Genomic DNA, 57671 nt, shown 5'->3' on the forward strand with positions numbered 1-57671 from the left:
CCACACGTCCTTCGATCATGCCGCGGGGGCTCGCTTAGTTGTAAAAGAGACAGGCCGTGCGGTTGGTGGGCCGGGTGCCGTGGAGGTGCCGCGGCCGGGGCAGTCCTTGCCGGAAAATTCTCGTCCGGCGGACCCAAAATCGCCCCAACGACAGGCATTCGTAGCGCTTGGCTCCCTGATTTTGTAAATTATTTCGATTTTGTCACAAGTTTTGTTTGTCGTTTGGTCGAATAGTTTTGTTAATCTGCGAAGCTTTGCTACTTTTGTCGCCCCAACACGCACACACACTGCACTACCCACACACAAAATGCCCAGGTGGTGAAATTGGTAGACACGCTACTTTGAGGGGGTAGTGCCTTAACCGGTGTGCTGGTTCGAGTCCAGTCCTGGGCACCCGGCTAGTCCGCTGGATCACAATAGGGAGACAGGAGGACTACACGTTGTAAGAACAGAAACAAACATAACATTATACCGAAGTGGTGGAATTGGTAGACACGCACGTTTCAGGGGCGTGTGTCGCAAGACATGAGGGTTCGAGTCCCTCCTTCGGTACGAAAGGCTTGTCATTGACAAGCCTTTTTTGTTTCTTATTATCTTAAAACACGTTGATATGAATTACTATGTCTATGCTATCCGTAGCTATTCTCGGAACTACATTTATGTCGGCTTAACTGACAATCCGGAAAGACGGCTCCATCAGTATAACACTGGGCTAAATCGAACGACCAAACCCTATGCGCCTTTTAGCTTGATTTGGTCTGAGACTTTTCCATACAGGCAAGAAGCGAGAAATCGAGAGAAGTATTTGAAGAGCGGCGTGGGAAAAGAGTTTTTGAAATCGTTGCTACCAAGATAGACACGCACGTTTCAGGGGCGTGTGTCGCAAGACATGAGGGCCTGCCTGCCGGCAGGTTCGAGTCTCTCCTTCGGTACAAAAGGCTTGTCAACGACAAACCTTTTTTTGTGTACAGAAAAAGATCGTATATTAGGTAACAGCAGTAGTACGGTTGCTGTGGCTGATGTTCCGTGTTATTGGCAGTGCCTGTTGCCAGGTTATGATAAGCAATAAAATACAGGTGTCATTTCCTGATCTTTAGATTTCGTCACGCCAGTTGTAAGGAGTAATGTGTTGGAGTGAAATGGCGTAGCCGGCTTTGCGAGTGGCCGGGGATAGCGGTGAACAAAACAACCCCTTTATGATATGAAAAAGACAGTCCGTTTTTCTCTCATGCTGGCGCTTTGCGCCTGGTTTGTACAATGCTCCACAGACGACACCCGCGAGGTGGCGGTTCAGAAAATTCAGTTTACCGTAGCCTCGACCCTTGACGACGGCACGATCGATGATGCTTTCGTGCGCGACGTTCCCGAAGGGGCATCTGTCAGAATTTCGCTGACGACACCTGGCGGCAAAGCCGTATGGACCGACCAGCAGCTTACCCTGCTGGCGACAGAAGACGGCGGATATGCCACAGAGCCGATACGCCTGGCACGCGGTAGCTATGTTGTGTCTGCGTTTACCATTGTCGACAAGAATGCAGACGAGCTGTATGTGGCGGCCGATGTGGAAGGTATGCTGATTGAGGCGGCTTCATTTGATAAGGTTACTGTTGGGCCGGAGAACGAGAACGTCGCGGCTGTGTTGATGCAAGTAAACCGATGCCATGGCGGGCATGGCAGAAAACCATCCCTGAAAGAATTCGTGCTGAACGGTCGGAGTTATAAGCTGTATTATAACACGTGGGGGGCGGTAGATTCAATCGTGGCAACGGATGCTCCGTTGCGGTATGTGTACCGGGCGGTGTATACAAATGGTCGGCTAGATTCTGTCGGTACGTATGATGGCGGTCAGTATGTGTCGGTGAATAAAGATTTTCAGTACAACAATAAAGGAAAGATCACAGGTTTTAATTATTACTTCCGGTATCCCGGGGCTCCGTGGGATTTGGCGTTTCCGTCCGCCGTTACGTATGACCACCGCGGGCGTGTGTCAGGGATTGATGGCACGACGTTACACTATAATTGGAATAATAATGTTACCCAGTATAATAATGGAATTGATGTGTTTACGTATACGTATGACTGGGGGCGGAATCCATTTAATACGGTAGATAACTTGTTTGTTATTATGGTAGAAGAGCGGTTTATGTGGGAGTATGTTTTCAGTAGAAATAATATGGTGACAAAAAATGATGGTGGAGGTGTGACGAATTTTACGAACGTGTATGATTATCGTGGAAGATTGGTTTCGAATGGAATGTTTGATTTTTACTACTAGCGTTACGTTTTAGCAGAGTATAGTACTTGGTAAGAGGCTGTCTCAAAAGGGCAGCCTCTTTTGAATAAAAAACTTCTCCTTAGAGGATTCTCGCGTTATGGCTTTTTCATTTTTGAGTTGAATCACAGCGGCAAATGTGAGCGGAACCATCACAAATAAGCTCGAGACCAAAAGGATTTTCACGTCAAGAGACTCTTCTAATCTTATTGAAAGTATCATTTTTGGGATTTATTCCAGCTAAGAAGCTCTTCAAAAAGACAAACGTGGGTACGACAACGATAATGATCCATTGCAGCATGGAAGAAACGTATTCTTGAAACCGTTCCTTTTCATCTTTTTTAACTCCTGCCGGATATAGGTAATTGTCCATTCAGGTCGGATGATTTTTTTTAAAAAAAAGTCTTTGAAGTTTGTAATATCCATAGACAAATTTCATAGATCAGTTCTTCGGCAGAACGAATGAGCTTGATAAAATCCACTGTGTTTGGTCTTGATGCTAATTAATTCACGGCTAATACATTGGTGAAAGTTATGGTTGTGGCATCATGCTTATGTCGTAGTGGTGGATAAATTAGTGTTGGATAATGGAGAACACATCGATCTGATTTTCCGAAGTCCCCACCGCCACCTTATTCAGCTCCCGGTTATACACGATCGGAGGGACGCGCTTTAAATAATGAAGGATAGACGACACCTGCTCGCCGGCCGCCACATCTTCCATTTTATCCAGCACCACGCCTGTTTGAATATCGATGATCTTGGGATACTTGTAGAAATCCCACGCGATACCATCGCGTACGCCCACGATATTTCCGAACTCTCCCGAAACGGTAACAGTATTCTTTACTGCGCCCGCTATAAAATCCCACGTAGCCAGGTTATGCGGCGGCAGCTCGTCGTCGGGTTCTGTGGCTCCCAGCAGCACTTCCCGTTCGTTGATAAACGCACCGATGTTTTGCTCCATAAATCGGTCTACTGTCAGAAAGCGGCCATCGTCCAGCAGGGTCGGATCCGCCAGGCAGGCTTCGATATCATACAGGGCGCACACATCCAACGGATGCCACACCCACCCTTTCACCATCAGGAACTTACTATCAGGACTCAGTTCCAGCCGCGAATGAAATATGTCCATCGGCTTTCTGCCGGAGATGTTGGTTACAATCTCCCCTGATTCGATATCCTCGAAATCCAGTTGATCGTAGCGTATCGGGCAGTGGATGAGATAAGTCTTACCTGCCGGTGATGTATAAAATGCTGCAGGATACTCGTAGGTCGTGGCATGGTAATACGTGCGATTGATCTCCCGCAGGAATTTACCCGACTTTAAAAGTACACCCTTGGTGCTGAGATTCTGGTAGACAAATACATACTGACCATCCTGCGAGGTGATACAACGGTCAAAAGGATGGGAGAGAACGAAGCCCGTGCGGCTCACGCTGCCGTCAAGTCCATAAAACGTCCAGTTGGTTCCATCGAGGATCGTGTTACCGAACCAGCAAATAGAGCCATTCCACCACTCGGTGGTAATAGTCTCTTTTTTAATCGTGAACATTGTTTGTTAAAATTGAAAAATCTGTAGCCTTAAAAAATAGTAATGACAATAACTTGTAAAGGCCATGCAAGGCAATGCCATATCAGGTATAGTAAACCTGAGAAAAGAAGAATTCTAAATGGACCGTTAACACACGAAGCCTGATGCAGGATCTACTTTAGACAAATGCTTCTGGCTACAAAGATATAAACATTAAATTAAAAAATGCAAACAGGTATATTTGGTGCTGTTCATTAGAACCTGCAAATTTGCTTAACATCCCGGAGATCGGCGGGGAAATTTATTAGTAAAGTAACACGTGTAAGCCTGCTTCAGCCGTTCCTGTAGCGTTCATTATGAAAACATTCATATTCTCCATTCTTCTGGTTACATCGTGTAGGGCGTTCGCTCAAACACCCATCGATCTGAAAACGTTGATCGGTAAACCGCGGGAGGTTGCCGAACAACAATTGACGGCCTGGAACATCCCGGTAACGCCATCGACCGACGACACCGGTCTTTGGGTGGGGTACGACGAAGGCATCCAGATAAAATTCAAAAAAGATATCATCACTACCATCTGGATCGAGTTCACCGACAGGCGCTCGGGTGCATTTCCTTTTGTGGTTGACGCGGTGGTCACCCCCAACGTCGATATCCGTAACGTGGTGAAGGTCTTGGGAAATCCCAGTGAGACAGAAGAGGGTTTTACGATCGGCGATAAAACATCGGGCTGGGTAAAATGGATCACCAAGGCCTATCAGTTACACTGCCAGGTGAGTGATTCTGAAATTTACATGGTCACCCTTATGGAACCTGACTGGTATCCGGGTAAGGATTGAGGGGGGCACTTTCCAGCTGTCGAACCATTCCAGATTTACCGGGGTCGGGTAGGACTTGTATTTTTAGCTATATTGTCGGATACTAAACACGGAAAACCGCATGATACGGGGTCTTATAAATTTCGGGCTTGTAATATTTTTGGTCCTTTCTTTGTTGATAGCGCTGGCGTACTTCGCCGCGCTCTACGATAAGATCAGTGACCCGCAATTTAAAAATCTTCGCACCGGAGAGTTCATATTCCTGGGAGCGGTCGTGTCGGCTTTGCTTATCGCGGATTATTTTATTGTGAAACGCTTTATAAAATTGATAAGAAAGTCATGAGCCTGAAGCTGACGTCCGTGATCTTTTTCGATCGCTTGGTGAAGTCGTATACCTATGATCGGCATCGTCAGGCCTCTGCGCTCCTGACAATCGAAAACACAGCGCCATGCCCGTCCTGATGTCGATGATCTTCGGATACTTGTAGAAATCCCAGGTAGCCGGATTATGAGGAGGCAGGCTCTCATCAGAGTCCACCGTTCCGAGCAAAACCTCATGATCACTGATAAATGCACCGACATGTTGCTCCATAAATCCGTCGGCAGTCGGCACAATCCCATCGTCCAGCAGCGTCGGGTCCGCCAGGCACGCTTCTATGTCATACAGAGAGCACACATCCCGGGGATGCCATACCCAACCCTTCACCAGGAGAAACCTGTTATCAGGGCTCACCTCCAGCCGTGAATGAAATATATCCATCGGCTTTCTGCTGGAGATATTGGTGACAATCTCGCCTGATTCGACATCCTCAAAATCGAGCTGGTCGTAGCGTATCGGGCAATGAATGAGATAAGTCCTTCCTGCTGCCGATGTATAAAATGCAGCGGGATACTCATACGTGGCGGCGTGGTAATACGGACTATTTATTTCCCAGGAGGATCTCACCTGCTTCAAAAGCACACCTTTCGTACTGAGGTTCTGGTACACAAATACATAGCGGCATCTTGGGAAATGATACACCGGTCAAAGAGATGGGAGAGCACAAAGCCTGTTCGGCTGACACTGCCATCAAGCCCATAAAACGTCCAATTGGTTCCATCGAGGATCGTGTTACCGAACCAGCAAATAGAGCCATTCCACCACTCGGTGGTAATAGTCTCTTTTTTAATCGTGAACATTGTTTGTTAAAATTGAAAAATCTGTAGCCTTAAAAAATAGTAATGACAATAACTTGTAAAGGCCATGCAAGGCAATGCCATATCAGGTATAGTAAAACCTGAGAAAAAACGAATTCTAGTTGGACCGTTAACACACGAAGCCTGATGCGGGATCTACTTTAGACAAATGCTTCTGGTTACAAAGATAGGGATATTAATGTGAGAAATGCAATAGGCTTATTTGCGGCGGCGGCGGATGCGCCTGTTGATGATGGCGAGGAGGCTTATACGCTTCGATTCTGTATGTTTGTAACGCATATTGTAAGAGGCCCACCGATAAGTATGCGTTTTTATTGTAATCTGAGGTAAGATGAGTGACTGGTTTATAACAATCGTTCCGGCCCATGTAACACGTGGCGAAACCGCTGATCTTTTTAAAAAGATCACGAACTGGCTGATGGAAAAAGAAATCATGGTGGAAACCTCGTCAGATTGCGTTTTGGGCGACGGTGAGCAGATGGGGTATAAACCCGGTCGGCGTTGCAAAGATATTATTGAGGATGACAAGGATGGTTTTCTCAGTCTGGACGTAAATGGTATAAAAATTTCGAATGAAAGAGAAGTCTTTCACAACGGCGAATATGGACTGGATGAAGTGCTCTGTCCGGTGTGTCGCGCTAACAACGTTGATACGGATTGGCCAGACGCAGTTGACGCCTGGTATGCTCGTCAGGCCGATCCATGGCGATGTAATCAATGTGGAAACGAATCTCCAATAACAAAATACAAATTTAGACCCACCTGGGCCTTTGGCGAACTGGGTATAACCTTCTGGAATTGGCCGCCGCTAAAAGCAGAATTCCTGGACGAGCTAAGAAGTTTTATAGGCAAAGACATTCAAGTAGTGTACGGTCGGCTTTGATCAATTTTGATTAGAAGAACGAAACCTTTTTTTTAAATATTCGTCTATTCTACTCGATGCCATTACGAGAAGGCCATACGCGAAAACAGGAAAAGAATCGAGGTGCCCGACGAAGGTGAGGCGTATGCGCTGTTTAAAATACGATATACAGGAGCCCGGGCAAGGAAAATGTCCCGGGCTTTATTATTTTGATGAGAAATGACAATGGATGATGTAATAAACGTGATCAGACACGAGATGTCGCAAGTACGAGAAGACCTTCTCGGATGGTTACATCACGACGAACCCCATTTGCACTATCGACCGGTTAACGGTGGGTGGTCGTCCCTGCAGGTGCTGGAGCATATCATGCTGACAAGTCACTTCCTGCTGATTATTATCGACAAGGGCGCCGCCAAAGCAAAGCGGCGCGCATTGACCATGCCAGTTCAGGAGGATTGGGAAAATTATTCCTTTATATCGGATGCATTAAATGAAGTGGCAATTCATAAGTCCTTTTCCTGGGAACGTCCCCTACACATGGAGCCAACCGGAAACTTGTCGTTAGGCGAGGTCAGGGAAAATGTTCGAGCGCAGTTTGTTCGGTGTGAAGCCTATCTGGAACTCCTGAAGCATGGCGAAGGGACCTTGTACTTAACAACGATGACTGTAAATGGAATTGGTAAACTGGATGTGTATCAGTACATCTACTTTCTCATTCTCCATGCGAAAAGGCATCTGACGCAGCTGCAACGCAACAAAGATGAATTTGCCGCAGGGAGGTAAAATCTGTTTATATCGCCGTGCGGACATGGTGTGTCGATGATTCGGGTGACCGGTCGTATATTTTGCTTATTTTACAAGAGACAAAACCAACGTAATGTCTATTCCTTTTGAGCCTGCCATCGGAGACTGGAACGTAAACATCCACCTGATCCTGGAGTATGTGGCTTTTTTTACCGCGTATCGCTACTATGTGTATTTGAAGAAAAACGCGGTGGATCAGATCTCGTCTGGGAACAGGCTCTCGATCATCCTGGGGGCGGCCCTGGGCGCCCTGGCCGGATCACGGATCATGGGATTACTGGAGAACCCGTTGATCGATTTTTCTGCTGTCGATTTTATGCAGCTATACAATGTCAAAACAATAATGGGAGGGTTGTTTGGTGGACTGCTGGGCGTGGAAATTGCCAAAACTATTATCCATGAAAAGAACTCCTCGGGCGATCTGTTCACACTGCCGATCATCGTCGGTATTTTTATAGGACGAATCGGATGTTTTCTGTCGGGCACCAACGAGTTTACCTATGGAACGCCCACTTCATTTTTGATGGCAATGGACCTGGGGGATGGCGTGCTGCGTCATCCGATTGCCCTGTATGAGCTCGTGTTTCTGATGATCCTGTTCGTTGTGATCCGGAATCTTTATTATCGGAATAATCTCGCCAGTGGTACGCTCTTCAAGATCGTTATGCTAAGCTATTTTGGTTTCCGGTTTTTTATTGAATTCATCAAGCCGAATCCCTTCCTATTGCTGGGACTTAGCAGTATCCAATGGCTGTGTGTCGTATGTTTTGTATATTACCGAAAAACTTTGCTGAGCCTGTATGCCTACACGAAAGTACACCTACTATGACTTTACGTTGAGTCTATGTCCGACCTGCCTCAAACGCGTCGACGCAAAGATCGTTTTTGAGGATAACAAGGTGTACATGCTGAAGCGGTGCCCGGAGCATGGTCCGTCCACTGTTATCATCGCCGACGATGTCGCGTACTATAAGAACATCCGGAATTATAACAAACCTTCCGAAACGCCTTATACCTTTAATACCAGGACACACTACGGGTGCCCGTATGATTGTGGTCTATGCCCGGATCATGAACAGCATTCATGCCTGACTGTCGTCGAAATAACGGATCGGTGTAATTTAACATGCCCGACGTGCTACGCCGGCTCATCACCTACCTACGGGCGGCATCGTACCCTGGACGAGGTGAAACGTATGCTGGACGCCGTCGTCACCAACGAACGCGAGCCCGATGTCGTACAGATCAGCGGGGGAGAACCGACGCTTCATCCGCAGCTGTTTGAAATCCTCGACTATGCCAAGTCGCTTCCCATCAAACACCTGATGCTGAATACGAATGGGATCGAGATCGCCAAAAATCCGGAGCTGGTAAAACGCCTGGCGTCATATGCACCTAACTTTGAGATCTATCTGCAGTTCGATTCCTTCCGGAACGAAGTACTTCAGTCTATGCGCGGTGCCCATCTCGTCAGTATACGGGAACAGGCGCTGGAACATCTGAATGCCTTGAACCTGTCCACCACCCTGGTAATGACTGTTCAAATGAATCTCAACGACGATGAAATCGGCCAGGTCATCGACTTTGCGCTCAAGCAACGGTGCGTACGCGGCGTTACGCTGCAGCCCACACAGATCGCGGGCAGATTGGAGAATTTTGACCCCGCCAAAGACCGCATTACGTTAACGGAAGTGCGCCGGAAGATCCTGGAGCAAACCGGTATCTTTAATGCCGATGACCTCATTCCGGTACCGTGTAACCCGGATGCGCTGGTCATGGGCTATGCGCTGAAGTTGGGAGGCGAAGTATTTCCCCTGACACGGTATGTCAATCCCGCGGACTTGCTCGACAATAGTCGCAACACCATCGTTTACGAGCAGGATGAACAGCTCCACAGTAAAATGATCAAGCTCTTCAGTACAGGCAATTCCGTGGAAGAGGCTACCGAAAAGCTGCACTCGCTGCTATGCTGTCTGCCTCAGATCCATGCTCCGTCGCTTACCTATGACAACCTGTTCCGGGTCATTATCATGCAATTTATCGACGCCTATAACTTTGACGTCCGGTCTGTAAAAAAATCGTGCGTGCACATCGTGAACAAAGACTGTAAGATCATCCCGTTTGAAACGATGAATCTGTTCTACCGGGACGAAAAACGGGAATACTTACAGCAGCTTATCAATTGATCACTTTTGGTTTACAACTATGGAAGGACTTGCAGTATTGATCTACCTGTGTTTTGCGATCACCTTTGGTCCGCCGATTCTTTTCTTTGCGATTGGCCTGGTCAAGCGACGCAATGATCCGAAGAACGCCAAATTCTTTCTCATCCTGGGAGCACTCTGGCTTCTTATAGGCGGCGGGATATGCGCCTCTATTCTGACGCAATAAGATGCCATTTTGCAGGTACCATTTGCCTGTATTTGTATACCCGCGTACGGGGTAAGTTGCTACGCGGGAAATCGCGCAACCCGGAGAAAGGTTTATGTCGATACCGGCGGAGTATACCGGCGCGCTGACCTTTCCGACCGGAGAATAGGGCTCCCGATTCGCTGGACGCGCGTCTCCTGCAGGCGCTACATCTTCCACCGGATACGACATGGCATAGTGATAAGCCGTTGCTTCCGGCCTGACAGCGACCGTTTTATTCGTCGTATAGACATACCGTATTCCCGGCTCGCGATGTGTTTCGGGCTGCGGTTCGTTCTCCGGGGCAGGAGCATCCTCCGTCACGACGTCATCCACCGTATCCATACTATCTTTCCCGGCGCCGTCACCGCCATCCTCAGGCGCCCCATCCTTTCCGCGCAGTGCCAATATCTTCGCCGCTCCAAACCTTTTCACTTCGTCAATCTTCCCATTTTCCCGAAACACGCCGTACTGAATTCCGATCGCCAGCATCAACGTCCATCCATCCTCCGGCGGGAGCACATTCATCGCTAATTCCAACGTCGTGTTTCCCATCCCTTCCAGCGAAGGGTTCCAATCTGTCGAAGCAGTTTTCGCATAACAGGCCTGATCATACCACTTCGCCGGCAGGTATTGTTTTTTAGCTATATCGTACCGTATGTCGGGCACAATCCCCAGCGTAATCGTCAGGCGAAACATCGCATGGTTGTTTTGCGGGAAGTAGTTAATATCGCGCAGCAGCTCCGGAATTTCCACGCGCGCCGAGCGATTGGCCCGGTCCAGGGTATAGTATACCGGTGTACGCACGATCGAGTCGAAACTGGGCGCTTTCTTCGTAGTCTGAAAACCCTCGAGGATCCGGGCATGCTCGGAGAGTATAATTTTACGACGTCCCCATTCACCGGTATCGTCGCGTAGTTGTACCAGGCGCATGACGCTGTTGATGTCGCTGCCGAAATTATAGTCTGAAAGCTGCCGGATAGAATGCATCGCCAGGCGCACATAGCTGCCCAGGCGCGAGCAGCCGCCGAACTCAGACATGGTGTGCCGCGTATTTTCAAAGCTGGGGCTTGTCTTGATTTTTTCCCGGCTCGGGCCGCCCTTGCGGCGAACAACGATCTTGTCAACGCCGCGCATACGATACGCGCTGAGCATGTCCAGCTTGCCGGTAAAAGCGAAAGGTCCTTCGAGGAATGGCATAGTCGATGGGTTAGGGTAACGAGAGGATTTTAGCCAACAGCCGCGGTAAACAGACGGTGTCTGAGCCGAAGATAGGCAATCGTTATTTCCCGTCAATCAATTGGATAAATTAAATTTAGAAAAAATGGTTATGCATAAAACATATTCAATAGCTATATAGCGGTTTAATATCTATTGAATAAAAGTTGGTTAACTATTGGATATCTATTCAATATCCTAGGGTTTCAATAGCACGATGCCGGATTTTTCGGGGTACGTCTGTGAGAGTCGTTGAAAAATCGGGAAATTGACCCGATAAGGCGTTTAGAAAGGGAAAATGTGAGGGGAGTGCGCCTTACTTTAACGGTCGAAAGTAAGTAAAATGGTATTTGATTCCGGAGATGGTGAGATATTCAGATCTTCTTTTATTCAACGACCACGTCTTCCTCAATGAAGACCGCATTCTGATTCAAGTCAAAGAAGCCAAACTCATTGTCTTCCACGGCGTATTGATTCTTAACTTGTCAGCCGTAACAGTGCCGCGCTGCACAAACTCCTCAAACAGCGGTCGTATATTCTTTACTAATACCCGCACAACCGATCCTCCCAGCAGCGGGTCATCGGCTGTATCCGCATGCCATTGCAAATGTAGAATAAGGTTGTCGCGGTATAACACGGCATACATGTTGTCGGCAAAGTATACCTGAAGGCCCAGCTTTTCCTGATACCAGGGAACGTCCCGTGCGAGGTCGGCACTGGGAAGGACGGGGATGGTATGGAGGAACGTGGTGCTCATTTGATTTTTTGCTTTTCAGCATCCATTACTCTGTTCCATGCCTTTCGTGTCATGACGATCAACTCCTTTTTCTTACAGTCCCAGATCGAAACATTCTTCTCGCTCAGGACCAGGTGCTGTCCCCAGGTGACATGCGGACCATAGAGCATCAGCGTGCAAACATCGGTAGCGGTGATCAGGTCGCCTGTTTCCGGCAAGTGCGTGTGCGCCGTAACGAGCACCAGCTTGTTGTCGGACGGGTTGTATTTTATAGGGATCAGATTTTTGTGGAGCTGTCGTTTTTGCTTCAGGGTGTTGTTTTTGTCGAACGTCAGAAGGTAATCGTTGCCAAAGACTACAAGACCCTCTTCCTGCGGGCCTGTCAGTATATATACTCTTTTGCCTTGCTGGTCGCTGACGGGAATGAAATTGGGGTTCATGTTTTTGTACGAGCGGAAGAGCGTGTCCGAATTATATTCGTGCAGGGCCGCCTGGCGGATCGCGACCAGGTCTTGCTCGTGTCCGGTCAGCGGCCGCTCCTGTCCATCGACAACGGCCGTCTCGGTGTTGTAGGTGCTGTCAAATGTAAACGTACCGACGGCTTGGGGAGTATCACCTTTTGAAAAGAATACGCAGATGGCTTTGTCATCGGATACATAAGAGAAGTAGCCGCCGACATTTTCCCGGCGTTCGCCATATTTTTTCAGAAAGAGATCGGTGCCGTACCAGGAGGCCATTTCCGATCGGTACAGCAGCGTACCCTCCTGCATGATCTCATCCTGAGATTGCGAATAGGAGCGAAGCCCCAGGGAGATAAAAGCGCAGAGGAAGAAGAGCTTGGTCATACAATGGAGTGTGACGCAAGTTAATATTTTGTTTGGACTTCCCGCTGGGGATGTCTTACGAAGCGATGATGTTGTTCCCCGCGTTCGCAATTGTTTTGGGAGCCCGGTAGTTTAGGGCAGCGGTCGTACCGGCGGTTGCATCGACAGTAACGCCGGTGATCATGGCGGCCAGGTCCGAAGCGAGGAACAAGGCTATGTTGGCGATGTCTTGCATGCGGGGCAGGGCTTTGAGCATCGTGTCGTTTTGCATGCTGTCGAGCACGTCGTTCATCACCCCGGGATATTGCCGGATAGCATCGACAAATACGCGCGAGTCGGGGGAGCCTGCCGAGCGGATGTTCACGGCACGCACGCCGTAGGCGCCCAGCTCGCTTGCGAGGTTTTGTGAGAAGCATTCCATGGCCGTGCAGGCCGGCGCGAAGCCTCCGGTATAGGGATAACCGATGCCGCCGGGCGTGGCGGTCAGTGAAAGTATCACACCCGACCGTTGCTGTTGCATGATCTTGCCCGCCGCGGTAGCGGTAAGGAAAAAGGATTGCAGGCCGATGGTGACAGGGCGCAGGAAATCCTCCAGGCTCATATCGATCAACGGCAGATCTTGTACGGATTGCGTATCGATGAGGCAGAACGATATATCCACGCTACCGGCTGTGGCGATGACGCGGCTGAGGTGCTCGTCTATTTGATTTTTATTCAATGCATCGACAACATCTGCTTCGGCTTGTCCGCCAGCCGTTCGGATCTCATCGGCAACGGATTGAACCGATTCCCGGCGGTGTCCTGTTAAAAATACACGCGCACCGGCCATGGCGAGCGTCCTGGCCACGGTGCGACCGAGCGAGCCGCCCGCGCCGTAGATAACGGCATTCTTGTTGTGTAGTTGCATGGGGAAGTATTATATCATAAAGATAACGGGTGGTGGTCGGGTAATGGCGGTGCTCTTGTGACAACAACGGGTTGTTGATGTGACAAGTGTTTGGGAGACCCAGCGCCTGCCGGCGTTGCGTCAGCGTTGGGTCTCCTCGCCAAATCGTTGTCGTAGCTTCTCCTCTTCGAGGTCCAGTTGTGTTAAATACTTCCGCACCAGCTCCTCATCGAATTCCTCCTTCCGGTTGATCTTGTGCAGCAGCTCGCGCTTGTGCTGGATCAATTCGGTTACAATGGTATGATACCGGTGGCCGCTGTCGGCGGAGACATCCCTTTCAGGCGACACCTGCGCGGCTAAAAAGCGCAGGTCATTCTGGACCGTGGTGCGCAGGTTTTGCAGCGGCATATTCTGGGTAAGGTCTGTGGTATATCTTTCATCGAGCAGGGCGAGCGTTCTTTCGTTCAGCTTTCGCTGGATGATGGCTTCCTGTTGTGTGGCGGGAATGACCACATCGCGGTCGGGCAGTTGCAGCCAGCGGATGACGGCAGGCAGGGTGAGCCCCTGCAACACCAGCGTGATGAGGATGACCATGAACGTGATGAAGAGGATCATGTTGCGTTGGGGAAAGGCCTGGCCGTTGTCCAATAGCAACGGTATAGACAATGCCGACGCCAGCGAGACCACGCCGCGCATACCGGCCCAGCCGAATACCAGCGGCATGCGCCACCCCGGGCTGCTGTCGGCCGTAGTGATGAACCGGCTGATAAACACCGTAAAGACCGAGGCGCCGAGGCAGGAGAGGAGCCGCGTGATGATGATCACGACCGAGATAATGAACCCGTAGAGGATCGCGCCGGGCAGCGCGTCGGGGCCGAGGCCTTCGACGATGACCGGCAGCTCCAGGCCGATAAACATAAAGACCAGGCCGTTCAGTACAAAGCCGAGCGTGGTCCACACGTTGACCCCTTGCAGGCGGCTGATGTGGTTCATGATCTCGTATCGCCGGCTGGAGAGGAACAAGCCACCGCTTACCACGGCCAGCACACCCGACACGTGGAAATGTTCGGCTGTTATATACATGGCGTATGGTGCGATCAGCGTCAGCACGGTATCCATGCTGGGTGTGGTCGGCAGCCAGCGGATGATGGCATAGAAGATCAGGGCAATGACGAGGCCGGTGATCGTGCCCATGACAATGACGATCACAAAGCTGACGGATGCCTGTTGCCAGACAAACGTTCCCGACGCCACGGCCGCCAGGGCAAACCGGAACACCACTAAGCTGGACGCGTCGTTCAGCAGGCTTTCGCCTTCAATGATCGCGACGAGGCGTTTGGGTACCTGCACGCCGCGCATGATCGACGTGGCCGACACCGCATCGGGTGGCGAAATGATACCGCCCAGGAGAAAGCCGAGGGCGAGGGTAAAGCCCGGGATGACGCTGGCCGAAACAACGGCCACGACACCGGCCGTGAGAATGACGATGCCAAAGGCGAAGGAGCCGATCACGCGCCGCCATTTCCAGAAATCTTTCCACGAGGTCTGCCATGCGGCTTCGAAGAGCAACGGCGGCAGGAAGATGAGGAAAATGATCTCGGGGTCAATGGAGATCTCGGGCAGCGCCGGCACAAAGCTGATGGCCAGCCCGCCGAGCACCAGCACGATGGGGTACGAGATCTTCAGGCGCTGGGCCAGCATGACCAGCGCCAGGATGATAAACAATAAGACGATGTAAAGGGTAATGATCTGGGGCATGAAGGAGGCAGTGTGTAGACAAAGATAGTAAAGATTCTGCCTGCCGGCAGTTGCGATCGGGCGACCGATCCTTACAAATTTCCGATTTTTTCAGGGAGGGGAACAGAGGCCCGCCGAAAGTCTTTCAGTTTTTTGCCAAATGTTGATGTATATTACCATCAGACTGCGCGGCGCCCCCGGGCCAGCGATAAACTATAGACTTGAATGGATCGTATCGCTATGCTGGAAAACCTGACAAACTTATACGACCGCGACCTGCGGCGCCTGGAGACAGAGCTGGCTACATTCCGCCGGGAGGAGAACCTGTGGAAGGTTACCGGGCAGATCGTCAACCCCGCCGGCAACCTGGGCCTGCACCTGGTGGGCAACCTGACCACCTACATCGGCAAGAACCTCAGTGGCATAGACTATACCCGCGACCGCCCTGCCGAGTTCTCCCGCCGCAACGTACCCCTGCCGGAACTGTTGGCGATGGTGCGCACCACGCACGGACATGTGATCACTACGTTGCAGAAGCTGAAGCACGATGACCTGGAAGCAAGGTATCCCGAGGACGTGTTGGGGTTTGAAATGACGACGGGATATTTTCTTTTACACTTATTGGCCCACTTGGCGTATCATACAGGGCAGATCAATTATATACGAAGAGCGCTGGAATGATATCCGTGGCATCTCGCACTGACGCACGATGCTTAAACGTCCACCCGTTATTTTCAACGCCATGTGTGTTATTCATCGTGGAGTGGGACTCTTTTAATCAAAATAGAATCGTTTGTATTTTCATTTGTGACATAAACCTCTTTATTCAGAGCAGCGGCGATGTCGTCGAGGTAATCAACAAGGCTGTCGTGATCTGTCTTTGATCTGAATTCTTTCGGATTGAGGTCGTTTTCGATTTCGCTACTGTCAAAGAAGTAGCACATGATATTAGTGGAGCCTATTTTAATGCAGGCTTGGATCACTTCTCTTTCGCCGTTTGAATCCCAGTATTCCTTCACAAGTTTGAAGTCGATCTTGTCATTTGTTATCCCTGTCCTGGCGTCATAAAATTCAACGGTGTATTTTCGATTTACCAAGTCTATCCATTTTTGCCAGTCTGCCCTGGTTATGTCGAGCACGTAGATGTCTCGCAACGATCCGTCCTCAAAATAAATTTCGTCCTTTAATTCCTGCCAATGCATGTGAGTTTGTTATTGAATCCTACAGAAGTTTGAGAAGATCTTTGTTTTTATCGACAACCGCCTGCAGCCGTTTATTCATCTTCTGATACGCCGCTACAACCTTGCGGCCGGTTTCGGTCACTTCGGCGTAGCCGCCTTGCTGTCCGCCCTTTTGGGTGATCACAAAAGGTTTGCGGCCGCGGGTGTTCATTTCGTCTACCATGGCCCAGGCCTTTTTATAGGACATGCCCATCTGGCGGGCCGCCTGGGCGATGGAGCCGGATTCCTGGATCAATTCCAACAGCTCTGCCCGGCCGGGGCCGAAGAATTTTTCGCCGTCAAGGTCGATCCAGCAGCGGACACGTATTTCTTTTTTCATAGGCGGGTATATTTGTTGGTATAGGGGAGTAGTATATTATTTTATCATTCTGCGGGATACGCCAGTCTGGAGACTGGCACAATGGTAGGCACAAGTCTGTGACTCGCGCCAGAGGCCAATATATATAGGGGTTCGCCCCTATGACCCCGGACTTGCTTGCGTCGAATATCATTCAAAGCCATAGTTTTCCCCTGGGTCCAATACCCTCAGTTTCCCGTGTATTTTTCCCTCACGCTCCAACGCCCGCAATACCCGTATGGGTTCGCCGATCGGTTCATCACTCAGGTTGAACGTACCATAGTGCATCGGCACCAACACTTTCGAGCCCAGATCATGAAAGGCCCGCACGGCGTCGGTTGGCGAAATATGCACCGGGTGCATAAACCACTCCGGCTTATAGGCCCCTACACCGATGATGGCCACATCGATGGAAGGAAATGCGGCTCGGGCATCCGCAAAGTGGCTTCCGTAGCCGGTATCACCGCTGAAGTACAATGTATGGTGCTCGCTCTGCAGAACAAACGCACCCCACAGCCGCTTATTGGTGTCATTGAGCCCGCGCTTTGCCCAGTGGCGTGTGGGCAGAAAGTATATATTCAGGTTGGGTGTGGTGGTATATTGCTGATACCAGCCGGCCATTTGGACCGGTGCGCGCCCTACCCACGGGCGCAAGAGCTTTTCCATTTGCAATCCCGTCAGGACGGCCGCCGGGGGGTGGAGCGCCATGACCCTTTTAACAGACTCTTCCTGGCAATGGTCGCGGTGATCGTGCGAGATCAACAGGTAATCCAGTGGTGGGAGCGTTTCGGGCGTGAAGGGTGACGGCGTATAGCGGTGTGTGAGCGGTATATCATAGAATACCGGGTCGATCAGGATGTTTATACCCGCCAGCCGTATAAAAAAAGAAGCATGCCCCAGCCACACGATACAGTCGGCTGTATCATGAATGAAATGTGTGTCGTGCCGGGTCGTTAACCGAAAGGTGTCGGCTTCTTTCTCTTGTTGTTGCGGTTTTGGTCCGAGCTTCCATTTTAATACACTGGAAAGCGTGGGTATATACGGATATTCATGGTTTATAAACCGTCCGCTCCCGTCTACGGGGGTACCGGGCCAATCACCTTTGCAGGTATATAGCGCGGGATTATACGTGTATTGCGTTGCTCGATCCAAGGCGTGTAAAATAGCAATTGTAGGGGGAAACATAACATTTCCCCAAAAATGATTTGGGATTTGCTTTTCTTTGGGCATGGACCTTTTTTTAACGATCGTTCTCGCCCTCAATACCGTTTGGTTTGCTATTGCATTTTGGTTTTTCAGCATCCGGCCACTCCGTGCTGCGCGGTTGCTGGTGCCCTGGCGAGACCGGCATGAGGCTTCTTTTGCGGTGTTAATTCATGCGCTGCGGTTCCTGGGCGGCATGAACCTGGCGTTGGCGCTGTATTCGCTGTTATTGTTATTACATCCCGAGATGTGGGATGTGGCCTTGCAGGTGGTTATACCGCTGATGATCTTTGGTGTGGCGCACGGCAGCCAGTTCTATTTTAATCTGCCCCTGGCCGTTCGCCAGGCACGCGGACAACGTTACCTGTGGCCGGTATGGAACGGGCCGATGCTGGGCATCTTCCTGGTGGATGGTTTACTCTGCGTGCTGAACTTTGCGTGCAGTATACTTCTGTTTCCGCCGACTATTCCGCACTGATCTTACATGCGGGGCTTCCACGGTGTTTCGGGTGCGTTCAGGTCCTGTGTCATCTGGCGGGACAATACAAAGAGATAGTCTGAAAGCCTGTTCAGGTATTTGATCACTTCCGAAGGCACGCCTTCTGCGTTATTCAGACTGATGATGAGGCGCTCGGCGCGACGGCATACCGTGCGGGCCAGGTGACAGAACGATATCGCCTGGTGACCACCGGGCAATACAAAAAAGCGCAGCGGTGGAAGGCCCGCTTCCAGGGCGTCAATTTCTTTTTCGAGCAGTTGTGTGTCGGCCTCGGAGAGGGCGGGGATCTTTACTTTGGTGTTACCCGGCTCGGTGGCCAAAATAGAGCCGATGGTGAACAGGCGGTCTTGTATCTCCACCAACAGGGCCTGGCGGGACTGATTTACCTCCTGGTCGCGTACCAGGCCGATCCACGAGTTGAGCTCGTCGATGGTGCCATAGGTATCGATGCGCAGGTCGTCTTTGGATACACGTTTGCCTCCGAACAGGGCGGTCGTGCCCTGGTCTCCGGTTTTGGTATAGATCTTCATGAATGCACGACGGCCGGTCGGCGGTTGATGGTGTCGTTCTTTTTATCCCATTCGATCAGCCCGTCGCGCAGGCGTATGATGCGGTGGGCGTAGTGGGCGATGTCGTCTTCGTGTGTTACCATGATGATGGTATTGCCGCGGTCGTGCAGCTCCTGGAACAGGTCCATGATGTCGTACGACGTTTTGGTATCGAGGTTACCCGTGGGCTCGTCGGCCAGGATGATGGACGGGTTGTTGACCAGGGCCCGGGCAATGGCGACGCGCTGACGCTGACCGCCGGAGAGCTCGTTGGGCTTGTGGTGATAGCGGTCGGCCAGGTTTACGCTTTCCAGGGCGGCCATGGCGCGGTCTTCGCGTTCGGCTTTGCCGTAGCCGGCATAGATCAGGGGCAGCGCCACGTTCTCCAGCGCCGATGCGCGGGGCAGGAGGTTGAAGGTCTGAAACACAAAGCCGATCTCCTTGTTGCGAACCTCGGCCAGCTGGTTTTCGGTCATTTCGCTGACCAGGTGGTTGTTGAGGCGATAGGTGCCGCTGGAGGGGGTATCGAGACACCCCACGATGTTCATCAGGGTCGATTTTCCCGAGCCTGACGGGCCCATAAACGCCACGTATTCGCCCTTATCGATGGAAATGGTCACATCTTGTAAAGCGTTTACAATGTTGGTACCCATTTTATACACCCTGGCCAGGTGGCTGGTTTCGATGATCTTCATGTTGGATTAGTTGACGATTTAACGGCAGAATTACAAATCATATTTTCATTGAGACGACGGAGTAGTGATAAAAGTTTCACATGCCCGGATCACTTCGTCGTCTTTCAGAATGCGGGTGTGGCCGAGCCCCTCCGTACGCAGCAGCCTGGCTGCCGGATACACCCGCACCAGCGCCTCGGCATGCGCCAGCGATACCTCCCGGTCGCCGGCATCGTGCACGAGCATCAACGGCAGCGGCGCGGGCAGGTGGCGGATAAAATGCAGGGCGGTGAACTCGTCAAAGGGCTTGCCATAGGTGCGCAACACATAGGCTTTGAAGAAGGTGCCGGTGGCGGGTGAGCCCTGGATGGCGCGCAGGTATGTTTGGATGATCTCGTCGCCGATGGTGGGGCTGGCGATGTTGATGAGCTTTTTAACAGGCAAGCCGTGCATCGCGGCCATCAGCACGGCGCCGCCGCCAAAGGAGTGGGCGATGATGGCTTCGGGTATGCCTTTCAGCGCAATGATCTTTTGGAGCGTTTCTTCAAATTCAACGATGTGGGTGGTGGTGCCTTGCGAATGGCCATGCGCGGGGCCGTCAAAGCCGATCACGCTGTACCCCTTGGCCAGCAGTGGTTTTATGAAACGCCGGAACTGCGTGGCGCGACCGGACCAGCCGTGTACGACCAACACGTACGGGCTGCCCGCCGGCGGCCCCGCGACCGGGGTGGGACTCCAGGTATAGGCCTGAATGCGTTTGCCGGCGGCTGCGAACGTAAAGGGCTGCGCAAACGACTCGGCCTTCTTCTCCTTTTCCGGCACCGGATAGCGCACCGGACGGAAGAACAATCGTACAAAGTAACGGTGGGCAAGGCCCGGCGCAACTTTTTCAACGCGCGGGTAGGCCCAACGCACAAATTTCAACAGGGCCGGTGTCTGATCCTTTTTTTTCATCAGGAAGCGGGGTCGACCGTAAAGGTAAAGTCGTTTTGCCGGTAAGCAAAGGTGCTCAGGTCGTATACCCGTTCGGTATACCGCACGTGGTTGTCGTGGTCCACCAACACTACCGTGGAGCAGCGCGTGCCGTAGTTGCCGGCTTTGATGAACATCGACGACAGGGCTTCTTCACGTTCTTGTGTCAGGCCGGTGTCGGGCAGCGCGTCTTTGGCCGCGCGGTGCTCGTCGTACAGTGCGGTGAACAGATCATCGGGCCGGAGGGTCTGCTGCAGCAGGAGCGGTTTGATCTTTTCCTTGCCGCGCACTACTTTGGGCCACGGTGTTTCCAGCAGGTGGTTGCTGAGCCCGTAGAACCCCGGCGGCAGTGTATCGACGCCTTCTTTATAGTTGGAGTAATACCACAGCTGGTCGGGATGGCCCATCACGAGGTTAAAGCCGTTATAGCGTTTACCGTTTTGCGCGATGCGTTGCAGATACGCGTCGGGCGCTTCGGGGCCGGTGAGGTAGTCTGAAACCAGCGCGCCGCGGGTGGGCGCCTGCGGGTCGATGTGCAGCGGGTCGCGGTAGTTGGTCAGCAGGCTGATGCGGCCGCTGCGGGTCATGCCCATCCACGTGCCGCCGCCTTCGAGGTCGCGCCCGCCGACAAGCGTGGGGTGATCTTCCCAGAAATGGGCGTCCTGGGTTTTGCGCTGATAGAACTCGTCGCGGTTGGTGGCGACAACCAGTTTATAGGTCGGGTGGACGCCCACCGCAAAGAATGCGAGACACATGGTGCAAAGATAGCTTACTTGATCCGATACCGGTAATTGCTATTCCACCAAAGCTTTTGCACCCCTCCGTCTTTATCGCGTTCAAAATATAGCTCTTCGCCCAGCTCGCCGTTGTCGCGAATGCGGCGGAACGTATTGTCTTGTGTGCGTTTCCACAGGATCATGGCATGTTTGGGATTGTCGGCCGGCAGGAACATCGTGGCCAGCTTATCGCCCCACGTCGATACCGCAAGCTCGGTGCCCCAGGGCTGGCCGCCGTACAGCCCGCAGAACGGTGTCAACGAGGGATCTACTTTGTCGGCCGGTTTATCTTCCTCGGCTTTGGTGAACAGGGCGCGCATGCCTTCGAAGTATTTGTTCGGATCGGTGCCGATCGCATTGATCAGTACGATGAACGCGAGCTTGTCGTCGGGGCTGAGGATGATCAGGCTTTGATAACCGGGGCAATAACCGCTGTGGCTGACAAAGGTCTTGTTGTCGGTGTGTGTTATTTTGAAACCAAGGCCCCAGCTCGTTTTCCAGTTAGGATCCATGTATTGCACCTGCTGCATCTCTTTCAGCGTTGAGGCGCGCAGTATTTCCGTATCGTCGTTCTTTTCCAGCAGGCGGAACTGCCACGACGCAAAGCGTGCCAGGTCTTCTACCGTGGAAGTATACCCGGCCGCGGGCGCAATGCCTTTCGGATCGAACCGTGGTACCGGCCGGCGCTCGCCTTTGCGGCTGAGCTCGCTATAGCCACTTGCCACTTTTTCTTTTTCACCTGCGGGGAATGTCGTGTGCGTATGGATCAACTGCAGCGGCCGCAGGATGTGCTCTTCCACGTACTGTGTATACGACATGCCGCTGACCTGCTCGACTATATACCCCAGCAGTGTAATACCGAGATTGCTATACTGAAAATAGGTCGAGGCCGGGTAAAGTGTTTGCTGCTCTTTTATTTTCTCGATGATCTGCTCTTTGGAAGGGAAGTTGTTCTCGGTCCAATAAGGAAAGTCGACCTCGCGCGGTAAGCCCGACGAGTGCGTCAGCAGGGAACGTATGGTGATGGGAGCGCTGCCCGGATATACCTGTTTGATCGAGAACCACGGCAGGAGCGAAGCGACGTCGTCGTCGAGGCGCAGCTTGCCGGCGTCGCGCAGCTGCAACACCGCCACCGACGTGAACAGCTTGGAGATGGAGCAGATGCTATAGAGTGTGCTGGCTTCTGCCGGGATCTTTTTTGCTACATCGGCTTTGCCATAACCTTTACTCCAGATCAGCTCCTGATCTTTGACGATGCCCACGGAAATGCCGGGCAGCCTGTCGTAGTCGACCTGCGCATCGAACCAGGCATCCAGCAGCTTGATGGCTTCGGCATACGCCGGTGGAACCGATTGCGCGTGTGTGTGCACAACGGGAAACAGCAGCAGTATGAGCAAAATTCTTTTCATGACGAGGGTTGTTGGCTTCAATATAGAAGTATCCGGGTGGGGAGAGGAATTGTTTTCAGGATGAAAGGTTGATACGAGGGCCTCCACGGTTCAGACGTGTCCTCACCGGACGGTGACGGCCGGCGCGGTTGTCGCTAAAACAACTCGAGCTGCTCGGGAAGAAGTGTAAAGGATTTGCGATGGTAGGGGGTAATGCCGCGCTGGCGGATGCCTTCACGGTGTGCGTCTGTAGGGTAGCCGGCATTCGTTTCCCAGCTGTAGCCGGGGTAATGCGCTGCCAGCGATGTCATCAGGTCGTCGCGGTAGGTCTTGGCCAGGATCGACGCCGCGGCGATCGACAGATATTTGCCGTCGCCTTTGATAATGCACTCGTGACGGATGTCGAGGTACGGCACAAACCGGTTGCCGTCAATGAGCAGCAGGGAGGGCATCACGGTAAGCCGTGCGATGGCGTGGTGCATGGCCTTGAACGATGCGTTCAGGATGTTGATGGTGTCGATCTCTTCGTTGCTGATCTCTGCCACGGCCCAGGCCAGGGCGTCGCGCTGCACATCGATGCGCAGCAGCTCACGTTCGGCCTTGGTAAGCTGTTTGGAATCGTTTAACAGCGGATGGCTGTATTTTTTTGGGAGCACGACGGCCGCCGCCACCACCGGCCCTGCCAGGCAGCCGCGTCCGGCTTCATCGCAACCGGCTTCAATATGATCGTCGGAAAAGGAGGCGAGTAACATGAGCGGGTAAAAATAAGGAAAGTCGGACGCAGAAAAAATGTGATATATTGCCGGCTACGAGTTTTTTATGGCAGAGAAGCGTGCAAACCCTTGGACAACGTTGTCGGGCGCGGAAAAATATGACAATCCCTGGATCAACGTGACCGAGTACCAGGTCATCAATCCCGGCGGCGGCCGTGGCATCTACGGCAAAGTTCATTTTAAAAATAAAGCCATTGGCATTGTTGCGCTCGATGCGGAAGGTTACACCTGGCTGGTGGGACAATTCCGCTATACGCTGGAGGAATTTCACTGGGAAATTCCCGAAGGCGGCGCGCCCGCCGGGGAGGACCCGCTCGTTGCCGCGCAACGCGAGCTGCGCGAAGAAACCGGCCTGATAGCCCGCAAGTGGTCTGTGCTGGTAAAAGTGCACACCTCCAATTCGGTAACCGACGAGGAGGGTGTTGTCTTCCTGGCCGAAGACCTGGAGGCGGGGCCTCAAACGTTGGAAGAAAGCGAAGCCGACCTGCAGGTGCGCCGCGTGCCCTTAAAAGAAGCTGTAGAGATGGTCATGCGCAGTGAAATAACCGACAGCATGAGCATGGTCGGCCTGCTGGCGGTCGCCCGCACAAAAGGACTGGCATGACCTTACGCACGCACTTCCGCGAAAATCTTATCCTGGCCCTGCCCGTCATGCTGAGCAACCTCGGGCACGTGCTCATGGGCGTAACCGATACCATGATGGTGGGCCACCTCGGCGCAGAATCGCTGGCGGCGGCCGGCCTGGCGCTGGTGGTCTTTAACGTCTTTATGTTGTTTGGCGTCGGCGTGTCGTATGCCATGACGCCGCTGGTGGCCGCCGCGCACGGTGCCGGCGATACGAGCACCATCGCGGCCGTGGTGCGACACGGCCTGGTCGTGAATGTGCTGAACGCCCTGGCCCTGGTAGGGGTGGTGACGGTCGGTAAGAACGTATTGTATTACATGGGGCAATCGGATGCGGTGGTAGCGCAGGCGTTGCCCTTCCTCGACATCGTGGCCTGGTCGCTTGTGCCGATGATGGTCTTCCAAACCTGTAAGCAATTTGCCGAAGGCATGTCCAACACGCGCGTGGCGCTGATCGTGATGGTGGCGGCCAACCTGCTGAACGTGCTGCTCAATTACATATTTATCTATGGCCACTTCGGCATGCCGGCGCTGGGCCTTACCGGTGCGGCGTGGGCTACCTTTACGTCGCGCGTGTTTATGGCGCTGGCCATGGCCGCGCTGGTGTACGCGTTGCCGTCCTTTCGCAGCTACCGCGCGGGATTCGGCGTGGGCGATTATGCGCGGCCGTTGTTCCGACGGTTGCTGGGGCTGGGTATTCCCAGCGGGGTGCAGTTTATTTTCGAAGCGGCCGCGTTTGACTTTTCGCTGGTCATGATGGGGTGGTACGGCGCCCGTGTGCAGGCCGCTCACCAGATCGCGATCAACCTCGCCTCGCTCAGCTACATGACGACCGCCGGCCTGGGTGCCGCGGCGACCGTGCGCGTGGGCTATTACCTCGGGCGGCAGGACGGTATCAATATGCGCCGGGCGTCGTACACGCTGATCGTGATGGCGATGGCGTTTATGAGTGTCTGTGCCGTGGTATTTGTCGTGTTCCGCCAGGTGCTGCCCACCTGGTATGTGCATGACGCCGACGTGGTGCCGCTGGCGGCTACGTTGCTGATCATTGCCGGCATGTTTCAGCTTTCCGACGGTATGCAGGTCGTGTGCGCTTCGGCGTTGCGCGGTTTACAGGATGTGAAGATCCCCTCGCTGTTCATCTTCCTGTCGTACTGGGCCATCGGGTTACCGCTGGGCTACTGGCTGGGCTTTCACGCCGGCGTGGGGCCGGTCGGCATCTGGTGGGGGCTGGTGGTGGGGCTGACGCTCACCGCGACCGCCCTGTTCATCCGGCTGCGCTGGGCCCTGCGGCGCATACCTTGAATAATAATTTAGTAACTTCATCGCTATACCTACCGAATCATTTCTCACTATGACAGGCAAAGCCGTACGGGTTTCACAAACCACGATTACCGAATTGATGATACCCGCGTACGCCAACTTTGGCGGCAAGATCCACGGGGGCATATTATTATCACTCATGGACAAGGTCGCTTATGCTTGCGCCAGCCGCCACGCCGGCACGTACTGTGTAACCGTTACCGTCGACAAGGTCGAGTTTTTACAGCCCGTAGAAGTGGGCGAGCTGGTATCGCTGCACGCCTCGGTAAACTACGTGGGCAACTCGTCCATGATCGTGGGGATCCGTGTAGAGTCGCAGAACGTCAAGCTCGGCACCGTCAACCATACCAATTCGTCGTACTTCACCATGGTGGCCAAAGGCGACAACGACAAGCCCGTAACGGTGCCGCCATTGATCCTGGAAGATGGCGAGCAGGTGCGCCGGTTTATCGAAGCCATGCGCATGAAAGAGATCCGCCAGAAGATGAAAGAAGAGATGCACGACGCCAAGTCGACGGTCGACCTCAGCCAGGCGACGGAAATGCTGCGCGCCGAGCGGTGCATCATTCAAATGGCTTGAAAATGTTATCTTCGTAACAACGTATGAAAGTAGTCCGGTGGGTACATACCGCATATGGTGTACTAGTATTTGCAGTACTGTTCGCGCTTGTTTGCCCGTTGCTGGCGATCCCCATTGTTTTTCCGGCCACCTTCCGGCTGGTGGGCGTGGTTAACCGTTGGTGGGCGCGCCTCATGTTCATCTTCATCGGCATGCCCTACCGGGTGGTGTACCGGCGGCGGCTCGACCCGAAGCGCCAGTATGTTTTTTGTCCGAACCACTTTTCGTACATCGACATTCCCGCCATGGGCCTCAACCACCTGAACGCGATTTTTGTGGGCAAAAGCGGCATTGGTAAAATACCTGTGTTCGGCTACATGTACGAGCGGCTGCACATCACGGTGGACCGCCAGAACATGCGCAGCCGGTATACCTCCGTAAAACGGTCGCTGGAGGCGATAGACGAAGGAAAAAGCCTGGTGATCTTTCCGGAAGGGGGCATCATCACGCTCAAAGAGCCCGTGCTGGCGCGTTTTAAGGACGGCGCCTTCCGGGTGGCCATCGAGAAACAAATTCCCATCGTGCCTGTCACGATTCCATACAATTGGATAATTTTGCCGCCGGATCAATTCCTGCTGCGGTGGCATCCGCTGCACGTGATCTTTCACGAGCCGATCGAAACCAAAGGCCTCACCCTGGAGGATGTCGGCACTCTGCGTGAAAAGACATTTGCCGTCATTGCCGCCGAGCTGCAACAACAGCTGCAGGGAAAGGCCGTGGCTTTGCAGCACACAAACGTTCACAACTATGAAGATCGACCGCGCACTATTGGATAAGATCGCTCACCTGGCCCGCCTCGAATTTGACGAGAAAGACGCGGCCAAGATGATGCAGGATATGACCGCCATCGTTGACTGGGTAGAAAAACTGAAAGAGGTCGATACGGAGGGCGTGGAGCCCCTCACTACCATGAGCCACGAGATCAACGTGCTGCGCGAAGACGAGGTGAAAGAACACCTTTCCCACGAGCGTGCCCTGCGCAACGCACCCAAGAAAGACTCCGACTACTTCCGCGTACCCAAGGTGCTGGAATAACCCCGCTGCATGCAAGCCCGCTTTTTCTGGAAACTATGGCCCCAGGGCGAACGCCGCTTCTGGTATGGCACTGCTTTGCTTTTTGTCGTATCCCTGTGCTTCCTGTGGTTCTCCTACTTCCGGGGCCTGGACGGCGTCGTGACCTGGGACAACGTGCAGGAGCAAAAGGTCGTCGAGATCAACGTACATATTTTTCGTCTCGGCCCGTTTCAGCTCCAGGTGCCCGCCGAGAGCTATGTCGTTTTTGATTATTTCAATGGCAGCGTGCTGACGCCCAACACCGCGGCGTCGTATCTCTTCCTGGCCGTGCTGGCCCTTAGCCTGACCGTGCTGATCACTGTCGTCAGTACGATGGAGCGTTTTTGGTTCCTGGTGGCCATGGGCGTTTTTATATTGATACTGGTCACGTTGCGCTGGGAGGTGCTGGGGTTGCTGGGCCTGTATAACCGCATCCCTGCGATGGCCGTGCTGCTGCTCTATACCCTGCCGGCATTTTACTTTGCACGGTTTGCCACGTCTACCTCGTTGGGCTTGCGGTTGCTGGTATTTGCCGGCATCACGGCGTTGCTCGGCGGCCTGGTCGTTGCGCTGTCGGCGGTGGAGCAACCGCTTTATCACCTGGCGGTAACGGCCTATGCGCCGGCGCTGGTACTGTCGGTATTGTTTATTATCCTGGTGGCCCACGAGATCTTTGCGGGCTTCCTGGCGATCACCAGCCAGGGCTCTTCCAGGAGCTTGCGTCATTTCAGCCTCCTGGCCCTGATCTATTTTGCCAACCTGGTCATTACATGTTTGTACCGGTTGGAGGTGATCGACTGGAGCTTTGTATACATCAACCTGTACCTGCTGCTGACGGTGTCGGCGGTGTTGGGGATCTGGGGTTTCCGCCACCGCGAGCCGATCTATGCCGGTATAATCGCGTTCCGGCCTGCCGGTGCCTGTTTCTATCTCGCCCTGGGCGCGATCTGCTTTGCTACGGTCGGGCAACTGCTGGGCAATGCCAATGACCCCGCGCTGGAGATCGTGGGCGATGCCATCATCTTCAGCCACACGGCCTATGGGGTCATCTTTGTGACCTATATCTTCTCGAATTTTATCCTGATGATGGCCCAGAGCATGCCGGTGTACAAGGTGCTGTACAATCCCAACCGCATGCCGTATTTTACCTACCGCCTGGCGGGTACCATCGCCATGCTCGGATTCGTCTTTGTGTCCGACTGGCACGTATATGTATACAACGGCGTGGCGGGTTTTTACAACGCTACGGGCGACCTGTACGCGCAGCTCGGCGACGAGCGCTATGCGCAATCGTTCTACGAGCAGTCCAGCCACTACGCACCCTACAGCAACCGTGCTCATTATGTGCTGGGCACGATGAAGGCCGCGCAGCTGGATTTTGATGGCGCGCAACAAGAATACAACGCCGCCAACCTGGTCAATCCCACGGCGTACTCGCTGGCCAACGTGGCCAACCTGCTGTCGTGGCAGGGCGATACGTTCGGCGCCATCGAGTCGTTGCGGCTGGCGCAGCGGCAGATGCCCAACTCCGGCCCGATCTTAAACAACCTGGGCCGCGCGTATACGGCCACGCATAACATCGATTCGTCGCTGGTATACCTCAGCCGCGCGAAAGATAAAGCCATATCAAGAGACGCCGCCGAGACCAACTTCTTTGCGCTGACTGCCGCCGAGCGCATACCCTTCTTCAAGACCGACTCGACGCTCACGGCCTTTGGCGCCCGCGCGCCCGGTACGCTGGCCAATGCGCTGGCGCTGGCCTCGCTTTACCGCGACACCCTGCGCCAGGACATCCGTCCGCTGGACAACAAGGTGCTGACCCTCCAGACGGCCACGCTGCTGAACAACTATATACTATACCATGTGCGGTCGTTGGACTCGACGTTCCTGAACGAAGCCTATCGCATCGCCGCCGACTCGCTCAATGCCGCGTACAGCGAAGCGCTAAAGGCTACACTGGCGTACGGCTATTATCACCAGGGTAACATCGCGCGTGCCTTGCAACTGCTGGCCGAGCAGGTATACCTCAGCCAGGCGCACCAGGGCAAGTTCAATTACATCATGGGCCTGTGGGCGCTGGAGCAGGGTGACCCCGAGCGGGCTTCCAGCTATTTTACCTACGCCGATACCTACGACTACAAAGACGCCAGGTTCTATAACGCCATTGCGTTGACCGAAGCTCACAGCCCCGAAGCGCTGGCGGCGTGGTACGTGGTGTCAACCGGCCCGGACGAGAACCAGCGGGCCATCGCCGCCAGCATCCAGAAGATCCTGGCACTACCCGTACAATTTGCCCTGGAGCTGAACGACGCCGAGAAGTACCAGTTCTGCCGGTACCGGTTGGACCTGCCGGACTCTGCTCTCTTCGACCGGCTGGCCAATACGTTTGAGAATGCAAACTACAAAGCGCAGGCGCTGTTAGACAGAAGCCGCCGCTATTACCAGGCGGAGCAATTCGTTCCCGCGATCAAGCTCTTTCAACGCATTGCGGGGCTGGAGCTGACCGATGCCCTGTTATACGACGACGTGCAGCATTTTGAGCTTCGCATGCTCGCGGCCCGCCGCGAGTTGCGCGCCCTGGCCGGTCAGATCAACAAAGGCGTTACGTTTGGCTACCGTCGCCCGCTGGAGAAAATGTTATACACGGCATTGCTAAGCGAATCAAGTGGCGATACCACGAAGGCCAGGCAGCACTATGCGGTGCTGGCCCGGTATAATCCGTACTATGAGGAGGGCATTCTGGCGGCCGCTGATTTTTACCGTCGCCATCATCCGAAAGACACGCGGCCTTATCATATTTTATCCGAGGCGATCCAGGTGAATGCCAACTCGTACCGGTTGTTGAAAGCGTATGCCGAGGAGGCGCGGCGGCAGGCGCTTGATGAGTATGCTGTCAGCGCGGAAGAGCGAATGCGTGCGGTACGGCCTTGAGGCTTTAAAGGCATGAGAATTTGTAAGATTCAGTAAATCAGGGTTTTGTAAATGAAAAAAGGCGGGCTCAGACCCGCCTTTATTTCTGGCGCAAGTTGCCAGGTGATTTTATATGATTTCTTTAACCTTCATTTCTTTATCTTTTAGATAAAACTACACAAAATCCATGACTTTTGAAAGCCACCCCGTCGTACTCCCTTACGAAGCAACCTTCTCCATTCTTTAACGGATTAAACTCTCCAATAGTTTTACTGATAAACGAAGCGTTCAGTATTTTCTCGTCATAGCGGAAATCGAGATACAGTCCGTTTGCCATACGCGAGAGCTCAAACAGGTGCTGCTCATTCGTTGGTAAATTAAAGTTGAACTTTCTCTCCTCCTTCTTTAGGAAACTGTGTCTTGTCCCGCCGTTCAATTCAATGGCGTACTCTGTATAATTCTTTCCGTCCGCATTCGCATTGTTATACAGGCCCGGATCGATCTCTTTCCCATCGATTATAAAGGATGTCACTTTTCTATATGAATTGGCATCTAAAACGGCGTAAAACTTGTTGATGAACGAGAACGTCCCCTTGGTGTCCACCGGGATGATCTTAGCGCTTGTTGTCAAATTATAGGATAAGTACTCGATCCCGTTTTCTTTTTCGAGCTTAACATTATCGAAATAGAATTTAAAAGATTCAAAATAGTATTCCTCTCCCGGATGGAGGATCGTATCCAGGATCGCTTTAGTGATCTTATCTTTAATGGCTGGAAAATTTTTCGTATGAAGAGCATGCATCAATCGCTCCCACTGCCTCGACAGGTACCCCGGATCCTGCTTTCCCAAATATTCATCGCTGAAAATTACTTTCCCCAATTCTTCCTGGAAGAGACCTGTGAATTGGAATGATTTCAGGACCGCAGCAAAAATGCCGGCACCTAAGATTGCCGAGCCGCCACTTTGCAAAACGCTGCCGATGATCCTTACCACCCGGTCGGAAAAAGGATAATGCAGAGGCGCGGGTTCTCCGTTGATCAGGATCAGCTCTCTGGGGTAATATGATTCAATCAGATAACCACTCAGTAACATGATTATTCCCAAGGCAAAGAATAGCCACGGCAGGTTTGTCAAGAGCCACTTTTTTGTTTGCATATGATCACTCACAACGTTCGTTGCAGATTGGTAAATCGATGTCCGGTAATGGAATTTTAAATTAGATATTTTTGGCGATATATGTATTACCGATTCCGGAGCATTTTTGGTAACGGTCATGTTAAAGGTAGCTTTTTTCAGAGCGCGATCATGGCTATTGCGCGGATCTACGCTTTCAGCGATCAAGGGAGGAGCCCGTTCGGGCACATATTGGCCTGCGATCCGGTAAGGGCAGGAGGGAAGTATCCGATTATTTCTCCTGCAAATCGTTTAGCAGGCTCTTCAATTTTTCAAGGTGGTTGCCGTAGAGCTTTTTGAGATACCAGTTGGCCAGCCACGTGCTGCAAAAGAAAAAGACGCCCGCCAGGACGGCCAGGTATACCAGCGTGCGGGGTTGTATCAGTAATTCAATGAACCGATCCATGCCGCGCTCCAGCGCGCCAAACAGCAGGCCCAGGCCAAAGTAGATGGGGTATAAAATGGTATAGCTGCTTTTATATACTTTCAGGTAGCTCGACAGGTTGTCGATCAGACGTTCGAGTGTTTCGCGCAGGTTTTCGGTGGCCGGGTTGAAACGGTTCAGGATCGTGATCTTTTTGATGTAGTAGATGGTGTATACCACAAAGACACCCAGGATCGAAACCGACGTCCATTTCAGCGCGCCGCTGGACAGCGTGAGCGCATACGACAACAAGACAATGCCCGTGATCAGGGTGATGATTAGCTCGAACCACACGTTGCGTTTCAGCTTGTCGACAATGGAGCGACTGTTGCCTCTGAGCATGCGCGCGATCTCCGCTTCGTCCTTCGGTTGGAAGGCAGCGTCGTTCTGGCGCCATATACTTTTTAGTTCATCCAGTTCTTCCATGATTACGGGAGCATAAGTTTTCGGAGCTTTTCGCGGATGCGGTTCATGCGGACCCGCACGTTGTTTTGGGTGATGCCGATGGTTTCTGCGATCTCATCGTAGGGTATTTCTTCCAGCGCCATCATGATCATGGCGCGCTCGATCTCCGAGAGCTGCCGGATGGCCCACTGCAACTTTTGAAAGTCTTCTTCGCGGTCGTCGGCCGCCCAGCCATCCGAAATGTTCATGTGTACCTCCTGCATGGTCTCGGTGCGTGGCAGACGTGTTTGCTTGCGGAAGCCGGAGATGGCCGTGTTCAGCGCGATGCGATACATCCAGGTGGTGATCTTGGCTTCGCCGCGGAACGACGGGAACGACCGCCACAGTTGCAACACGACTTCCTGGAACAGATCATTCCGAACCTCGGGGTCGTGCTCATACATAAAACAGATCTTATGGATGAGTCCCTGGTGCTGGTTGATCAGATCAATGAATTTTTTTTCGTCGTCGCTTGCCAAGGGTGTTCGGTCGTTGGGTAAAGATAACACACCGGTTGGCAAAAAAAAGAACCCGCTCCGGGGCCAGGCGTAGAGGCCCTGGGGAGCAGGTTCAAACCGCTGTAAAAAACACGTCAGATCACGCGGTCTACTCAGTCGGGGTCTTGTGTATAAAAAGCCGGTTACAGGCTGTTGAGGTACAGGTGCAGGGCCTTCAGCTCGAGGTCGGTAAACTCCTTGGCCATGGTCCAGGGCATTTCGTCCGGCTTCAGGGTGTGGCCTTCGGGCGTCTTGCCAGTACGCAGTGTGGCGATAAACTGCTCGTCACTCCACTTACCCGGCCGGCCGCTCGAAGAGATATCCATTACCGGTGGGAAGCCCGGGGCAAGGGGCTCGCCACCCTTCATATTTTCACGATGGCAGCCCTGGCAGGACGTAGACAGGTATTTGCCATACGCCACCGAAATTTCGGCCTTTACTTCTTTTACCAGCGGGCGTTGGTGGTCGATCATCTCCGCCGGCAGCAGGGGTAGCTGGCCCAGGTCGGTCAGCACGTAGCCGATCGGCCCGAGGCTGTTGCCTTCGGGAAACCCGCGGTCTACCGGCGCCAATTGCGCGCAGTAGGAAATGATGGCGCCCATATCCTGTTCGGTCAGGAACGTAAATTCGTGTGAAGGCATAAAGAGCAGCGGTTTGCCCTGGCGGTTGACGGCGTGCTTCAGGGCGCGTACCCAGTCCGTAGTAGAATAATCGGCGGGCAGGCCGCCTTTGCCCTTTGTCAGGTTCGATGCGATGAGGTGGCCCAGGGCCGGGTCGTCAACAAATACTTTGCCGCCCAGGTCGGCGCCGTGGCACTCGGTACAACCTTTGGCTTTGGCCAACCGGCCGCCCAAGGCGAGAATGGCCGAGTCGGACGAGATCGGTACCTGCTGCACGTCGACGGCGTAGTTTGTATTGCGGCGACCGTTTACGCTGATATAGGCCTTTGTTAAATAACCTGCGATGACAACAACGACGATGCCGAGGATCATGCCGGCGATCTTAATAATCTTGCGAAACATAATGTCTGTAAGTGTTTTTAAAAATGGGTTGCAAGATATACGGCGAGGGGGCCTTGCAGTTGTACGACAGCGGGAGCGAACCCTCCGCGAAACGGAATATCCGTATTAAAATGCATTTACGGCGTTGTTATACAGGTTTTTAACACTCCTACATAATGATGCAGTTCACCCAACCTTGCGGCGGATGCTCCGTTATACGGAGCATCTAACCGACCCATGATCACCGCACAACAGACCTTGTCCTACAACGATGTACTCTCCTGCCTGCGCACGGCGCCGGAGACCGATGAATTTGGCTTTACCCGCCGCGTGGCAAGCGACCAGACCTGGGGCCGCTGGGAGGAGCGCCTGCTTGTGGGCGACCACTATCGTCTGGCCAACATCAAAGCGGAGCTGACAGACACGGTACGGTTTCAGTTTGTAGACGAGCACATGCTGCACAGCCTGAACATCTGTGCCGCGCTGGACGGCAACATTGCCCTGCACCTGCCGGGCAGCGGTCTGTCTGCGGGCCTGCAAACACGTCGCCACCACGCGGTGCATTCCTGCGAGCCGGCCTATACATTGACCATCCCCGGCATGGTGAACGTACTGCACCTTTCAATAGACTGTGATTATTATACCGGTTTGCTTTGCGACCAGGAGCGCTGGATGGCTCAACTGAAAGAACGGCTGTTGAATAAAGAACAGGTGCTGCAGGGCGATGCCGAGTTAAAACTGGAAATGGCGCAGGTGATCCAGCAGCTCTGTAACAACCCGCTGCGCGGCACGCTCGGAAAATTGATGACCGAAGCAAAGATCCTGGAGCTGGTGGCGTTGCAGCTGACACAGTTTGCCAACAGCGTTACACCCCACACTACACCGCGCACACCGGTCTTGCGTCCCGCGGACCGCGATACGTTCCATGCCTTGCGAGACTACCTCGATATACACTTTGCCAGCGACCTGTCGCTGCGCTCTCTCTCGCGTACCTTTGGACTGAATGAGTTCAAGCTGAAGAAAGGTTTTAAAGAGCTATTTCAGACAACAGTCTTTGATCATATCCACAGGCGCCGCATGGAGCATGCGCGGTATTTGCTGGCCGATCAGAAAATGTATGTACACCAGGTGGCGAACCTTGTGGGGTATAAAAATGCCAATCACTTTTCCACCGCGTTCAAGCGTACCTTCGGCGTAAAGCCCACGAGCCTGGGCTAAGGCTTACCACTCTGCCGCGGGATCGATGCGGAACACTTCCGACATCTCTTCCAGCAAGTGTGCCAGGTGCTCGGTGTGGCGGCCTTGCCGGCCGCCGAGGCGTGGCGTCAGGCTGCCCCAGGCGGGAAGCGACAGCTGCGTGGGGCGCAGTACTTCTTCCACGACTTCCTGCCACCGCAGATACAGCGCCTGCTCGCCGGCAAAGATGCGTGCATCGATGAGCTCGTCTTCATACGGCGACGGCTCGAATATACCCAACGCATAGGGTAAGGCATATTCCAGCGAATGTTGCAGCCGCGTAATGCTTTCTTCGGTCGCCGAGCCCAGCTGGCGGATCCACGTATTGGCATGCAGCGTATGGTAGCGCAGCTCGCCGCGGATCTTTTTGGACAGTTCCGCCAGCGGTATATGCGATGACTGCGTCAGCATCTCGAAGCGCAGCGCCTCCGCGGTATCAAACAGGAAGTGACGGATCAGGCTGAAGTCGTATTCACCGTTCGGCAGCTCGACCAGCTGGCAGTTGCGAAACAGCGAAGCCTCGCGCATGAACGCGACGGTATCCGGTGGGGGTTCACCCAGGGAGTTCAGCATTTGATACAGCGCATAGCTCTGGCCCACTTTGTCCTGGGCCATCGAAGAGAAGGCGATGTCTTCTTCCAGCAGCGGGCCGAACCCGGTCCATTCGGAATTGCGATGGCCGATGATGAGTTGATCGTCGGCGATCTTGTATAAAAGCTCTTGCAGGGCGGTCATGGAGATACGGGTTGGTTAGCGCGGGGTGTCGAGAAAACGCTGGAGCTTCTCACCACCTTTATAGGCAGCGGCGTCGCGGAATTTTTTGTCGGGCAGGGTTTGCCAGAAGTCCTGCTCTTCCGGTGATGTAAACCGGATGGCACGACGATCCATCGCCCAGAAGGCATACGGCATAGGTGTTGTCGTACATTGCCGGTGCGCCAGGGCAAGTGCTTCCTGCGGTGAGGTGGCTTCGATCGCCCCTGTTTGCACGGCTTGCTTGCCGCGCCTGGGCAGTTGGAAGATCTCGAAGGTGGTGAACGTCGCTGCTTTGTCGGCCATGTCATGCATGGGGGGCGATTGCTCGTCGGGCGCGAAGACATGTACGTCGTGGGTGTCTGCAACAAACAGGGAAGAACATGTAAAGCGGCGTGTAAAAGCTTCTTTGGCGAGCACGTACGCCATTTCCAGACCGGGCGCATGAACGGGGCCTTCGTGGCGGAATGGTTTACCCGGCGCCGGTTGTACAAAGACTTCAAACGTACTGAATTGATCCAACGGTGGCTTGGTCGGATTGTCGGTTTGGGGAAGCCGGCCGACGCGTGGGTCCAGTGATTTTATCGGGTCTGATTTCATGGCGCTTTTCTGAAACTTTCAGTAACTTGATTACGTGTTTGTGTAACACAGCTATGAAATACCTGGACTTTCTTTGGGCGTTGGATATGATGTATCGGTATTATCCGAAATATCATTCTAATGAATTGCTGTTGCTGGCCGACGACATCCTGAAGTGGTTCAACAACGAGCTGCCCGAAGATAGTAGTGCCCTGATATACCTCAAGAGCTGCTATAATTCTCCTTATGATGCCCTGATGGCGGTGTGGAAAGAGATCCTCCTCATCAGCGACACATTCCTTCTCTTCCGGCGAAATTGACACGCTACGCCAACGGCATACTATATACCGCGCGCGGTGAGCGCAGTGCTTCGCGCACCCAGCGGCCGCGTGCTTCGGCAATTCGTCGGACCTCCAGTCGCTCGCGGTTGCAGGGGCCGTCGCCCTGGATCACACGCTTAAACTCTTCCCAGTCGGGTTCGGTATAGTTCCATACGCCCGTCCCGGGATTCTTGGCCAGCTTGGGATCGGGTATGGTAAATCCGAGCTCGAGGATCTTGGGCACATACATGTCCAGGAACTGGTTGCGCATGGCGTCGTTGGTGGCCATCTTCACTTTCCACTTCATGAGGATGCGCGTATGATCGGAAAGCTTATCGGCCGGACCGAAGAAGTGCATCATGGGCTGCCACCAGCGGTTCAGGGCCTCCTGGAACATGGCGCGCTGTTGCGGCGTGCCGGCGGCCAGGTAAATGACACAATGGTGACCATATTTTAAGTGGAAGGACTCTTCGGCACAGATGCGCTCCAGCGCGCGGCAGTAGGGGCCATAGCTCCCCTTGGCGTTGGCCAGCTGGTTTACGATGGCGCCGGCATCGACCAGCCACGAAATAAAGCAGGCGTCCGCCCAGGTGTAGGCCGGGTAGTTAAAGATGTTGGAGTATTTGGATTTGCCGCTGATCAGGTCGGTGATCATTTCCTCGCGGGTCTTGCCGAGTGTTTCGGCGGCGCTGTACAGCAGCTGGGCATGGCCTACCTCGTCCTGCACCTTGGCCATAAGCGACAGCTTGCGCTTAAAGCCGGGTGCACGGGTGATCCAGGTGCCTTCCGGAAGGGCGCCGATGATCTCGCTGTGCGCATGCTGTTCGATCATGCGGATCAGCTGCCGCCGGTACAGGGCGGGCATCCAGTCTGTAGGTTCAATCTTTTCCCCCAGGGCGATACGAGCCTCGAATGCCTGCAGCCGCCCGGGATCCTCCGACGCCACCGTGTCGGCACCGGCGCCATCAAAAGTGGTTCCTCCTCCGTACATAAAGCTGTAATTTCTTACTATTTACAACTTTAAAACGATTGCGGCAAACAGTTGTTAGTGAAAGCGGGCTAGTTCTTTTTGAGGCCGTTGATGAGCATATCGGCCAGTTGGTAGCCGAGTTGCGAAGGGTCGATGGCTGATCCCGGATCGTACCACATGGGCATCCAGTTCAACGATGAGAACAGTGTCATCACCGCCAGCTTCTTGTCGATGGAGTCTTTGAATTCGCCCTGTTGCACACCTTCTTCGATAATGCTCTTGAAGCGATTAATGTAATTGATACGCATCAGCAGGAAGTCGCGCAGGTACGGCTGGCTGAGGTGGCGGTGCTCGTTCATAAAGACAGCCGAGGCCGTCAGGTCTTTTGCCATTACCTGGATGTGACCGATAATGCCGTTGCGAAGCTTTTCGCTGGCGGGTGCCTTTTGCTTTTCAACGTCGTCCAATGATTTCCTGAACTCGGCGGCCATGTCGAAACACAGGCTGCGCAGGATCTCTTCCTTTGATTTGATGTGTGAGTAGAGGCTGGCCGCTTCAATGCCCAGCAGTTGCGCGAGGTCACGCATCGAGGCTGCGGCATAGCCTTTATCTTTGAAAAGCTCGGCGGCTTTCCGGATCACTTGCTCTTTCCTGGATAAGTTTGTCGTGGCGTCACTCATGTCATGTCAAAGATATACAATATCAGTTCTTAAAAGTAGGGATTTGAATGGTTGCACAGAAGGAAACAACCGGAAAAAAATAGAGGGGTGCAGGTAACGACTGTTAGTTAAAAATGCAACGCCCCGGCACTGGGTGTAAGGCCGGGGCGTTGTACACGTATGCATATAGGGAACCTCAGAAGATCACACCGAAGCTGAACGCATTCAGGTCGGGGCCCTTGCCATCGGTAAAGAGCTTGTTGATGTCGTAGTTGAAGAACAGGTCTGTCGAGTGAAAGCCGATCTGTAACCGGGCGCCATAGCGCAGGTTGTTGAGGTAAAAGTTATTGCGCTCTTTGTCTTTCTCGCGATCGCCGTCTACCGAGTACACCAGCTTGGAGTGGCTGCCGATGCGGTAACCGATATAGGGGCCGATGCCGATGCGAAAGGCGCTGCCACCCTCCCACACGCGCGTACGCTGGTCGTTGTCGTCGAGGTCGATCATCGGAATGAACGATGCCATGATATACGAGGCGGATAGTTTACTCTTCTTGTAGGTGGCATCGGGTATATCTGCCGCGGTAAACGTTACGCCGTCATCGGTTTCCGTAATGAGCACGTCGTCGTCCTGGAACTTGAAATTATACCAGCTCAGGCCGAGGGCCCACTCGAGGAAGAAGTTGCGGCCCACGCGCGAGCGCTGGGTGGACCAAACCCCCACATACCACGAGCCCCAGGGACGTACCGCATACTTTTCGTTGCTGGCGTCGGAGAAGCTGCCGTCAGACATATAGTTGTTGATGCCCACGTCAAAGTTTGTCGACTGCCAGGTGCGACCCCAGCGGCGGCCGTGCACATCGATGTGAATGTCGACGTGTTCGTGCTCGCCGTCGCTATAAGAGCCACCGTCGCTGTAGGTGCCGCCTTCGCGCGGGTTGCCGTTCTCGTCGTAGCGGCTGTCGCCTTTGCGCGTCCAGTATACTTCTTCGCTGTCGGTCGAATGCGCCGTGTCGTTGCGCACCAGCGCGGACGTGTCGTTGGCTTCGAGCTTGGTGAGCACATCGTGAAAGAGCTGGTTGAAGTTATAGTGCTTCAGCTGCTGGATGTCGCTGCGGTCGCGGATGGTGAAGATCACGCGGCTCGTCCTGGCAAGCTCAACGATAATGGTGTCGTTCTTTTGTTCGGGGGCCTGGGCCTGTGCTACTGCAGAGAGTATACACGCCAGTATACATACGGCTGTTGTTTTCATACACTCGTTACTTGTTTTGTCCACGTTTATCATTCTTGAAATTCAGCGCCAGAATCTCATTCTTTTTCAGCCGCAGATCGCCGATCGGGTCCTGGTTGGTCTTCAGGTCGCGTGCTTTCTGCAGCAGCTTTTTAAACGTAGATGCGTCTTTGCCGTCTTCGGTTGCTTCGCCTAAACTATTTTTATCGAGGTATGCTTCTGTTTCACTTGCGTTAAATACCAATGTCATACTACGCTCGTGTACAAGGGCAGGCGCAGTGGTCTGCGTCGTGACCGTAACCGGCGCAGGGGCACCGGTCGATGCCGGGGTGTGGGCATCGGCTACCAACGGCGCTTCTGTGTGCGCCGGTGTGACGGTGGCAGACACCGGAGCGGGCGTAAGGGTAACGCGCGCCGGTTGCGTCGCCGTTTTTCCTGTGTGCTTCGGCGCGACGTTGTTTGCCGTATAGGTATCACGTTGTTCCGGCGACGTTGCCGGGATGGGTACGACCACCGGTGCTGTTTTTTCGGTGGCCGCGGTATCGACCTTTGCCGGTGCCGGCGTTTGTATGTACGGTGTTGTGGCCGGGGTATTGCCCTGGTCGGCTACGGGGCCGGTGGCAGTATCGCGATGCCAGTATAAATAGATGGCAGCACCCGCCGCCAGGGGCAGGAGGATGGACGCGGCGATCTTCCAGGTGAATGTCCGGCGTACCGGCGGCTGGAGTCCCTGGCTGATGCGGTCCCAGGCAGCCGGGGGTACCGGCCGTGAAAGACCGGACAGCTTATCGCGAAATAATTTGTCAGGTTGTTGATTCATGATTGCTGGCTTTTTGGTCAGACGGCCACGCGTGCTCCGTCAATCTCTTTTGCAGGTATACCCGTGCGCGGCTTAATTGTGACTTCGAGGTGTTCTCGGTAATGCCGAGCTGCTCGGCAATCTCTTTATGTGAATATCCATCCACCGCATACAGGTTGAATACGATGCGGTACCCGGTGGGCAGCTCATGGATGAGGTTTTGCAGGTCTTCGGCTTCGAGGTGATCCGACAGATGATGATAGTCGGGTTCGTGGGAGGCGTATTCCAGGTCGGTTTCCAGGTACATGGACCGGTTGCGGCGCAGGTGTGTAAGGGCTTCGTTCACCACGATGCGGCGGATCCATCCCTCGAAACTGCCTTCCTGCTTGAATTGCCCGATCTTGTCAAAAACCTTCATAAACGCCGTTACCAGTACGTCTTCGGCCTCCATCGGGTCCTTGACGTACCGGTAACTGAGCGCGTACATTTTCGGCGCAAAGGTTTCATACAGGTGTTTCTGTGCGCTTGCGTCACGCCTTAAACACCCCCGGATAAGCTCATCTTCTTTTGCGCGGTAGATCTTGAGTTCCATTTAGTGGTACACAACGAAGATGCAACTTTACTGCCGGGGGTTGCACGGCCATTTTTATTTTTTTATTCATCCTCCGTCACCTCCGGATTGCCGCGGTGTTCCACGCTGCTGACAAGATCTTTCTTGATTTGCAGGTGCTCGGTGACGTTGACCTTGGCCGATGACGCTCCGCTCACGTCCACGGAGGCATCTTTTGTCGTGAAGCGATACGCTTCCAGCGACGACAGGCCGCTGAGGTCGGCGTTCAAGGTATTGCCGTTGCCCTTCAGGTCCAGGTCGCAGGCGCCGGAAAGATCGAGTGTCAGGTCCAGGGCTTCCATTTCGCCATGGCCGCTGATCTTGCCACTGAACTCGATGTTCATGTGCTCGGAACGAAAGCCGGTAAAGCGCACGGTACCTCTGCCGCTGGCGCTCAGGCTTTCCAGGGCGGGCAGCGTCAGGCGGATCTTCACGTCCTTTAAAAGATCGTTTGCATGAAACCCGCCCTCGTTGTCGTAGTCGATGAGCAGCGTGTTGTCGTGCTGCTCTACGCGGTAGTTGGCCTTTTCACTTTGCGAGTCGTCAATTTCCAAGGAATATTTATCGCCGCGGGTAATTTCCAGGTCGAACAGGCCGTCGATCTCCACGTCGGTGATATTGTCGCCGGGCGCAGGATGCAGCGCATCGGCCGCCGGTGCCGATACCGGAGTAGGGCAGCTCAGGCACGAGAGTCCGTCGGGGGTCATGCGCCAGGTTTCATTGTCGAGCGCTTCGGTTTCGACGAACTGCGTGATGAACCGCGCTACGTCTTCGGTCATGGTGAACGGATAGTCGTAGGGGATGAACAGCGTCATCTTGAGGTTTTGGGCGCGGAAGATCGCGTCTTTCTTAAAGGTCACGTTAGAGTCGAAGGTAAAGATCGAGTCTTCCACGGCCACATGGTAATCCACCATCTGGGCGTTTTCAATCGCTGCCTTGCGGCTGCTGCCGTGGGCTTCAAATTCCTGCACCAGTTTGATCTCTTTGCCGTTGTAGCCTTGCAGCGACAACGAGATCTCGTCGTAGTCGTCCATGCCGGTTTCGTTCAACCGGAACACGGCGCGTTTTGCATTGATCGGATACAGGGTCTCTACCCGGTGCGTGCCTTCTTCTTTGAAATCAAAGAGTAATTTGGGTACACCCAGGGTCAGCGCCACGATGCTGACAAAGAACAATACAAACAGGGTCCATCCGGCAGGGCCGGCAAAGGTAATGCGTTTAGACACCGCTGAAGCTCCTAACAGGATGATGAAGATACAGGGGATGAAGCAGGCTACAAATCCGGCGATCACGATCCAGGCGGGGAAGGCCCGCGTCATGGCCTCTACCGGCAGTGTAAAGTGCTCGCTGGCGAAGGTGGCCGTAGACAAATAGCCCAGGGTAATGCCGGCGGTGAGCAGTGTTGCGAAGGCCAGGGCAACGCCCAACAGGATAATAACGATGCCGACGGCTACACGCAACACTTCTACCAGCGGGCCAATGATCTTTGCCAGGGCCAGCAGCAGTGCTGCCAGCACGCGGAAGGGCAACAGCAGGATCTTCGCCGCGGCGCTTTCCTCCTTATCGGGATCTTCCTTTAAATTTTTTTTTATGGTCGACTCGATGTTTGAAAGCGTCACCGGCTCCCCCTGCATCTGCATCCGTTCCGTCAGGCTTTTGGCTTCCGGCACGGCAATCCACAAGACGATATATACGACCAGGCCCAGGCCACCGGTAACGGTGAATACGACGAAGAGCACCCGTACGAGCAGGATGTCGATGCCCAGGTACGAGGCGATACCCCCCGAGACACCGCCCAGCACCTTGCGATCGGGATCGCGGAACATTTTCTTGTCGATCTGCGGCTCTTCCAGCGTGTACGAGCCCGGCAGAACGATCCACAACACCAGGTAGACGACCACGCTCAAGCCATACGCAAACGCCATGACGGCAAAAAGCAGGCGGACCCAGATCGGGTCGATGTTAAAGTAATTTCCCAACCCTGTACACACCCCTCCCAGGATCTTGCGGCGCTGGTCGCGCATCAGCGGCCGTGGCGTGGAGGTAGCCTGTTGGCGGTTACTATCGCCGCCGGCGTTGTCGTTGGCGCCGCCGGCTGTGGCAAATGTATTTCTGGCCTGCGGGGGATCTTGTTCCTCGGCGGCTTTGAAATCGCTCACGCTGCCCATGGTGGTCATCAGGAACGTGACGTCCTCTGCCGTGATCACCTGTTTGCCCTCGTTTAGCTTGGAGAGAAAGATCTCGGCAATGCGCCCCTCGATATCGGCCATGATCTCGCTGCTGTCATCGAACGATGAGAAATACTTGGTGATCGAGTCCAGGTATTTGCGCAGGGTATCGTAGCCATCTTCTTCGATGTGGAAAATGATGCCGCTGATGTTTATGCTGATGTTCTTTTTCATATGGTCTCGGGGCGTGAGATATTAGTAGATTTATTGGTGATGGTTTGTGTAGAGTGGACCAGCTCGTCCCAGGTTTCTGTCAGCTTTTCCAGGAACTTGCTGCCGCGGTCCGTGAGCGTGTAATACTTACGCGGGGGGCCTGACTTGGACTCGATCCACTTGTACTCCAACAGGCCGGCATTCTTCAGCCGGGTGAGGAGGGGATAAAGTGTCCCTTCTACGACAATGATCCGCGCGGCCGTAAGCTCATCGAGCATGTCTGACGCATACACTTCGCCGCGCGAAATGATGTGAAGGATGCAGTACTCCAATATTCCTTTTCTCATTTGTACTTGCGTGTTTTCAAGGTTCATACATCCCGTTGTTTACTATGGTATTATTAACGAAAGGGTACTATGTATGGCCAAGTACTTGTCGCGGAAACTTAAAAAAGCGCATTTTTAAGCTAATTTCGAAGAAAAAATTTTTTTAAGTGCTTTGGCGGACTTCACAGTCCGGTAAAAAATGTCCAGAAGTGTACACGCTTTCTGACAAAACCGTACAGCCTTCAGTCCGCCGGGGAAGCTGTATCAAGGAGCTGTGGCTGGACAAAGGTACGGGCCTATAAGCTTGCCTCCGGAAGCCTGTGTTGCATGCTCTTTTCTTACTTACGTTTTGACTTTACACGGTATTCATTTCTGTTTCCCTCAGCGTGTATTATTTTAGGGTTTGCATGAGAACGAGTATTGCGGTATTGGGTGTGCTTTTGGCTTCTATGCTGTCGGCATATGGTCAGATCGGCAACGAGTGGATCAATTTCGGCCGACCCTATTATCGCATCCCGGTCGGCAAAGACGGGATTTACCGCATTGACTACAACGCCCTGCAGGCCGCCGGTATTCCCGTGGGTGCCGTCGATCCGCGCACGCTGCAGCTTTTCCACCGCGGGGCCGAGCAGGCCCTGTACATTGCCGGCGAGGCCGACGGCCAGCTTCAGGCCTCCGACTACCTCGAGTTTTACGGCCAGCGCAACGACGGCACGCTCGACGCCAGTTTGTATAAGCCGGCTACCTTTCAACCGCACCAGTACTACAATATCTTCAGCGACACCTCCGCCTACTTTCTGACCTTCGGTGCGATGCCGGGCAAACGCATGGAGCAGCGCGCGCCGGCCGATCCCGGACTGGCGCCCAACGACTACCACATCGATGAAAAGTTATTGGTGAACACCAATTTTTATTCGACGGGCACGGACTACGGCGCCGAGCTGCAGAATACGTATTTCGACCAGGGGGAGGGGTGGACCGGTACACAGCTGAACCTGGGCCAGTCCGCGGATTATACCCTTACGGGAATTCAAAACATGGCGACAAGTTCCGGCCTCCCGCAGCTGGAAGTGCTCCTGGTAGGACGGGGCATGATGGATCACCGCGCCGAGATCTACGCCGGCGGACGCCTGCTGACGACGGTGACCTTTTCGGTCTTCAATACACAAACGGTCACGCAGGATATAGCCTGGAGCGATATCGCCGGCAGCTCTCTCACCGTGCGGGTACGGGTGATCGGCGTCGCGGCGTCAGACCGCCTGTGTGTGTCGTACGTCCGGCTGCGGTATCCGCAGACGATAGATGCTGCGAATGCTACGGAGAAGATCTTCCGGCTGGCGGCCAGCGGCACGAACGTTTCCAATATAGCGATACAACGCACCGTTGCCGGCACCCGGTTGTTTGATATTACCGATCCGGACAACGTCGGGATCATCAGCACCACCCCGGCAGGGGCCACGCTGAAAGCATCGGTACCCGGCACGACGCAATCCCGCAAGCTGCTGGCCACGACGCTTACCGCCACGGCCCCGGTGCGGGCAGTATCGTTTCGGGAGATCACACCGACGGCGAATAATTTTGTCATCATCAGCCACCCCTTGCTGCGCACACCGGCGGGTGGTTACGCCGACCCTGTAAAAGCCTATGGGGGATACCGGGCATCTGCGGAAGGCGGTGGCTACGATACGATCGTAGTCAACATCGATCAGCTATACGACCAGTTTAACTATGGTGAGAAATCGCCGCGGGCCATCTTTCAGTGTATGAAGTACTTTGCGCAGCGCCATCTGCCCAGGTATTTGTTCCTGATCGGCAAAGGGTTGGATGCGAGCTATGCGTACAACCGGGGCCCGACGCCGTTTAAACTCTACAAAGACCTGGTGCCCTCTTCGGGTATGCCGGGTTCGGACGCCTATTACACCGTCGGCCTCGCCGGCACGACTCACAGCAACGCAGTGGCCACGGGGCGGTTGACGGCCATGAAGCCCGACGATGTCGCCGCGTATCTCAACAAAGTGATCGAGACGGAAGCGCGTCCTTTTGATGACCTCACGCGCAAGCACATCCTTCACCTGAGCGGCGGTATCGAGGTTGGCGAGCCGGAACGCTTTCGCGGTTTCCTGGAAGACTTTGCCAGGATCGCCAAAACGTATTACCTCGGTGGCCGCGTGTCGGCCATCGCCAAGCACTCGGTAGACATCGAGCTGATCAACATTGCCACCGAAGTAAACAAGGGCCTGGGCCTGGTAACGTTCTTCGGGCATTCCTCGCCGAGCACACTCGATTTTGATATCGGCTTTGTGACCGATCCCATCATGGGCTATAACAACCCCGGCAAGTATCCCATGCTGCTCATGAACGGCTGCAACGCCGGGTCTTTCTTTCTGTACTCCAAGTTGTTTGGCGAAGACTGGGTCATGGCCCCCCGAAAAGGTGCTGCCGGCTTTATCGCCCACAGCTCGTACGGCTTTGTGTCGAATCTCAGGAGTTACACCGAGACCGTGTACGAGGTAGGCTTCGGCGATTCGACCTATATATACAAGGGGATCGGCGACATTCAGCGCGAGGCAGCCCGGCGGTACGTACAGGAGAACGGTGACTATATCGGCATCACCACGCAGGGGCAGCAGATGATCCTGCTGGGTGACCCGGCAGTGCCGCTGTTTGGAGCGCCCAAACCCGACCTGGAGATCAACAACAATAACTTCTTTATTTCGTCTTTCGACGGCGGCCCGGTGACGACGCAAACAGATTCATTTGCCGTGCGCATGATCGTACGCAACTTTGGCCGCGCGCAGCAAGATACCATCCGCATCGAAGTGAAACGCTACCTGCAGGACAACTCCGTCGTGGTATACGATTCATTATACCCCTCAGCGTTATACAGCGACACCCTCACCCTGGTGGTGCGCAAGGGGCGTGAGTCGGGTGGGGGCAACAATCGCTTTGACGTGACGATCGACCCGGAGAATGTCCTGGCGGAGCTGAATGAAAACAATAACTCGGCGTCCATCGAGTGGCTGATCCCGTTGAACGGAACACGCAATCTCTTTCCCGGCAACTTTTCCATTGTGCATACCGCCTCCGTTGACCTGGCCTGGCAGGCCACGGACCTGCTCTCGGGCAAGCGGTCGTTTATCGTGGAAGTAGACACCGCCTATACCTTCGACAGCCCCTATAAAAAACAATTTACGCTGGAAGGCACCGTGCTGGCACGGCAAACATGGCCCATGCTGACGGCCGACACGCTGGTATATTACTGGCGCACGAAACTGGCCGAACCACTGGCCGGCGAGAACGATGCCTGGACCACGACCTCCTTTACCTATATAGAAGACGGTCCGGAAGGATGGGCGCAGGTCGAGTTTCCCCAGTACCTGGAAAACGCGGCCGAAGGCCTGGTGCAGAATGCCACAGCACGCCGGCTGAGCTTCCGCGAAACGGTAACGCCCTTTGCGGTGCGGAACATGGGGAGCAGCTATCCCGGGGGGTCGGCGCAAACGGTCAGTGTAAAGATCGCCGGCGCGGAGTATAATCTTTTTACACAGGGGTTCTCCTGCCGGATGGGGACCCTCAACCTGATCGCTTTTGACAGACGCTCGACAGTGCCCTACATCGGTGTGCCGTTTACCTGGCGCAACCGCGCCGGGCGGGCGTGTGGCCGTGAGCCCTGGGTGATCAATAGCTTCACGTCTACAGAGATGGTGACCGGGAAGAACGATGACCTGATCAAGTATGTCGATAACATCGCCCCGGGCGATTCTGTACTGTTATATACCATGGGCAATGCGTCGTACAACCTCTGGCCCGCGGCGGCCAAGGCCAAGCTCGGCGAGCTCGGCTTGTCGCTGGCGCAGCTGAACGTATATACGTCGGGTGAGCCGATGATCGCGGTCGGCCGCAAAGGCCTGGCGCCGGGCAAAGCGAAAGTGTATCGCGCCACAGGGACACCCCTCAACCAGAAGGCGCTTGAAGTAAGCGGCACGATCACCGGCGGCTACAGCTCGGGCAGCATGCAGACGGCGCTCATCGGCCCGGCCGTTGCCTGGAACTCGTTTGTGTTCGACCCGGAGGCATTGGCCGCGGCCGATGTGGCGGTAGCCGACATCCGGGGGGTGAAGCTCACTGGAGAAGAAACCCCGCTGTGGACCGGCCTGACAACCGACCAGGACCTGACCGGCGTAGACGCCACGCAGTATCCTTACCTGCGCATTATCTACCACACGGCCGACGATGTAAACCTCACGCCCGTACAGCTGCGGCAGTGGCTGGTGCTCTATACCCCCGCGCCCGAGGGGTTGCTGGTGTACCGCGGTGAGGCTATTCCCCACGTACTGAACGAAGGCGACGCCTGGCCCGGCGCCTATAGCTTTGTCAACATCAGCGACAAAACCTTTAGCGATTCACTTACGGTGCAATACGAGCTGTTTAACCAGGACCAGCGGTTCTCGCAACGCGCCGCCATGAAGATCGCCCCACCGCCACCGGGCGATACCACTCACTTTATTGTTAGTATTCCCACGGCCGACCGGCAGGGACTGAACGACGTGAATGTGTATGTAAACCCACACATCCTGCCCGAGCAGTATTACGAGAACAACCTGCTGGGCCTGCCCGGCTACCTCAACGTGCGGAAGGACATGCTTAACCCCGTACTGGCCGTCACCATCGATGGACGCCACGTAGAGAATGGTGACTTTGTATCGGCCAACCCGCTCATCGCGGTACGGATATGGGACGAGAACCGCATTATCCGAAAGACCACCCCCGAGGGCATTCGCATGTTCCTGACATACCCGTGTGCTACCGAACCCTGTACGCCCGTGCAGGTCACCCTGGAAAGCGATTCGGTCACGTGGCAATCTGCGACAGCGACAACCGACTTTACCCTGCAGCTGACGCCACGCAATCTACCCGACGGCAAGTATACCTTGCAGGTAGAGGCGGCCGATGCGCGCGACAACAGCAGTGGCGGGAATCCTTATTTGGTAACCTTTACCGTCACGACAGAAGAGGCTTTGACGGTGTCCGAACCGTACCCCAATCCGTCGTATGGTGATGTATATTTCCGCGTAGTGCTGTCGGGGCAGACGTTGCCGGGTGATATTTCGCTGGACATCATCGATGTCAATGGCAAACAGGTAGCGGTGTTCCCCCGCGAGGCATTTGCAGACTTCCACATCGGCGTTAACCGCTTGCGGTGGGACGGTCGCGACCTGGCTGGCAATGTACTGCCGGTAGGTGTTTATATCTATAGATTGCGGATTGCAACAGAAAAGACGGGTGTGAGCCGGAATGGCAAGATCCTGTTGCGTCGTTAGGCAGGACCTATTCTTTTTCGTCGGCTACCATCTGAAAGAGGGGCCGCTTTTCGATCGTGGGCTGGACATCTATTTCGCGGATGTCTTCGCGATTTTCTTCCAGGAATCTGTTATACGTGGCTACGATGGCGTCGTAGTCGTCGCGGTAAATGTATACACGCTGGTCGGCCATGCGGATCTCGTCGGCCAGTTTTTGCAGCGTAGAGTTATACTGAAATTGCGGTTGCGATTCCGCCATCGTGATCAGCTCGGTTACGAGCGAGTTGGATGCGAAGTCGTATTCTTCTACTACATCCGCGTTAGCCATGGTCTTCTGCGTGTAGCGCAGGCGCAGCAGCTGCTCGAGGCGTTGCTCATAGGCCTCGAGTTGTTCGGGGTCGGCCGATGCGGACACCGTCAGCTCGTGCAGCAGGTTGTGCATGGCCTTTATTTTCTGGTTGTCGTCGTGGATCATGATGTTCCACGCCTGTAGCATGCTGTCCTGTAACCCCAGGTAATAATCCGTCAGCGAATCCAACCGCGTAAAGGTCGTTTGCTGGCGCGGCGCGTTCCTGTCACCGCAATTCAGCAGTGTCAACACGCAACCGGTGATCATGATACCAGAAAAGAGAGATCTCATAACTCGTTATAGTGGGCTCAGGGTGAGATACGATGCAAAGAAAGAAAATGTTGTTGAGGTTCAGCGCGTTTTGGTAGATAAGTATGATTTCGTGGAATTTTAAACGATTCAGGGGCCTGATTTATAAGGTTTTAAACTGCTCAAAAGCCTCTCTGCAATCGTGGCAGTAATGAATCGAACGGCAGCGCGTAGCACCAAATAAATTTCGCAGCTCGGTGTTATTGCCCTGACAACGCGGACACGTAGCTTTTTCCAGTATATCCAGGTCGGAGACCAGCCCCGGTGCCGGCGGTGCCAGCCCAAATTCCCGCAAGGCGCGTCGGCCTTTTTCCGAAATGCGATCGGACGACCACGGCACATGATATTGTACCGCAATGTGTACATCGTGTACGTGGTGGCGCGCCAGGGCTTCGGTAATTTCCTGCTGCATCAGGTCCAGCGCGGGGCAGCCGACAAACGTCGGCGTCATTTCGATCTGTACCTGTCCGCCGTGTATCGCTACCGAGGTGATCACGCCCAGGTCTACCAGCGACAATACCGGGATCTCAGGGTCTTTTACCTCCTCCAGCCATTGGTATATTTCCGGAACGGTGGGCATGTGCATGTGCTGTTATAACGCACCGGGGAAGATCTGGTTCAAATGATGTTTGAGGTGGCGTATATAATCACTCGCCAGCCATTCGAGGGAGTGCAACGACGCCGAGCCTTTGCCGGTATTGCAGGTAAGCGTATAGCGTTGGGACGGCATGTTGCCGATGAGGTGGGCTATCCGGTTGTTCAGCAATTTCCACAACAGGATCAGCTCTTCGCGTGGCACCTGTTGGTAGCCCTGTAAGGCCACCCATTGATCCTGGTCGTAAACGATATTGGGGGGAATGTTTTCGTATTGTGCGCAGATAAACCGGCGCAGGTTGTTGTGCGCCGAGTCACACAGGTGACCGAGTATTTCTTTTTTACTCCACCGGGCAGGGAGAGGTTTGTGTGTAAAGTCGTGTTCGGGGATCTCGCGGAGGCGATCCGAGAAGGCATGAACAAGCTGGAGCAGCTCGGTTGCTACAGCGTCCACGCTTATTTCTTTTCGGTTACGCGTTCCAGGTTAAAGAGCTCGTGCAGCATCTCGGAAAGCGACTCTGCATCGCCGCGTTTGCAGGCAGCCTTCAGCTGGAGCACCGGGTACTTCAGGATCTTCTGCATCAGCGAGCGGCTCATCTCTTCCAGTTTTTCGGCTTCTTCCGGTTTCGCATTTTTCATGTAGCGAACCAGTTCCTCCTGGCGGATCTTTTCGAGCGTATTCTTTAGCTTCTGGATCGTCGGAGAGACGATCATTTCCTTGGACCAGTCTTCAAACTCGGCAATGGTCTCCCGGATCATCTCGCGGATGCGCGGGATGGAAGCTTTCCGTTTTTCAACGGCTTCGTTTGTTTTTTCCTGGATATCGTCCAGGTTGTATACGATCGCACCGGGGATCTCTTCGATCGAAGGCTCGATGCTGCGGGGCATCGACAAGTCGATAAAGAATTTGTGCGACAGGATCTTCATGTCTTTCAACAGCTCGCGGGTAACGAGCGGCTCGTTGCCGGAGACGGAGCTCACGACCACGTCGGCCTTGGCCAGCTCTTCCTGCAGGAGATCGATAGAACCCGCGCGGAAACCACACTTCTGCGCCAGCTTTTCGGCCTTGTCCGCGGTGCGGTTCAGGATCATGACATTTTGCAGGCTCGAATTGACCAGGTTCAGACAGAAGTCCTGACCGATCTCGCCTACGCCCAGCAGCAATACCTTGGGATCGCGCAGCGACATCGTTACGTCTTCGGCCAGTTCTTTGGCTGCGTAGGAGATGGAAGCGGCACCGTCGCGGAAAGAAGTTTCCTGTACAACACGTTTGTTCAGGAAGAAGATGGTGTGCATGAGGCGGTGCAGGAACGGGCCCGCCATGTTTTCATCGGCGCTCCACTGGTAGGCGTTTTTTACCTGCCCCGAGATCTGCAGGTCACCCACCACCTGGGCATCCAGGCCGATCGCTACTTCCAACAGGTGGTTTACGGCCTGCAGGCCGTCCAACAGGGTGAAATGCTGTTCAAAACCAGCCTCTATTTGTTTGATGAGGGCAAGCCCTCTGAAAATTTCTGTGGAATAGTCCTTGTCGGACACGTAGTAGATCTCCGTGCGGTTGCAGGTGGACACCACCAGCACATCCGTCGTTACCGCATAGTCACGAATGAAATGCAAAAACTGTTTGACCCCTGCCTCATTCAACGAAACCTGCTCGCGCACGGCCACAGGAGCGGTTTTGTAGGTCAGTACTAATGCTTTAAAATTCTGTGTCATTTTCGAAGTACAAAAGTAAAACCTGATTGAAGATCAAGCATGATAAATGTCACTCGTTATTTAATTTAGAATTTGTATAAATAGATTGAACTATCATCAGATCAGTCTTTTACGAGGCCCATGCGCTTTCGGTTTTGACGTTGACGGATTATATTTCCATCAGGGATCGCCGCGCGCTTCCGACCCCGGTCAGGGTGTGCTCACAAGACGATACTTTGTGCGTCGGGGCTGCCTGCCAGTGTAAATAACATCTTCCGTCAACCGTTAGTTGCCATGAAACAGCTGAAACACAGCTTCCGTTCCGCGCTAGGTTTTTCACGTGCACAAGCCAGCGGCTTTGTCCTGCTGATCGCCCTGGTGTTGGGGTTTGTTTTTTCGGGAGCGCTGTACGCGCCGACACCGCAGGCGGCGGAAGATCCTGAGGCTGTGCGTGTTCTCGACAGCTTGCTGGCCTGTTGGAACGACGTAGCGGCCGATAGCGCCAAAATAAATACGCGTCCTTTTCGTTTTGATCCCAACAAACTTTCGATACAAGAACTGCAAAAGGTGGGATTTTCACCGCTGCTGGCGCAGCGCATGGTGCGGTACCGCCAGGCGGGCGGAGTCTTTCGCAGCCGTAAAGACCTGTTGCGGATCTACGGCATGGACACCGCCGTATACCGGCGGCTGGAGTCTTACATTCAGCTCCCGGCCGGGCGCCCTGCGCCAAAACCGAAGAAGACCTGGCAGGCGTACCCGTCGGTGGCGGCCCGGAAGGCAACGCCTTTTGACCTGAATCTGGCCGATACGGCGCAGCTGAAAAAGATCTTTGGCATCGGCGACAAGCGGGCCATGCGCATTGTGGCGTACCGTGAAAAGCTGGGAGGCTTTGTGACGGTTGCGCAAATTGGGGAAATTTATACCCTCGATTCGGCTGTGGCGGGGCGGCTGGCGCAGGCATCGTTTGTGTCAGAGAACTTCCGGCCCCGGCGGATCGATATCAACAAGGCCGGCGAAAGCGAGCTCGCCGCTCATCCGTATTTATCGAAGTCTGCCGCCCAAGCCCTTGTGGCTTATCGATTTCAGCATGGAGAATTCTCGACCCTTTCAGATCTTGCTAAGATACAGGTCCTTGATACGAAGACCATTCAGAAAATCGCACCATATTTGGAGTTCCAAATATACCATCACCCGGCACCGGACACGGACCAATAAACGATAGTACTTAGTTATTTATAGCTTACAGCGCGGGGAACTGCCCCTATACACGACACATGCCAGAGAACACGAAGCATATTCTTCAAACCTATCTACGCAGGCTCACCAACCTGTCGGGAAACAGCCGTTCATTATTGCTCCTGCGGTTGCACGCCGAGCAGCTGATGGACCTTCATACCCTCAGCTTCCTGGCCGGCGACCGCTCGTTTGAGATCATACGCTCGCTCATGAGCGGCCGTGGCCGCAAGATCGCCCAGGTGCTCGACAGCCGGATGGAGGCCAACAACGAAGCCAGTAAAAAGCTTAAGAAGCTGCAGCGCATCGACCAGTTCTTATACGAGGAACGTGGCTCGAACGACCTGCACGTAGGCTGGCCCTTTGTACACGGTAAGTTCTCCGACGGCACGAGTGTGCGTTGCCCGTTGCTATACTTCCCCGTATCCATCGTACAGCAGGGAGCACACTGGGTGTTAGAGCCGCGCGCCGATGCCGGTATAACCTTTAACAAGTCGTTCCTCCTGGCGTATGCATACTATAATAAGGTAACGCTCGACGAGAACCTGGCCGAGGCGGCGTTTGACGACTTTGATACCGACAGCACGGTGTTCCGCACACAGCTGTACCAGTTGCTGCGCGACAAGATCGAGCTCAACTTCAACTCCGATAATTTCCGCGACGAGCTGATCGCGTTCCAGGAATTTAAGAAAGATGAATTCGAAGCGACCCATCATAACGGCGAGCTGAAATTATACCCCGAGGCCGTGCTGGGTATATTCCCGCAAGCCGGGTCACAGCTCGTGCCCGACTACCTCGCGCTGCTGGAAAAAGACAGTATTGCCGACCTGGAAGATTTCTTTGCCGGCAAGTCGTCAGAGGCAGAAGCGCCGCGTGTGCGCGAAGAGAATCTGTATACGCCCTTTGTGCTCGATGCCTACCAGGAGGCCGCCATCAAGGCGGTGAAGCATGGCCGCTCGATCGTCGTGCAGGGCCCTCCGGGTACCGGCAAGTCGCAGCTGATCTGTAACCTGCTGGCCGACGCGATGGCGGCGGGCAAACGTGCCCTGCTGGTATGCCAGAAGCGTGCCGCATTGGACGTGGTGTATAAGCGCATGCAGGATGCCGAGCTGGGCGACTTCCTCGGACTGATCCACGACTTCCGCAACGACCGTCAGGAATTGTATTCGAAGATCGCCCGCCAGATCGATCACATCGATACCTATAAAACATTAAACCGCGGTGTCGATGTCATACAGCAGGAGCGACGCTTCTACCAGGCCAGCCGCCGCATCGACCAGATCACAGAAGAGCTGGACGACTTTAAAGCCGCATTGTTCAGTGACACGGAGTGTGGCCTTTCGGTCAAGTCCCTGTACCTGTTGTCCGACCCGCATGCGCCATCGGTCAACCTGCGGTGGGAATACCCGAACTTCCGCTTTGAAGACCTCGATGTCTTTGTGCGCAAGCTGAAGCTCTATGCCAATTACGCCGCGTGGTTTGAAGGAGACGACTACCTGTGGCGCGAGCGCAAGTCGTTTGCCGGCTACCGACCTGGCGACGAACGCACGATCGAACAGACTGTCTACGACGTCGTCAATTACCAGAAGCAGCTCTCGCAGGAGCTGTACCGCTTGCTGGGCATTACCATGAACCTGGAAGACTGTGCTTCGCTGCGCGTGCGCGAAGACGATATCATGGGCATGATCACGGTGTTGAAGGATGACGAAGTATACCAATACTTCCAGGCCATGATGCCGGAGAGCGACGACGAGACGAGCATGCTGTGGCTCTCCAACATGGAGCGCGTCAGCATGAACTGTTACCACGACGAAGCCCCCGAAACGACGGTCCCGAGCGACCAGCTGGGCATCTTCCAGGAGGCATTGCAACAACGCATGGACGCTCGCAGCAACATCATACGGCTGGCCCGCTGGGAGCTGTTCTCGGAGAGCAAGTTCCTCGTAAAACGGGTATTGGTCGCCAACGGACTGGCCTATAACAGCACGGGATTGAATGTGCTGGAGAAGCGTATCGACAGCCGGCTGAACCTGGAGCATCACTTAACATCGCTGAAAGCTAAACCGTGGCTGATCAACCTGCCGGTCGGGTACGACCGTGTAACACTCAAGAAGTGGTTCGAGAAAAAGAAACTGGCCATCCGTGCCAAGCTGGTCTTTAACAGCCTGCGTGAATTGCGCGAGGTGGTGAATGTACATAAATATACCCGCGCCGAGTTTGTCGACCTCATGCGGCAACTGCTGCGGGCCGTCAGCGATGTGCCCGGCAAACGTGCAGCCTGGCTGGAGTATCTTTCGCCGTACCAGCTGCGTCAGCTGATCCTCGACCCGTCGCTCGCGGCGCCGATGACCACCGCGCTGCGCAACGACTTTGATAACCTCTGCGACTACGACAAGCTCAAGGAAGAACTGGTGTCGCACGAACGCGAGGTAATCGACAAGCTCTACGAAGCCACCCAGGAGTGGGACGCTCCCCGACTGGAGGCGCTCTTCCGCAACAGCCTGGGCCTTGCCTGGATCGATCACATCGAAACGAAGTATCCCGTGTTGCGCAGTGTGTCGTCACTGCAGATGTACCAGCTGGAGACGGAGCTGCAGGCCCTGGTGGCCGAAAAGCAGAAGCTGAGCGAGCAGATCCTGGTGGTCCGCGCGCGCGAGCGGGTATATGAGGGCATCATTGTCAACCGGTTGAACAACCGTGTGACGTACCGCGACCTGCACCACCAGGTCACCAAGAAGAAAAAGATCTGGCCCATGCGCAAGGTCATCTCCACCTTCGAAGAAGAGCTGTTCCAATTGATACCGTGCTGGATGGCTTCGCCCGAGTCGGTGTCGGCCATCTTCCCGATGCAGGAGCTGTTTGACGTGGTGATCTTTGACGAAGCGTCGCAGTGTTTTGCCGAGCGCAGCATACCGGCCATGTACCGGGGCAAGCAGGTAGTGGTAGCGGGCGACGACCAGCAGCTGCGCCCCAACGAGCTCTACCAGGTGCGTTGGGAAGACGATCGTGAGACGCCCGACCTGGAAGTAGACTCTGTGTTGGAGCTCGCGGGCCGCTACATGCGCACCGTGCACCTGCAGGGCCACTACCGCAGCCGGTCGCTGGAGCTGATCGATTTCTCTAACCGCCACTTCTACGGCAACCGCCTGCAGCTTTTGCCCGACCGGAACTATATCAACCGCAACGAGCCCGCGATATCGTATGTAAAAGTAGACGGCGTGTGGGAGAACCAGGTAAACCCCGTGGAGGCGGAAGCCGTGGTGGAACAGGTCATGACGCTGCTGCAGCAACAGGCCAACAAAGAGATCGGCGTGGTGACGTTCAACGCCCCGCAGCAAACGCTCATCCTCGACCTCCTGGAAGCTGCCTTACAACGCGAAGGCCGCGCCATGCCCGCGTCGGTGTTCGTCAAAAACATTGAGAATGTGCAGGGCGATGAAAAAGACATCATCATCTTTTCGGTAGGCTATGCGCCCGACAAGAAAGGCAAGATGATGATGCAGTTCGGCAGCCTGACACAAGCCGGTGGTGAGAACCGCCTGAACGTGGCGGTAACGCGTGCCCGCGAGCGGATCATACTGGTGACCAGCATCTGGCCGGAGCAGCTCAAGACCGAGGAGGTGAAGAACGAAGGCCCGAAGCTGTTGCAACAATACCTGGCCTTTGCCCGCGAGGTGGACCAGCGGCGCTTTGTGCCGCAGAACCACTACCCCGTACCGGAAGAGACCAGCCCGTGGTACCTCAAAGACCAACTGCGCCGGTGGAGCGCCGAGCGCCTGGGCGACATAGCGTTCCAGACTAATGCCCTGCCGTTCTCGGATGTCAGCATTCGCCAGCAGGACCAATATACCGGCATCGTGCTGACAGACGACGTACGGTACCAGCAAAGCCTGTCGGCCAAAGATGCGCACGTATATACGCCGGCGCTGTTGCAGCAGAAGAACTGGAGCTACCGCACCGTTTATAGCCGTAACTTCTGGAAGGACCGCGAGCGTGTGGAATACGAGCTGATGTTACTGGCGGGCAGCCGGCAACCGGCGGCTCAATAAAAACGGGCCGTCCAGCGGCGTGACCACTGCAGGCCGGCTTCGAGTTGCTCGATGCCTTCTTTCGCGGTGAGCTGCTGGTTGTGGCTTACGCTGTCGGCAATGCCGCACCACGGCTCGATGCAGACGAAGTCCGCGCCGGGCGCGGCCCACAGCCCCATATAGGGAAAGTCGGTATAGGTAAAATCCAATCCATGCGGATGTTTGTCGCACCGCAGCGAGATCACATCCGACCGCAGATCCTTTAATACGATCGCATCGTTCTTAAACAGCGCATGCTGCAGCGTCACGCGATTTGTATTCTGTAAAAAGGGCTGCGGTGTAGTCTCGATCAGTCCTTGTGCGCTGATGGGCCAGCGAGGAGAATCTTCTGTCAGCGTGAACGCCAGGTAATGATCTTCATACTGTGTACCATCTACCAGCGGCGCACGGAAGGCCGGGTGGGCACCGAGTGAAAAATACATCGGCGCGGCGCCTGTATTGGTTACCGTATAGGCTACCTGC

At 54.2% G+C, this 57671-nt stretch carries 54 protein-coding genes and 2 tRNA genes (1 of these 56 running past the window's edge); 22 read left to right on the forward strand and 34 right to left on the reverse strand.

The genetic code is table 11. The features are described from left to right. Window positions 1–309 precede the first annotated feature (309 nt). The 4 genes from KK078_RS23070 to KK078_RS23085 all read left to right on the forward strand — a co-directional run bounded on the left by KK078_RS23070 (window position 310) and on the right by KK078_RS23085 (window position 2275). Window positions 310–393, forward strand: a tRNA-Leu gene (locus tag KK078_RS23070). A gap of 77 nt (window positions 394–470) precedes the next feature. Beyond that, window positions 471–552 (forward strand) — tRNA-Leu (locus KK078_RS23075). A gap of 58 nt (window positions 553–610) precedes the next feature. After that, window positions 611–856 (forward strand): GIY-YIG nuclease family protein, encoded by a 246-nt coding sequence (locus KK078_RS23080; RefSeq protein ID WP_254092688.1) that lies wholly within the window; start codon window positions 611–613, stop codon window positions 854–856. A gap of 345 nt (window positions 857–1201) precedes the next feature. After that, window positions 1202–2275, forward strand: a complete 1074-nt coding sequence (locus tag KK078_RS23085; RefSeq protein WP_254092689.1) for a hypothetical protein — start codon at window positions 1202–1204, stop codon at window positions 2273–2275. Between the two features lie 571 nt (window positions 2276–2846). Here KK078_RS23085 and KK078_RS23090 read toward each other — a convergent pair. Next, complete coding sequence (locus KK078_RS23090; RefSeq protein WP_254092690.1) at window positions 2847–3827, reverse strand: hypothetical protein; 981 nt, start codon at window positions 3825–3827, stop codon at window positions 2847–2849. A gap of 335 nt (window positions 3828–4162) precedes the next feature. Here KK078_RS23090 and KK078_RS23095 point away from each other — a divergent pair, with 335 nt between their 5' ends. Then, complete coding sequence (locus KK078_RS23095; protein WP_254092691.1) at window positions 4163–4648, forward strand: hypothetical protein; 486 nt, start codon at window positions 4163–4165, stop codon at window positions 4646–4648. A 316-nt stretch (window positions 4649–4964) separates the two neighbouring features. Here KK078_RS23095 and KK078_RS23100 read toward each other — a convergent pair whose 3' ends face one another. Beyond that, the gene (locus KK078_RS23100; protein ID WP_254092692.1) at window positions 4965–5582 is read right to left on the reverse strand and encodes a hypothetical protein; all 618 of its coding nucleotides are present in this window, start codon (window positions 5580–5582) and stop codon (window positions 4965–4967) included. Window positions 5583–6155: 573 nt separating this feature from the next. Here KK078_RS23100 and KK078_RS23105 point away from each other — a divergent pair. The 4 genes from KK078_RS23105 (at window position 6156) to KK078_RS23120 (ending at window position 9679) form a co-directional block, all read left to right on the forward strand. Continuing rightward, window positions 6156–6707 carry a hypothetical protein gene (locus KK078_RS23105; RefSeq protein ID WP_254092693.1) on the forward strand — a complete coding sequence of 184 codons (552 nt, stop codon included), beginning with the start codon at window positions 6156–6158 and terminating at the stop codon, window positions 6705–6707. A gap of 237 nt (window positions 6708–6944) precedes the next feature. Beyond that, on the forward strand, window positions 6945–7472 hold the full coding sequence (locus KK078_RS23110; protein ID WP_254092694.1) for a DinB family protein: 528 nt from the start codon (window positions 6945–6947) through the stop codon (window positions 7470–7472). 94 nt (window positions 7473–7566) lie between these two features. Then, a complete protein-coding gene (locus tag KK078_RS23115) occupies window positions 7567–8322 on the forward strand; it encodes a prolipoprotein diacylglyceryl transferase (protein ID WP_254092695.1) in 756 nt (251 codons plus the stop codon). Continuing rightward, window positions 8294–9679, forward strand: coding sequence for a radical SAM protein (locus KK078_RS23120; RefSeq protein WP_254092696.1), 1386 nt, complete (start codon window positions 8294–8296; stop codon window positions 9677–9679). The genes KK078_RS23115 and KK078_RS23120 overlap by 29 nt, the downstream gene beginning before the upstream one ends. Here KK078_RS23120 and KK078_RS23125 read toward each other — a convergent pair. The 5 genes from KK078_RS23125 to KK078_RS23145 all read right to left on the reverse strand — a co-directional run bounded on the left by KK078_RS23125 (window position 9672) and on the right by KK078_RS23145 (window position 15324). Next, complete coding sequence (locus KK078_RS23125) at window positions 9672–11102, reverse strand: hypothetical protein (protein ID WP_254092697.1); 1431 nt, start codon at window positions 11100–11102, stop codon at window positions 9672–9674. The genes KK078_RS23120 and KK078_RS23125 overlap by 8 nt on opposite strands. A gap of 448 nt (window positions 11103–11550) precedes the next feature. After that, the gene (locus tag KK078_RS23130) at window positions 11551–11877 is read right to left on the reverse strand and encodes a VOC family protein (protein WP_254092698.1); all 327 of its coding nucleotides are present in this window, start codon (window positions 11875–11877) and stop codon (window positions 11551–11553) included. Continuing rightward, entirely contained in the window at window positions 11874–12701 is an 828-nt protein-coding gene (locus KK078_RS23135; RefSeq protein ID WP_254092699.1) for a hypothetical protein, read from the reverse strand. Before KK078_RS23135 ends, KK078_RS23130 begins: the two co-directional genes overlap by 4 nt. A gap of 55 nt (window positions 12702–12756) precedes the next feature. Next, window positions 12757–13587, reverse strand: a complete 831-nt coding sequence (locus KK078_RS23140; protein ID WP_254092700.1) for an SDR family NAD(P)-dependent oxidoreductase — start codon at window positions 13585–13587, stop codon at window positions 12757–12759. A gap of 120 nt (window positions 13588–13707) precedes the next feature. Beyond that, window positions 13708–15324, reverse strand: coding sequence for a Na+/H+ antiporter (locus KK078_RS23145; RefSeq protein ID WP_254092701.1), 1617 nt, complete (start codon window positions 15322–15324; stop codon window positions 13708–13710). A gap of 204 nt (window positions 15325–15528) precedes the next feature. On the opposite strand from KK078_RS23145, the gene KK078_RS23150 reads away from it, so the two are divergent. After that, window positions 15529–15984 (forward strand): DinB family protein, encoded by a 456-nt coding sequence (locus KK078_RS23150; protein ID WP_254092702.1) that lies wholly within the window; start codon window positions 15529–15531, stop codon window positions 15982–15984. A 68-nt stretch (window positions 15985–16052) separates the two neighbouring features. Here KK078_RS23150 and KK078_RS23155 read toward each other — a convergent pair whose 3' ends face one another. From KK078_RS23155 to KK078_RS23165, 3 genes are all read right to left on the reverse strand, one after another. Further along, entirely contained in the window at window positions 16053–16505 is a 453-nt protein-coding gene (locus KK078_RS23155) for a hypothetical protein (protein WP_254092703.1), read from the reverse strand. A gap of 19 nt (window positions 16506–16524) precedes the next feature. Beyond that, a complete protein-coding gene (locus KK078_RS23160; protein WP_254092704.1) occupies window positions 16525–16863 on the reverse strand; it encodes a winged helix-turn-helix domain-containing protein in 339 nt (112 codons plus the stop codon). 168 nt (window positions 16864–17031) lie between these two features. Further along, window positions 17032–18033 carry an MBL fold metallo-hydrolase gene (locus KK078_RS23165; RefSeq protein ID WP_254092705.1) on the reverse strand — a complete coding sequence of 334 codons (1002 nt, stop codon included), beginning with the start codon at window positions 18031–18033 and terminating at the stop codon, window positions 17032–17034. Between the two features lie 76 nt (window positions 18034–18109). Here KK078_RS23165 and KK078_RS23170 point away from each other — a divergent pair, with 76 nt between their 5' ends. Beyond that, the gene (locus KK078_RS23170) at window positions 18110–18562 is read left to right on the forward strand and encodes a hypothetical protein (RefSeq protein ID WP_254092706.1); all 453 of its coding nucleotides are present in this window, start codon (window positions 18110–18112) and stop codon (window positions 18560–18562) included. A 2-nt stretch (window positions 18563–18564) separates the two neighbouring features. Here the strand turns inward: KK078_RS23170 and KK078_RS23175 are convergent, their stop codons facing one another. From KK078_RS23175 to KK078_RS23200, 6 genes are all read right to left on the reverse strand, one after another. After that, window positions 18565–19113, reverse strand: coding sequence for a cob(I)yrinic acid a,c-diamide adenosyltransferase (locus KK078_RS23175; RefSeq protein ID WP_254092707.1), 549 nt, complete (start codon window positions 19111–19113; stop codon window positions 18565–18567). Beyond that, window positions 19110–19826: an ABC transporter ATP-binding protein gene (locus KK078_RS23180; protein WP_262898775.1), complete on the reverse strand. Its 717-nt coding sequence runs from the start codon at window positions 19824–19826 to the stop codon at window positions 19110–19112. The genes KK078_RS23175 and KK078_RS23180 overlap by 4 nt, the downstream gene beginning before the upstream one ends. 45 nt (window positions 19827–19871) lie before the next feature. Then, the gene (locus KK078_RS23185) at window positions 19872–20759 is read right to left on the reverse strand and encodes an alpha/beta hydrolase (protein WP_254092708.1); all 888 of its coding nucleotides are present in this window, start codon (window positions 20757–20759) and stop codon (window positions 19872–19874) included. Further along, window positions 20759–21532, reverse strand: a complete 774-nt coding sequence (locus KK078_RS23190) for an NRDE family protein (RefSeq protein ID WP_254092709.1) — start codon at window positions 21530–21532, stop codon at window positions 20759–20761. The genes KK078_RS23185 and KK078_RS23190 overlap by 1 nt, the downstream gene beginning before the upstream one ends. A gap of 14 nt (window positions 21533–21546) precedes the next feature. Beyond that, window positions 21547–22962 (reverse strand): serine hydrolase domain-containing protein, encoded by a 1416-nt coding sequence (locus KK078_RS23195; RefSeq protein WP_254092710.1) that lies wholly within the window; start codon window positions 22960–22962, stop codon window positions 21547–21549. 134 nt (window positions 22963–23096) lie between these two features. Further along, a complete protein-coding gene (locus tag KK078_RS23200; RefSeq protein ID WP_254092711.1) occupies window positions 23097–23693 on the reverse strand; it encodes a ribonuclease HII in 597 nt (198 codons plus the stop codon). A 67-nt stretch (window positions 23694–23760) separates the two neighbouring features. Here KK078_RS23200 and KK078_RS23205 point away from each other — a divergent pair, with 67 nt between their 5' ends. The 6 genes from KK078_RS23205 to KK078_RS23230 are packed head-to-tail and all read left to right on the forward strand — an operon-like array spanning window position 23761 to window position 30264. After that, a complete protein-coding gene (locus KK078_RS23205) occupies window positions 23761–24318 on the forward strand; it encodes an NUDIX domain-containing protein (RefSeq protein WP_254092712.1) in 558 nt (185 codons plus the stop codon). Beyond that, window positions 24315–25643, forward strand: coding sequence for an MATE family efflux transporter (locus KK078_RS23210; protein WP_254092713.1), 1329 nt, complete (start codon window positions 24315–24317; stop codon window positions 25641–25643). The genes KK078_RS23205 and KK078_RS23210 overlap by 4 nt, the downstream gene beginning before the upstream one ends. Before the next feature lie 49 nt (window positions 25644–25692). Beyond that, window positions 25693–26241, forward strand: a complete 549-nt coding sequence (locus KK078_RS23215) for an acyl-CoA thioesterase (RefSeq protein WP_254092714.1) — start codon at window positions 25693–25695, stop codon at window positions 26239–26241. 23 nt (window positions 26242–26264) lie between these two features. Then, window positions 26265–27056: a lysophospholipid acyltransferase family protein gene (locus tag KK078_RS23220; protein ID WP_254092715.1), complete on the forward strand. Its 792-nt coding sequence runs from the start codon at window positions 26265–26267 to the stop codon at window positions 27054–27056. Further along, a complete protein-coding gene (gatC, locus tag KK078_RS23225; RefSeq protein WP_254092716.1) occupies window positions 27028–27315 on the forward strand; it encodes an Asp-tRNA(Asn)/Glu-tRNA(Gln) amidotransferase subunit GatC in 288 nt (95 codons plus the stop codon). Before KK078_RS23220 ends, gatC begins: the two co-directional genes overlap by 29 nt. 9 nt (window positions 27316–27324) lie before the next feature. After that, entirely contained in the window at window positions 27325–30264 is a 2940-nt protein-coding gene (locus tag KK078_RS23230) for a tetratricopeptide repeat protein (RefSeq protein ID WP_254092717.1), read from the forward strand. 136 nt (window positions 30265–30400) lie between these two features. Here the strand turns inward: KK078_RS23230 and KK078_RS23235 are convergent, their stop codons facing one another. From KK078_RS23235 to KK078_RS23250, 4 genes are all read right to left on the reverse strand, one after another. Continuing rightward, a complete protein-coding gene (locus tag KK078_RS23235) occupies window positions 30401–31585 on the reverse strand; it encodes a hypothetical protein (protein WP_254092718.1) in 1185 nt (394 codons plus the stop codon). Between the two features lie 64 nt (window positions 31586–31649). After that, window positions 31650–32267, reverse strand: a complete 618-nt coding sequence (locus KK078_RS23240) for a hypothetical protein (protein ID WP_254092719.1) — start codon at window positions 32265–32267, stop codon at window positions 31650–31652. 2 nt (window positions 32268–32269) lie between these two features. Then, window positions 32270–32764, reverse strand: coding sequence for an RNA polymerase sigma factor (locus KK078_RS23245; RefSeq protein WP_254092720.1), 495 nt, complete (start codon window positions 32762–32764; stop codon window positions 32270–32272). A 161-nt stretch (window positions 32765–32925) separates the two neighbouring features. Beyond that, window positions 32926–33804 carry a c-type cytochrome gene (locus tag KK078_RS23250; RefSeq protein WP_254092721.1) on the reverse strand — a complete coding sequence of 293 codons (879 nt, stop codon included), beginning with the start codon at window positions 33802–33804 and terminating at the stop codon, window positions 32926–32928. 216 nt (window positions 33805–34020) lie between these two features. On the opposite strand from KK078_RS23250, the gene KK078_RS23255 reads away from it, so the two are divergent. Then, the gene (locus tag KK078_RS23255) at window positions 34021–35001 is read left to right on the forward strand and encodes a helix-turn-helix transcriptional regulator (protein ID WP_254092722.1); all 981 of its coding nucleotides are present in this window, start codon (window positions 34021–34023) and stop codon (window positions 34999–35001) included. A 3-nt stretch (window positions 35002–35004) separates the two neighbouring features. On the opposite strand, the gene paaC is transcribed toward KK078_RS23255, so the two are convergent. After that, complete coding sequence (gene paaC, locus KK078_RS23260) at window positions 35005–35754, reverse strand: 1,2-phenylacetyl-CoA epoxidase subunit PaaC (protein ID WP_262898776.1); 750 nt, start codon at window positions 35752–35754, stop codon at window positions 35005–35007. A 15-nt stretch (window positions 35755–35769) separates the two neighbouring features. Beyond that, a complete protein-coding gene (locus KK078_RS23265; protein WP_254092723.1) occupies window positions 35770–36369 on the reverse strand; it encodes a phenylacetic acid degradation b in 600 nt (199 codons plus the stop codon). 53 nt (window positions 36370–36422) lie between these two features. Between KK078_RS23265 and KK078_RS23270 the strand changes: the two genes are divergently transcribed. Further along, window positions 36423–36668, forward strand: a complete 246-nt coding sequence (locus KK078_RS23270; protein WP_254092724.1) for a hypothetical protein — start codon at window positions 36423–36425, stop codon at window positions 36666–36668. A gap of 4 nt (window positions 36669–36672) precedes the next feature. On the opposite strand, the gene paaA is transcribed toward KK078_RS23270, so the two are convergent. The 7 genes from paaA to KK078_RS23305 all read right to left on the reverse strand — a co-directional run bounded on the left by paaA (window position 36673) and on the right by KK078_RS23305 (window position 43689). Continuing rightward, window positions 36673–37659 (reverse strand): 1,2-phenylacetyl-CoA epoxidase subunit PaaA, encoded by a 987-nt coding sequence (gene paaA, locus KK078_RS23275; RefSeq protein WP_254092725.1) that lies wholly within the window; start codon window positions 37657–37659, stop codon window positions 36673–36675. 68 nt (window positions 37660–37727) lie between these two features. After that, window positions 37728–38318 carry a TetR/AcrR family transcriptional regulator gene (locus KK078_RS23280; RefSeq protein ID WP_254092726.1) on the reverse strand — a complete coding sequence of 197 codons (591 nt, stop codon included), beginning with the start codon at window positions 38316–38318 and terminating at the stop codon, window positions 37728–37730. 175 nt (window positions 38319–38493) lie between these two features. Next, a complete protein-coding gene (locus KK078_RS23285; RefSeq protein WP_254092727.1) occupies window positions 38494–39546 on the reverse strand; it encodes a hypothetical protein in 1053 nt (350 codons plus the stop codon). Between the two features lie 7 nt (window positions 39547–39553). Further along, complete coding sequence (locus KK078_RS23290) at window positions 39554–40345, reverse strand: hypothetical protein (RefSeq protein ID WP_254092728.1); 792 nt, start codon at window positions 40343–40345, stop codon at window positions 39554–39556. Continuing rightward, on the reverse strand, window positions 40329–40916 hold the full coding sequence (locus KK078_RS23295; RefSeq protein ID WP_254092729.1) for an RNA polymerase sigma factor: 588 nt from the start codon (window positions 40914–40916) through the stop codon (window positions 40329–40331). The genes KK078_RS23290 and KK078_RS23295 overlap by 17 nt, the downstream gene beginning before the upstream one ends. Before the next feature lie 62 nt (window positions 40917–40978). Further along, the gene (locus tag KK078_RS23300) at window positions 40979–43336 is read right to left on the reverse strand and encodes a PspC domain-containing protein (RefSeq protein ID WP_254092730.1); all 2358 of its coding nucleotides are present in this window, start codon (window positions 43334–43336) and stop codon (window positions 40979–40981) included. Continuing rightward, window positions 43333–43689 carry a PadR family transcriptional regulator gene (locus KK078_RS23305; protein WP_254092731.1) on the reverse strand — a complete coding sequence of 119 codons (357 nt, stop codon included), beginning with the start codon at window positions 43687–43689 and terminating at the stop codon, window positions 43333–43335. The genes KK078_RS23300 and KK078_RS23305 overlap by 4 nt, the downstream gene beginning before the upstream one ends. A 359-nt stretch (window positions 43690–44048) precedes the next feature. On the opposite strand from KK078_RS23305, the gene porU2 reads away from it, so the two are divergent. Further along, entirely contained in the window at window positions 44049–48962 is a 4914-nt protein-coding gene (porU2, locus tag KK078_RS23310) for a putative type IX secretion system sortase PorU2 (protein ID WP_254092732.1), read from the forward strand. Window positions 48963–48969: 7 nt separating this feature from the next. Here the strand turns inward: porU2 and KK078_RS23315 are convergent, their stop codons facing one another. The 4 genes from KK078_RS23315 to hemA all read right to left on the reverse strand — a co-directional run bounded on the left by KK078_RS23315 (window position 48970) and on the right by hemA (window position 51909). Continuing rightward, window positions 48970–49581, reverse strand: coding sequence for a LemA family protein (locus KK078_RS23315; RefSeq protein ID WP_254092733.1), 612 nt, complete (start codon window positions 49579–49581; stop codon window positions 48970–48972). Window positions 49582–49702: 121 nt separating this feature from the next. Further along, window positions 49703–50179 carry a 1,2-phenylacetyl-CoA epoxidase subunit PaaD gene (gene paaD / locus KK078_RS23320; protein WP_254092734.1) on the reverse strand — a complete coding sequence of 159 codons (477 nt, stop codon included), beginning with the start codon at window positions 50177–50179 and terminating at the stop codon, window positions 49703–49705. Window positions 50180–50191: 12 nt separating this feature from the next. Next, window positions 50192–50647, reverse strand: a complete 456-nt coding sequence (locus KK078_RS23325) for a DinB family protein (RefSeq protein ID WP_254092735.1) — start codon at window positions 50645–50647, stop codon at window positions 50192–50194. Between the two features lie 2 nt (window positions 50648–50649). Then, window positions 50650–51909, reverse strand: coding sequence for a glutamyl-tRNA reductase (gene hemA, locus KK078_RS23330; protein WP_254092736.1), 1260 nt, complete (start codon window positions 51907–51909; stop codon window positions 50650–50652). 273 nt (window positions 51910–52182) lie between these two features. On the opposite strand from hemA, the gene KK078_RS23335 reads away from it, so the two are divergent. Beyond that, entirely contained in the window at window positions 52183–53103 is a 921-nt protein-coding gene (locus KK078_RS23335) for a helix-hairpin-helix domain-containing protein (RefSeq protein WP_254092737.1), read from the forward strand. Window positions 53104–53162: 59 nt separating this feature from the next. Next, window positions 53163–57170: an AAA domain-containing protein gene (locus KK078_RS23340; RefSeq protein WP_254092738.1), complete on the forward strand. Its 4008-nt coding sequence runs from the start codon at window positions 53163–53165 to the stop codon at window positions 57168–57170. Here KK078_RS23340 and KK078_RS23345 read toward each other — a convergent pair. Then, window positions 57164–57671, reverse strand: the 3' portion of a protein-coding gene (locus tag KK078_RS23345; protein ID WP_254092739.1) for an aldose 1-epimerase family protein. Its footprint extends 365 nt past the window's final position; 508 of the gene's 873 nt are visible here — the last part of the coding sequence; its start codon lies off the right edge, out of view — the gene reads right to left on this strand; its stop codon occupies window positions 57164–57166. The genes KK078_RS23340 and KK078_RS23345 overlap by 7 nt on opposite strands.

It is taken from the genome of Dawidia soli (assembly GCF_018598185.1).
GTDB lineage: Bacteria > Bacteroidota > Bacteroidia > Cytophagales > Cyclobacteriaceae > Ohtaekwangia > Ohtaekwangia soli.

Bases quoted from the DNA above. Each gene is read 5' to 3' on its own strand.
- KK078_RS23080 (WP_254092688.1), top strand. From the start codon at position 611: ATGAATTACTATGTCTATGCTATCCGTAGCTATTCTCGGAACTACATT.
- KK078_RS23085 (WP_254092689.1), top strand. From the start codon at position 1,202: ATGAAAAAGACAGTCCGTTTTTCTCTCATGCTGGCGCTTTGCGCCTGG.
- KK078_RS23090 (WP_254092690.1), bottom strand. From the start codon at position 3,827: ATGTTCACGATTAAAAAAGAGACTATTACCACCGAGTGGTGGAATGGC.
- KK078_RS23095 (WP_254092691.1), top strand. From the start codon at position 4,163: ATGAAAACATTCATATTCTCCATTCTTCTGGTTACATCGTGTAGGGCG.
- KK078_RS23105 (WP_254092693.1), top strand. From the start codon at position 6,156: ATGAGTGACTGGTTTATAACAATCGTTCCGGCCCATGTAACACGTGGC.
- KK078_RS23110 (WP_254092694.1), top strand. From the start codon at position 6,945: ATGTCGCAAGTACGAGAAGACCTTCTCGGATGGTTACATCACGACGAA.
- KK078_RS23115 (WP_254092695.1), top strand. From the start codon at position 7,567: ATGTCTATTCCTTTTGAGCCTGCCATCGGAGACTGGAACGTAAACATC.
- KK078_RS23120 (WP_254092696.1), top strand. From the start codon at position 8,294: ATGCCTACACGAAAGTACACCTACTATGACTTTACGTTGAGTCTATGT.
- KK078_RS23125 (WP_254092697.1), bottom strand. From the start codon at position 11,102: ATGCCATTCCTCGAAGGACCTTTCGCTTTTACCGGCAAGCTGGACATG.
- KK078_RS23130 (WP_254092698.1), bottom strand. From the start codon at position 11,877: ATGAGCACCACGTTCCTCCATACCATCCCCGTCCTTCCCAGTGCCGAC.
- KK078_RS23135 (WP_254092699.1), bottom strand. From the start codon at position 12,701: ATGACCAAGCTCTTCTTCCTCTGCGCTTTTATCTCCCTGGGGCTTCGC.
- KK078_RS23140 (WP_254092700.1), bottom strand. From the start codon at position 13,587: ATGCAACTACACAACAAGAATGCCGTTATCTACGGCGCGGGCGGCTCG.
- KK078_RS23145 (WP_254092701.1), bottom strand. From the start codon at position 15,324: ATGCCCCAGATCATTACCCTTTACATCGTCTTATTGTTTATCATCCTG.
- KK078_RS23150 (WP_254092702.1), top strand. From the start codon at position 15,529: ATGGATCGTATCGCTATGCTGGAAAACCTGACAAACTTATACGACCGC.
- KK078_RS23155 (WP_254092703.1), bottom strand. From the start codon at position 16,505: ATGCATTGGCAGGAATTAAAGGACGAAATTTATTTTGAGGACGGATCG.
- KK078_RS23160 (WP_254092704.1), bottom strand. From the start codon at position 16,863: ATGAAAAAAGAAATACGTGTCCGCTGCTGGATCGACCTTGACGGCGAA.
- KK078_RS23170 (WP_254092706.1), top strand. From the start codon at position 18,110: ATGGACCTTTTTTTAACGATCGTTCTCGCCCTCAATACCGTTTGGTTT.
- KK078_RS23175 (WP_254092707.1), bottom strand. From the start codon at position 19,113: ATGAAGATCTATACCAAAACCGGAGACCAGGGCACGACCGCCCTGTTC.
- KK078_RS23180 (WP_262898775.1), bottom strand. From the start codon at position 19,826: ATGAAGATCATCGAAACCAGCCACCTGGCCAGGGTGTATAAAATGGGT.
- KK078_RS23185 (WP_254092708.1), bottom strand. From the start codon at position 20,759: ATGAAAAAAAAGGATCAGACACCGGCCCTGTTGAAATTTGTGCGTTGG.
- KK078_RS23190 (WP_254092709.1), bottom strand. From the start codon at position 21,532: ATGTGTCTCGCATTCTTTGCGGTGGGCGTCCACCCGACCTATAAACTG.
- KK078_RS23195 (WP_254092710.1), bottom strand. From the start codon at position 22,962: ATGAAAAGAATTTTGCTCATACTGCTGCTGTTTCCCGTTGTGCACACA.
- KK078_RS23200 (WP_254092711.1), bottom strand. From the start codon at position 23,693: ATGTTACTCGCCTCCTTTTCCGACGATCATATTGAAGCCGGTTGCGAT.
- KK078_RS23205 (WP_254092712.1), top strand. From the start codon at position 23,761: ATGGCAGAGAAGCGTGCAAACCCTTGGACAACGTTGTCGGGCGCGGAA.
- KK078_RS23210 (WP_254092713.1), top strand. From the start codon at position 24,315: ATGACCTTACGCACGCACTTCCGCGAAAATCTTATCCTGGCCCTGCCC.
- KK078_RS23215 (WP_254092714.1), top strand. From the start codon at position 25,693: ATGACAGGCAAAGCCGTACGGGTTTCACAAACCACGATTACCGAATTG.
- KK078_RS23220 (WP_254092715.1), top strand. From the start codon at position 26,265: ATGAAAGTAGTCCGGTGGGTACATACCGCATATGGTGTACTAGTATTT.
- gatC (WP_254092716.1), top strand. From the start codon at position 27,028: ATGAAGATCGACCGCGCACTATTGGATAAGATCGCTCACCTGGCCCGC.
- KK078_RS23230 (WP_254092717.1), top strand. From the start codon at position 27,325: ATGCAAGCCCGCTTTTTCTGGAAACTATGGCCCCAGGGCGAACGCCGC.
- KK078_RS23240 (WP_254092719.1), bottom strand. From the start codon at position 32,267: ATGGAAGAACTGGATGAACTAAAAAGTATATGGCGCCAGAACGACGCT.
- KK078_RS23250 (WP_254092721.1), bottom strand. From the start codon at position 33,804: ATGTTTCGCAAGATTATTAAGATCGCCGGCATGATCCTCGGCATCGTC.
- KK078_RS23255 (WP_254092722.1), top strand. From the start codon at position 34,021: ATGATCACCGCACAACAGACCTTGTCCTACAACGATGTACTCTCCTGC.
- paaC (WP_262898776.1), bottom strand. From the start codon at position 35,754: ATGACCGCCCTGCAAGAGCTTTTATACAAGATCGCCGACGATCAACTC.
- KK078_RS23265 (WP_254092723.1), bottom strand. From the start codon at position 36,369: ATGAAATCAGACCCGATAAAATCACTGGACCCACGCGTCGGCCGGCTT.
- KK078_RS23270 (WP_254092724.1), top strand. From the start codon at position 36,423: ATGAAATACCTGGACTTTCTTTGGGCGTTGGATATGATGTATCGGTAT.
- paaA (WP_254092725.1), bottom strand. From the start codon at position 37,659: ATGTACGGAGGAGGAACCACTTTTGATGGCGCCGGTGCCGACACGGTG.
- KK078_RS23280 (WP_254092726.1), bottom strand. From the start codon at position 38,318: ATGAGTGACGCCACGACAAACTTATCCAGGAAAGAGCAAGTGATCCGG.
- KK078_RS23285 (WP_254092727.1), bottom strand. From the start codon at position 39,546: ATGAAAACAACAGCCGTATGTATACTGGCGTGTATACTCTCTGCAGTA.
- KK078_RS23290 (WP_254092728.1), bottom strand. From the start codon at position 40,345: ATGAATCAACAACCTGACAAATTATTTCGCGATAAGCTGTCCGGTCTT.
- KK078_RS23295 (WP_254092729.1), bottom strand. From the start codon at position 40,916: ATGGAACTCAAGATCTACCGCGCAAAAGAAGATGAGCTTATCCGGGGG.
- KK078_RS23300 (WP_254092730.1), bottom strand. From the start codon at position 43,336: ATGAAAAAGAACATCAGCATAAACATCAGCGGCATCATTTTCCACATC.
- KK078_RS23305 (WP_254092731.1), bottom strand. From the start codon at position 43,689: ATGAACCTTGAAAACACGCAAGTACAAATGAGAAAAGGAATATTGGAG.
- porU2 (WP_254092732.1), top strand. From the start codon at position 44,049: ATGAGAACGAGTATTGCGGTATTGGGTGTGCTTTTGGCTTCTATGCTG.
- KK078_RS23315 (WP_254092733.1), bottom strand. From the start codon at position 49,581: ATGAGATCTCTCTTTTCTGGTATCATGATCACCGGTTGCGTGTTGACA.
- paaD (WP_254092734.1), bottom strand. From the start codon at position 50,179: ATGCCCACCGTTCCGGAAATATACCAATGGCTGGAGGAGGTAAAAGAC.
- hemA (WP_254092736.1), bottom strand. From the start codon at position 51,909: ATGACACAGAATTTTAAAGCATTAGTACTGACCTACAAAACCGCTCCT.
- KK078_RS23335 (WP_254092737.1), top strand. From the start codon at position 52,183: ATGAAACAGCTGAAACACAGCTTCCGTTCCGCGCTAGGTTTTTCACGT.
- KK078_RS23340 (WP_254092738.1), top strand. From the start codon at position 53,163: ATGCCAGAGAACACGAAGCATATTCTTCAAACCTATCTACGCAGGCTC.